The organism is Ignavibacteria bacterium (assembly GCA_016873775.1).
Taxonomy (GTDB): domain Bacteria; phylum Bacteroidota; class Ignavibacteria; order UBA10030; family F1-140-MAGs086; genus JAGXRH01.
Map to the genome: position 1 here is coordinate 1 of VGWC01000009.1, position 52,305 is coordinate 52,305.

Genomic DNA, 52,305 nt, shown 5'->3' on the forward strand with positions numbered 1-52,305 from the left:
CCGTCGGTTGAAAAGGATTTGGATAAACTTCCTAATTCAATACTGAAAAGAGTTTGGAAGCATTTCGAGAAATTGAAAACAAATCCATTTCCCGTTGGTTCGCTTAAACTCTCTGCGGCAGAAAAACTTTATCGCATTCGCATTGGAGATTACCGCATCGTGTATGATGTAAATACCATTTCAAATATTGTAATGATTCACTATGTAAGACATAGAAACGAAGTGTATCGTACTTTGCGGTGATAACATAAATCTCACTACCTCAACATCTCATAATCTCAACTACTCATATACTCCATTGAAAGTCTTACTTCTCGATTCCATCGAAGCAACGTGCGCGCAAAAACTCAGAGCAGAAAATTTTTCTGTTGATGAGAAACCGAAACTTTCCAAAGACGAATTACTGAAAATAATTCCCGAGTACGATGCAGTTGTAGTTCGCAGCGCAACGCAAATGACGAACGAAATAATTTCTGCGGCGAAAAATCTGAAAGTCATCGGTCGCGCTGGTGTCGGCGTTGATAATATTGATGCTGATGCCGCAACACGCAAAGGAATTTTGGTGATGAATACTCCCGGCGGCAACACGATTTCCACGGCGGAACACACAATGTCGCTGTTGCTTTCGCTTGCAAGAAAAATTCCGCAAGCGAATGCAAGTCTTCAACGCAACGAATGGGAACGCAAAAAATTTCTCGGAACGGAATTGCAGGGAAAAACAATCGGCGTTGTCGGTTTGGGAAAAGTCGGACGCGAAGTTGCAAAACGCGCGCAAGCATTTGAAATGAACGTCATCGGATTCGACCCCGTGCTTGCTCCCGATGTTGCAACGAAAATGAAAATCGAATTTGTTTCGCTTGAAGAAATTTATCGCCGCGCGGATTTTATTACGCTGCACACACCGCTCAACGACGAAACAAAAAATCTTTTGAACAAAGAAACGCTGAAGAAATGCAAACAAGGAGTTCGCATCATCAATTGCGCGCGTGGTGGATTGGTGAATGAAAATGATTTGCTGCAAAGTTTGGAAACCGGTTCTGTTGCCGGCGCCGCGCTCGATGTGTTTGAAAACGAACCGCCAAAAGATTCTCCGCTTCTCAAACATCCAAACATCATTGCAACACCGCATCTCGGCGCATCAACGGAAGAAGCGCAGGAAAAAGTCGCGTTACAAATCGCTGAGCAAATTGCGGATTATTTACTCGAGCGTGGAATTTCCGGCGCAATCAATGGCGATGCAATTCAACTTGCGCTTAAAGAAGAAACGAAACCGTTTATTCAACTTGCGGAAAAATTCGGCAAACTTACTGCGCAATTACTCAAAGGAAATTTGCGTTCGATTTCTGTTTCAACGTTTGGCGCGCAACTCAACGATTCGCTTCCGATTCTCATTTCCGCAGTATTGAAAGGAACATTTAACGTGTTACTTTCCGAACCGGTAAATTTCATCAATGCAATTTCGATTGCAAAAGAGCGCGGCATTGAAGTCATTGAGAAAAAAGGAATGGAACACAATGCGTATTCACAATTACTCAAAGTGGAATTCAAAACTGAAAAAGAGAAACGCAGTTTTGCCGGAACAGTTTTCGGAACATCGAATTTGCGCATCGTGGAGATTGATGAATTTTATTTTGAAGTGATTCCCGAAGGACATTTGCTTTTTTATTCCAACATTGACCAACCGGGAATGTTAGCCGCCGCATCGAAAATTCTCGCTGATGGAAAAATAAATATCGGCAACGTTTCGCTTGGTCGTTACGGCGTTGGAACAAAAGCACTCACCGTGATGACAGTTGATTCACCAATTTCCGAAAACGTGTTGCGAAACTTATCCAACATCGCTGGTGTAGAAGATGTGCAATTAGTATCTTTATAGAAATTTTATGACAACAATAGATTCCCTCGTTCACAGCGCATTACAACGCTCGACTTCCGATTCACATCTCTGCTGCAAAGACGGCGTGTGCAATAATTATTTGTGCGTCGTGCATAACAAAGAAGGCGTACGCAACATTGTGCAAAGCGGCGCATCGAGAATTTCTGCAAGCATCGGCGTGGAAGAAGGCGGCGGCGTTGAGAATGACATCGCGCGAATGATTGACCACACGCTGCTCAAACCCGAAGCGACAATTTCCGAAGTTGAAAAACTGTGCACCGAAGCAAAAAAATATTCGTTCGCAAGTGTGTGCATCAATCCGAGTTACGTTTCGTTGTGCGCAAAATTATTACACAACACTCCGGTGAAAGTTTGCACGGTGATTGGTTTCCCGCTTGGCGCAACTTCAACACAATCGAAAGTTACCGAAGCGATGCAAGCCGTTGATGATGGCGCACAAGAATTGGATATGGTGTTGAACGTCGGCAGATTGAAATCAAAAGATTATGCGTACGTGGAGAATGATGTTTTCTCTGTTGCAAAAATCGCGCATCGCAATCGCGGAATGTTGAAAGTAATTTTGGAAACGTGTTTGCTCACTGACGAAGAAAAAGTAATTGCGTGCGTTCTCTGCAAAAAAGCAAATGCGGATTTTGTAAAAACGTCAACGGGATTTTCCAAAGGCGGCGCAACTGCTGGCGATATTGCATTGATGCGGTACGTTGTCGGAAGCGCGTTGGGAGTGAAAGCAAGCGGTGGCGTTCGCACACAACAAGATGCGCTCACGATGATTGAAAGCGGCGCGGACAGAATTGGTGCGAGCGCGAGTGTGAAAATTGTTTTGGGTGAAGAAGCACCTAAGGGAACGTATTAAGTTTTTTCACTTGGTATTATTGGGATTATTGTTATTCGTTATATGTCATTAGTTATTCGTAATTAGTCATTTGTAAATTTACTAATGAAAAATGACTAATTACAAATGACGTTAAATTTTAGATTTTATATTTTACATTTTAGGTTGAGAAACTTGCAACTCGTAACACGCAACGTGAAACTCTCTTTTTTCGCGTTCAACATTCTTTTACTTCTTTTGACTTCAAGTTGCACAAGCACGGAAGAATTACGCAAACGTGAAATCGCAGAAGAACGAAAAACATTTCTTGCATTCCACGAATCACAATTCAATCCTTCCGATTACCTCGAAGAAGATTTTCCCGATACAATTCCAACAACGACGATTGATACGGTGAAGGAAGAAGAAATTCCCGTTGAAGAAATGATGTCGGGATTTCGCGTGCAAGTGTACCTATCGCAAGATATTGACTCGGCAAAATTATTTTTTCAAAACGTCAATCCGAAACTCGAAAACGATTGGGTGTATATTGTATTCGATGCGCCGTTGTATAGAATTCGGGTGGGAGATTTTCAAGACAGAGTTGCCGCGGAAGAAATGAAAACAAATCTCATTCAACTCGGTTTTGCAAATGCGTGGATTGTTCCGGATAGGGTGAGAAAATTTCCTCCAGAAAAACCGCTGATAGAAATTCCTCTCGATTCGCTTTCGATTCCCGATTCACTAAAACATTAGTTCGTCATGCTGAACTTGTTTCAGCATCTTGATTAGGAAAAAGATCCCGAAACAAGTTCGGGATGACAAAATTTTTCATTCCTAATTCCTAATTTTTAATTGAATTCCTTCAACGCTCCATCTTGCACGAACTTTGAGCGTATCTGAACTTTCCGTGAAAATTTCTGCAGTAGAAAATGGAAATGTTTTTCCGTAAGAATATTTTTTGTTTTCGTCATCGTCTCGAAATGCAGAGAGAACGTATTTTCCTTGAACAAGATTGTTGAATTCAAATTCTTTTTTTTCGTTTGCTTCTACTTGTTGAACAAAATTCTTGCGTTCAATATTTTTTGCCGAAACGAAATAACGAGAATTATTTTTCTCATTTCTTTCCATAGCAATTTTCCCTTTTAAAATTCCAATTTCGTTTTCGTTTGTCGTTCTGAAATGGCGAACAAGCATTGAATCTTTTAAATGCAAACCGTATTTATCTTCAACCGAATCAAGCATTATTGAAAATACAAACCAACTATCGCTTTGCAATTTTTGTCTTGGTGAAATAGAAATTGTTCGCTGAGTAATAATATTCAATTCAAAAGAAATATTATTCTTTGAAGAATCTTGAAATAGAAAAGCATTTTCAATTTTCTCTTCGTTGATTGATTCGCTGAAAATGCAAAGGATATTCGGTTGCAATTCAATTCCACGAATGCTATCAACAAAAATCGGCGTGAGTGAAATTATGCTTGGAGGAATAGTATCGCTAATGCTTGTAGAAATAAATGAAATCGTGTTTTGTGCTTCATTGATTCCATTTCCCGAAGTATCAAAAACATTCGTAACTGTAACAAAATAGTGTTCGTTGGAATCTTGCTCTTGTGTTTCAAGAAAAAGTTTTTTTTGTGAAGGAATTTCCGGGAAGATATTTTTGATTACCAATTCACGTTTGTTAGTGTTAATGATTTGAATTTTTGCTTCTGATAATTTTGACATATCAATTACTTCACTGAAACTCAATTCAATTTCATTCAAAGAAATATTTTTAGCGGAAAGTAAAAACGGTTTTGTTTCATCAATTTTACTCAAACGAAAATTGACATCGTGAATTTCGTTGATAGAATCGTTTAATGCAACATCATTTCTTGCAATGCCAATTTCATTCGATTCAACATCAAACAATAAATTTCGCTCTTCATCACGCACTGCAAAAATACGATATGTTCCTTCTGCTAAATGGTCGAGTGTGAACGTTCCATCATTTCCGGTTTGTGAAATATAATCGGGAGAAATTGTCGAAGGAGAAAGCGTATCGAACGAATGATGACGATTGGAATACGCAAAAATCATTACGCCGCTTGCTTTTTCATCAAAGACTTTTCCGGAAATTTTTCCCGAATCAATTGCGATTCCCGTTGAAAATGCAAGCGAAAAACTTTCTTTCAGTTTTATCCCGTGATTATCCGATGCATCAGTTCCGACTGTAATTACATACGTCGTGTTCTCATTCAACGCATTAGAAAATTCCACATCAACATCTTCGCCACTCCAATTAAATTCCAACTTTCCCAAACTCGGCGAAATGAACAACGCATTTTCTACACTTTGTTTATTCATCCATTCATTGAACGAAAGTGAAAAATGTTTTTCAGAAAATTGTAATGTGTTTTGTTGTGGAAATGTTTCGAGAATTGTCGGTGGAGTTGTATCACGGGGGCCACCAGAAGGAGAATTCATTCCTGCACAATGAAATGATATAATAATTAGAATGATATAATAAAAAGGAAAATGTAGTTTTTGCGGTTTCATATTGTATTCAATATATGATTTATTGCTAATAAATTACAAGTTACAAATAGAAACCATTTAAAAAATATTTACTGTGTGCACAATGTAAATTTCAGTTCTTCAATCTATTATCATTTTATAGAGTGATTATCATCACATCATTATCTGCAAATTTGTTTCTTGTATTGATTTCTATTAAATTGATGTCGAAAATTTTTAACTAATTCTTACATAATTGTAAAAGGATAAATTGTTATGCTATTAATTACTTACTTCATAAATAACATTCGTAATATTTTCATTATTGCTTTACTTTCAATTAGTTCATTCACGCTCTCTCTCTACGCGCAAACCTTTACGGGAATAAGCAGTTCAATTACTGCTGTAAGTTCAGGAAATTCAGCGTGGGGAGATTTTGACAACGACGGTGATTTGGATATTGCCGTCATTGGTGCAACCGCATCTAATCGTATTGCAAAAATATATAAAAACGATGGAGGAACGTTTTCCAACTTTGCTCCGCTCGCATCTGTCTCTTCTGGAAGCGTTGCGTGGGGAGATTATGATAATGACGGCGACTTAGACATCCTCCTTACTGGATACGGTGGAAGTACTTCTCAATATGTTGCTAAGTTATATAAAAATGATATAACTGCTTTCACTGAAGTAATAACATCCATCACTCCTGTAAATTCAAGTTCCGTCGCGTGGGGAGATTATGATAATGATGGCGACTTGGATATTTTGCTTGCCGGCATTACCACCGATTCAATTACGGTTACAAAAATTTTCCAAAATAATGGCGGAACATTCGCAGATGCTAATGCTACTTTAACCGGAATCGCGAAAGGCACTGTTGCATGGGGTGATTATGATAATGACGGCGACTTAGATATTTTACAAACAGGATTTACAGGGACAATCCCTGCAACAAAAATCTATCAGAACACCAATGGTGTTTTTTCAGACATAAGTGCAGCCATAGATACGTTAGGAAGTGGTTCTGCTGTTTGGGGAGATTACGATAACGACGGCGATTTGGATGTACTTCTTTGTGGAAAAAATGCAAATGGAAAAGCAACAAAAATTTATCAAAATAACAGTGGAATTTTCACTGATATTTCCGCTGGCTTACCAGGTATTTCCTCTGGTAATGCTATATGGAGCGATATCAATCTCGATGGTATTATGGATGTTGCGTTAACAGGGGCAGATACTGATACAACAAGAATTTCACGGATTTACAAAGATAGTTCCGGAACGTATGTTGATATAAGCGCATCGTTAGTTGGATTAACAAATAGTTTCATTTCGCTTGGCGATTATGATAAAGATAATGATTTGGATATTTTCATTTGCGGCGATTCTGCAACAACTCGAATTTCTCGCTTCTATCAAAACATTAATGATTCCGTTAACACTGCGCCTTCCTCTCCTGCAGGTTTAAGTGCAACAATAGTTAACTCAAAAGTAACACTTCGATGGAACAAATCTACAGATTCAAAAACTCCGAAAAAAGGACTCTCTTATGCAATCAGAATTGGTACCACTTCTGAAGGCGTTGAAATAGTTTCTCCGTTTGCTCAAAATGATTCAACCGGATTCAGAACAACTACAGTATTAGGAAATGTAAACCACGACACTTCGTGGGCAATCAATAATTTACCAATCGGCACATTTTACTGGAGTGTTCAGGCAATTGATAATAGTAATGTTGGTTCACCGTTCGCTGTAGAAAAAACTTTTGTCATTCCCGATTCTAATGGATACAGAACATTTAATTCAAGTTCCGGTTTGGGCGGGAGATCTGTAAAAATGGTAATCAATACAAAAACCGGAGTTATGAAAACAAGTCCTAACCATTTAACAGCCGCCGAAAACTTATTTACGAAATTGCCGAAAAAAGACAATAAATTTTTAGGTGTTGAGCAAAGCACCGATAGCGCAAAATTTTATGCGTGGGTTGCATACAAGAAGGCAAATGAACTTGCAAAACTCTTTATCGGAATTCACAATTTGCAATCATATCCGCTCGATTACAAACCCGGTTCAACAACACGATTGAAAAAAGCAATTAAAGCATCTCGAAATCAGTTTAATAACCCTGCAATTGAGCAAGGAGTATTATTTAACTTAAACTTACTTTCAAGTGCAAATAATATCACTCCTCCAGAATTCGGCAATTTAATTCTTACGAAAGACGGTTACCTCGCAGGAAAAAATATGAAGGGAGAAAATCTTACTGATATCGGACTTTTCCTCGATAGTATTATGACATATTGGGAAAAATATAATATTACCAACGTAACTGCTTACAACAGTATTGCGCTCTTTGTTGAAACTATACTCAAGCCAATCAATAATTTCTTTGCGGCAGAATTTGCAGATACAAATATTCTTATTGATTCAAACGCAGTCAAAGGAATCAATACTTCCGATGGCAAGAAGAAACCTTACGCGATTACTCTCAAAGGAGTAAAAACTCCAACGGATAGCGGAAGTATTGTCAATCCTCCGTCAACAAAAACAACATCGAATACACTCTTGCAACTAGTTCGCATTGAAATTCCCAATTCATTTTCACTGTACCAAAACTATCCCAATCCGTTTAATCCACTTACAACTATTCACTATGCACTATCAACTGGTGGAAATATTACATTGAAAGTTTATAACATACTTGGCGAAGAAGTTGCAACGCTATTGAACAACGAAGCAATGGAAGAAGGGTTGCACGAAGTTCAGTTCGATGCATCGCGGTTATCAAGTGGAGTATATTTCTATCGTCTTACATCTGCAAGCGAAAGCAAAACGTTTGTGGATGTGAAGAAGATGGTACTGATGAAGTAATACACATTTCTTTCTACAAAAAAAAACGTGAAGTTCACTCGAACCTCACGTTTTTTTTTTCAACTCTTATCTATTGTGTTTCTGATGAATCGAGTTTGGACGAAGAGTTAGTTTGCGCAGAGATAAGATATTTTAGTATCAATTCTGTTTCGTCTTCAGTTATTTTAACTCGCGATTTCATTTCATTCAATATTTCATTCCATTGAAATTCTGAACGTTTCTGAGGTTCGTATAGCGTATGACAACCGGAACATTTGACAATGTATAACTCACGTCCTTGATGTAAATCCATAAGCGTTGTTCCCAACCATTTTGATTGCGCATATTGAATATGCCTTTCATTCGGATATGGAATTGTTCCTGCGCACGAACCAAAGAACGGTATTTGCACAGCAAGCGCAAGATAAAATAATACCTTTTTCATTTTATAAGTGGAACGAAAACAATAAACGCGCCTGAATTCTTTCATATTTTTTCAAATCAAGTTTGTTCGCGCCTTCTTTCAATGAAGCAATTTGCGGAAGTACTGTGAATGTCGCCCACCATTGTTCCGTAGCATATGAAACAACAGGACCGAGAAATATTGCAGAATGTTCAACTTCTCCGTCGCTGATAACATTGAGCTGTCGCGCTTCTATTCCGCAAGAGACATTTGCCGAAAGCATTCTTGAAACGCCGGCGTCTAATTCCAATTTCGTTTCGCTTTTCGTTTCACGTTCATCGTTTTCAATTTCCGTTTCCCATTCTTGTTCGGCAACAATGTTCAGTGCAAGCAACATTGATTCAATTTTTTTATCGAAAAGAAATTTCCCTTCAAGTTCAAATTCATTCAATCCCAATGTCCATTCGCCATAGATTGCAAAACCTATGGGATCTGCTACAGGGTCAGAAAATTTATATTTCCACTCATTCGAAAAACTTACTTGGAAATCGTTTTGCAAAACGCCGCGCATTTCATTCGCAGCAGAATCTTTGATAAACCATTGCCGTTCTTGATATAATTTTTGGGAATAGTTTAAATAAAACGCAAGTTGAAGATTTGTTGCCACGCCAATTTCGTATTCAATTCGATGGTCGAATCGGCGATAATAATTTTTGCGCCCGGAACGGAACGTATTCCATACTTCCAATTCCCTCGCACCAACAGGAAGAATTCCGGTTTCATACGTGTAACTAAAATGCCGTTCGTTTGCAAACAGCATTGTTGAAAAAAACAAAAGAGTGAGTGAAAAATAATAGAGATATTTCATAATGAAGGTAATGTAATAGTGAATAATTATTCAACCATTTGCTACGCATTTTCCTCTTCGTATATTTTGCACGAAAAGAAGCAGCAAACGTTTGAATATATGAGTTAAAAAACTTTTTTGCTTCTTGGAACGCGAGTGCGCAATTACTTTCTTGACGGAAAATGAACGCACTCGTTGTTTATTTTTAATGATTTTCTGTTTTGAAAATCTGATTTGGACTATGACTGCAACTGCATGAATGTTCGCAAAAATACTTTCCTTGACGTTGATGACGTACCAATGTTATGAGAAAAATAATCGCAACAATCGCGACCAGTACGAGAGAAAGAGTTTCTTGCCAATGCATAAAAAAATTAAACATCACCAACTGTTCCTTTTAAAAACCGAAAACCGTTCCGATGAAATGTATAGTAAATGTTACGCTATACGCAAGTACTGTCATATAACTAAATTGCACAGCGGGCCATTTCCATCCGTTCGTTTCCCTCTTTGTTACTGCTATTGTTGACATACACTGCATTGAAAGAACATAGTATATCATTAAACAAATAGCGACAAGTGGAGTAAATATTTTTTTCCCTGTTGCTTCATCAACATCATTTTGCATTTTTTCGATAAGGGACGCATTGGAGTTTTCATCCTCGATATTATACATCGTCCCCATCGTGCTGACAAAAACTTCGCGCTGCAATAACGAGCCAATTAACCCAACGCCGATTTTCCAATTAAATCCAAGCGGTTCTATGACAGGTTCAATCGTTTGCCCAATTCTTCCGGCAAAACTATGTTCCAATCGTTGTGATGATGTTGCGTTTTCCATTTTCGGATATGTTGCGAGAAACCAAAGTATAATCGAAACACCGAGAATAATTGTTCCTGCGCTTTTCAAAAATTGATACGCTTGTTCCCACATATATAATCCGACTGTTTTTAGTGATGGTTTTCTGTATTGTGGAAGTTCCATCAAAAAAATTGCGGGAGCACTTTTCAGTAATGTTTTTTTGAATATTGTTGCTACAACGAGCGCGGCAACAATTCCGACAATATACATTGCACACATTATGAGTGCAGGCAAAGAAAAAATTCCGATGATGATGTTTGGGATAAAAGTTGCAATCATCAGTGTGTACACAGGAAGTCGTGCGCTGCAACTCATTAAGGGCGCGACAAGGATTGTCGCAATTCTATCTTTGCGATTTTCAATTGTGCGCGTTGCCATTATTCCGGGAATTGCGCACGCAAATGAACTCAACAATGGAATAAAAGATTTTCCGTGCAAACCGAATTTCGACATCAGTTTGTCCATTATAAACGCGGCGCGAGACATATACCCTGTGTCTTCAAGCAATCCGAGAAAGAAAAACAAAAGTAAAATTTGCGGAAGAAACATTACGACCGCTCCAACTCCCGCAAATACACCATTCACAATTAGATCTTGAAAATCACCGGTGGGAATAATTTCGGAAAATTTTTCTCCGAGAATACTTACTGCACTTCCTATTAATTCCATCGGATAATTTGCCCACGTGAAAATTGCGTGGAACATAAATCCCATCAGCGTGAGAAATACTGCAAATCCCCAAACTTTATGTGTGAAAATTTTATCGAGTTTATCGCTGATGGATTGTGAAACCGTTTCAATGTGAAGAACTTGTTGACACACCGACTGAATCCACGAGTAACGTGATTCAATTGCTATTGCTCGTCTATCAATTCCGCTTTCATCAAGATTTTTTAAGTGCGTTTCAATTTTCTTTTTTGTTTCATTGTTCAACGTTTCAAATCCATTGGAATGAAAATCATCTACGGAAAGCAAGCGAAGAGATTCAAAAAACGCAAGCGATGAGGTATATTTTTTTTCTTGTGAAAGTAGTTGCTGTATTTCAGAACAACTTCGTTCAACTTCTTCCGGCATTTTCCATTGACGGGAAACTATTTGCGATGTACTTAAATCAGTAATTGCAAAAAGAAGTTTATCTATTCCTTTTTTTTGAGGCGCATTTACTTTTATAACGGGAACACCAAGCGATTGAGAAAGTTTTTTTGCGTCAACTGTAATTCCTGATTGCTCTGCATTATCATTCATCGTTAACGCAATGATAACGGGAATTTGTAAATCAATTATTTGTGAAGTGAGAAAAAGATTGCGTTCGAGATTGCTTGCATCTACAACGCAAATTACCGTTTGCGGCGCTTCAGTAATTTCGTTTTGTCCGAGGAGAATATCGGCTGAAATTTTTTCGTCGGGAGAACGGGAGATAAGACTGTAGGTTCCGGGCAAATCGAGGAGAGTAATCTCCGTTCCGCCGAGAGAAATTTTCCCTTCTTTTTTTTCGACAGTTACGCCGGGATAATTTCCTACTTTTTGTTTGAGACCGGTGAGAGCGTTGAAAAGTGTAGTTTTGCCGCAGTTCGGATTTCCAACAATTGCGATGTTTGTTGGAATTGTTTTTGCAGAATTTGTTTGAATGTTACTCACATTGCACAAAAATATGTTCGGCTTCTTTTTTCCGAAGCGAGAGACGATACCCGCGAACGTTTATTTCAATCGGGTCGCCAAGCGGAGCAAGTCGTTCAACGGAAACTGTAGTTCCGCGAATAATTCCCATTTCCATCAAACGTTGACGAAGTGATGCGTCTGTTCCGTTGAGTTGGCTGACTTTTCCTTGTGTGCCGATAACTAATTCGCTGAGGGGAAGTTCACGCATAAATATTTTCCGAAACGATGATTTGTTTCGCAAGCATTTCGTTAATACTAATTCTGCTGTTGCATATTTGACAAATCAATCCATTTCCACCATTCGATACGCATTTGATTTTTGCTTTTTCACAAAATCCCATTTCGCGCAATCGTTCACATAATTGCGGTTCGGAAGTAAGTCGTTGTACAAAAACTTCAGTTCCGGATGGAATATCAAAAAGTGTTTTCTCAAGAATTGGCATCTCAAAATGTGTCATTGAAATCGTCTTATTTAGATTTAGTCTAAATAAATATAAGAAGAGTGCGCAAATCGTGCAAATTCTATTTACAAATCACAAATCAATAAAAAAACGCCAACAAAATATTTTCTATTGGCGTTTAATTTCTTTTTAAAAAAATTATTTAAGTAGTAATAATTTTTTCGTTTCCATATACAATCCATCATCAACGACGAGTCTGTAAAAGTATACTCCGCTTGATAATGTATTTGCGTCAAATTCTATCTCATGTTCTCCTTCTTCAAGTTCTTCGTTGTTCAATTCCCAAAACTTTTTTCTGGAGCGGATTCTTCTGCGGCAATACCGTGTTTGCGTCGGTGGAGTATCCTTGAGAAAGTAAGAAGGATGAAGGAAGAAAAAAATGTAGAACAACAATCTTTGTTGTTTGCATTTGGACGAGAAAGATTCTTGTTTTACAATATTGCCACGAACTTTTCGCCTCAGCGAATCTTCGATATTCGGGGAACAATACCAACAACAACTCTTGTGGCAATAATTATTTGAGAAACAATGTAACACAAAATGGCATTTTGTGTTACTGATATTCTTGAAACAACATTATGCAAGTGGAGAAAAACAATATGAGAACATATTACACTTCCCCTGATTAAATATGAATAAATGTTTTTGTAATAAAAAAACTTGATATAGTTATTTTTCGTGACAAGTATAGTCAATTCCAAATCAAATGTAAACACCCGTTTGCGTAACTTCGGTGTTCGAGGGGTTTTCCATGAATACTCGGGAGAAAATGAAAATGCTTACAATGGTGAGTTTCTAAACATTGTTGTATTCTGTATACCTTGAAGGATTAGCGATACCGAAGTTGAACGTTCAGAAAGTAACAGTATTTGCAGAAATTGCCTTTTTGAGTAGTCGAAGATATTCTTTGCGGGGAATTTCTGTTGCGCCGAATCGCTGAAGGTGGGGAGTGATGTATTGCGTATCGAGGAGCTGAAAACCGCGCTGTTTTATGTGCTGCACCAAAAAACATAATGCAACTTTGGATGCGTCGCGCATAGTTGAAAACATAGATTCGCCAAAAAACGCCGCGCAGATTGCAACACCGTATAATCCGCCAACTAATGATTCATTCTTCCACGATTCTACACTATGCGCATACCCTAACCGATGTAATTCACAATACGCAGAAATAATCTCTTCGGAAATCCACGTTTCTCTTCTTGTGGCGCAAGAACGAATCACATGTTCAAACGAAGTATCTATGCGAATGTCAAAGATATATTTCTTTATTGTTTGCCGAAGACTTCTGGAAACATTGAACGCATCGAGGGGTAAAATCGCACGCGGTTCGGGAGCATACCATACGATCTCTTCGCTGTTTCCGTCTGCCATCGGAAATACACCGATAGAATACGCATTGAGCAGGAGTTCGGGAGAAAGTTTGTTTGGTGTTTTTCTTGGAGACAATTTTGAATGAATATTAAAGAACTTTCCCGGCGAGCGGGTGAAAGTAATGAGTAACTGATGTTATACAAGAATTGGTTTCAAGAAAAAATTCCAACGCTCAAATGACAAAAGCAAGAAGTTTTGCAAAGTCTTCTACTAATAAAATCAAAAAACAAAACTCAAATAGGTAATGTTTCAGAAGAGTTGATATCGGGTTTGAATCAAAGAATCATTGATGATTCTTTTTTCGCCAGCAAGACCGTTTACGGTCGTGCTGAAATGCAACAACTCTGATAATCACGCCATCAAAATAACCAAACTGACGTGTTTGCATATTGGATTTTTGATGTTGAAATTTATTCGTCATTTGAATTTTGTACTGAAATTGCCAAATCTTCGTAACATCCATGAATAATTATTCGTCGCCAAAGGTCATTCCGACCGATTTTGCAGCATAAACCATTTGGTCATCATACGAAACCAATCGTTGTTTCCCAATAACTTCGTTGAGCGGAACTGTAACAATATCTCTTCCGCGGAGACTCACCATACGGTTGAACGTACCATCCGCAACTGTTTTCGCCGCCATAGTTCCGTATTTTGTTGCAAGAAGTCTATCAAAATGCGTTGGCGTTCCGCCTCGTTGTACGTGTCCAAGAATAGTAGCACGTGTTTCCAAACCGCTTTCCTCTTGAATACGTTTTGAAATATAATTGCCAATACCTCCAAGTCGAATCGGGTCGGTACGTTTTACGTCTTTTTCCGCAACAACAAGTTCGCCGCCTTGTTCTTTTGCGCCTTCAGCAACAACAATAATCGTGAACCTTGCGCGTGTGCTTCTCTTTAAGCAATATCTGTTCACATTCTCGATAGTGAACGGTATTTCCGGAATTAACACGACATCCGCCGCTCCCGCGATAGCAGAAGCAAGCGCAATCCATCCGGCATATCGTCCCATCACTTCGAGAACCATAACGCGTTTATGAGCCGAAGCAGTAGTTTGCAAGCGGTCAACGGCATCAGTAGCAATAGCAATTGCAGAATCGTGTCCGAATGTTATGTCCGTTCCCATCAAATCGTTATCTATGGTTTTCGGAATGCCAACAATGTTTAAGCCCGCGCGTGAAAGTTTCTCTGCGATGTGCATTGTTCCATCGCCGCCAATCGCAACAAGCGCATCTAATTTCCAGTCGAAATAATGTTGAATCGCTTGCGGTGAACAATCTTCGACAACGATTTTTCCATCGTTCTCCACGGGAAAATGATACGGGTCTCCCTTGTTGGAAGTTCCAATAATTGTTCCACCAAGTCCGATAATGCCCGATACATCTCGATATGTGAGTTCGCGCTTTCTTCCTTGCACCATTCCTTCAAAGCCATCTTCGATACCAACTATAGTAACACCAAGGTACGACATCAGTGGTTTTGCTACGCTTCGTATTACGGCATTTAAACCGGGACAATCGCCGCCACCGGTAAGAATACCTACACGTTTTACACCGGATTTATTTTCGACCATACATTACTCCTTGATGATGTTTTCAATAGTGATTGAATATTATTGAGAGATAGAGAAATGAAAAAAATTATTGAGTTTGTTTTTTCTGAAAATAGTATTACGCACCTTCACGTTCATTGGTTGTTTCTATGTGTTTCGGCGGAAGATTCAATATCTCTTCCGAAAAAAAACTAACGAGGTACCGCATAATATCACTTACGGAAATAACGGCAAGTGGAATATCATTTTCATCAACAAGCGGAACATGACGATATCCGCCCAACACCATTTCGTTCAAGACAAATGCAAGTGAATCGTTTGCATGTTTGGTTTCCGGATTGTTCGTCATAATGTCCTCAACGTTTAATGTTTCAGCATGTTTCTTTGCACCAACGATGAGGCGTGCAATGTCTCCTTCGGTAATAATGCCGGAGATTTTTTTGTTTTTGGTTATCAGCATACATCCGATGTTATGCCGAATCATCAACTCCATTGCGTATTGAACGGTATTTCCTTCTTCCAAACAAACCGGTTCAATGCGTTTGAGCGAAAGAATCGGCAGTTGAAACGATTCGGCATTGAGAACTATTGTTCGTTCCGTCGTTCCATACAACTGTTGTATTTCTTCTTCGATAATTTCTTCTTCTTCAGACATAAAGGTATTTTCTAAAAACAAGATTCAATTCGTTACTTATCCAAACTCATAGTTGCCGTTGTTTCTCCCGCCAGCAACGAAACGGAAGTAATACCGGAAAATCGTTCTTCGACATACTTCAGTTTTTTATCGCTCTCGTCGTATTTTTTTCTCGCATTCTCGAGATGTGAACCGAGAATATCGAACGTTTCGCGTACTTTTTCAAAGTCGTTTCCGAGCCGATGAATACTATCGAGAATTTGCTTCGCGGTTTTTTCAACTTTCATACCTTTCAATCCGAGCGCAATTACTTGCAGGTACGCGTAAAAACTATTCGGCGAAACAGGAATAACGTGTTTCTTGGAAGCATAATGAAGCAATCCTTCTGAATCGTTGAACTCGTCTTTGATAATTGTTTCGTAGTACACATTTTCCGCAGGAATGTACATCAATGCAAAATTTAACGTCCCTTCATCCGTAAGAATATATTTTGCCGCAATCGCATCAATATGTTTTTTCACATCTGCCAAAAATTGTTTTCGGAACAGTTTTCTTTCCTGTTCCATATCTGTTTCAGTAAATTTTCGAAAGTTCTCTAATGGAAATTTTGAATCAATCGGAACTTTTCCTCCAGAAGTATGGATCACAGCGTCCACTTGTTGTCCGTTGCGAAAACGATATTGCACATCGTAACCATCATTCGGCAAAACTTGTTTCAGCATATCTTCCAACAACGCTTCACCAAATCCTCCGCGGAATTTTGGCGCACGTAACAAATCACTCAACTGCGCGACGTTTATTCCTACGTCTTTCATCTCCAATGCAACTTTACCGAGCTCGCCCAAATTTTTCTGAACATCGCCGATGACTTTTGCCGCCGTATCCAAACGCGTTCCGATAGTTCCCGTTTGTGTTTGCATTTGTTGCGCTATTGCAGAAAGTTGTTGATTCATATTTTGCGTTGTAGTTCCGAGTTGATTCGTTACTTGCGCTAATTGTTGTTGCACAAGTTGCGTCGTGTTATTCAATGATTGAGCAAGGGATTCGCTCGTAGCAGAAAATGAACGTTGAAACTCAGTTCGCAAACTTTCTACCTGTTGTTGCATCATCACCAACGACGAAGCATTCTCGGTTGAAGGAGAGGAAGTTTTTTTCCACAAAAGAAAAAAAACAGCGAACAAGAGTACGACGATGAAAACGATAAGAATTGTTTCCATAAAAAATAATCACTTCAGAATCAAAATGCGGGAAGAAGATAGGAAAATAAAATGGAAATTTTTTTTGATACGATTCGGTATTTCTTTTTATGAACAATTACAATCGCTCGTCCCTTTCACTTTTTCAAACGCTTCTCGTCCTTCTTTCATCGAGAAATACATTATTCCGATTGTTCCGATAATATCCACATACATAAATTTCGTCAGTTCAAAAACCGCGCTCGAGAGAAGGAGAACGACCGACATATAAATGCACACCATTGTACAGTTCGCGTCCGCAATAATCGGCGAAGAGTTGAGTGCCTTTCCGGTGCGTTTCTTTTGCCGGTACAACCAGAACATAACAACAATGGAAACGAAAGAAATAATCGTTCCCGCAAGCGTTGTTTGCGGTGAATGATTATACAATACGTTTGCAATAATACCTGAAAATAATCCCGCGGATAATAAGTAAAAACATACGCCGGTAATTCTCAACGCAGTTAACTCGAAAGCAGATACAGAAGCAGAAGGATTTTTCCTGATGCGAAACACCATTTGTAAAATTCCCACGCCCGATATTGCTTCAATGAAACTATCCACACCGAATCCTAACAATGTTAATGCTTCATCATTGATACCGAATGCAACGGAAACGAGTCCTTCAATGATATTATACAGTAATGTAAAGTACGAAAGTGCAATTGCTCTGTTGTAGTACCTGTGCTGTTCTTCGTTCACTTGTTGTCAGCGTTTCGTGATAAGAATTTCAGAAATAGTGTAGCAATGTTCAAATCTTCTTCTGTCGTTATCTTGATATTGAACGGAGAACCTTCGATACACTTGACGGAAAACCCAGCATTGTGTACAAGACTTGATTCATCTGTTCCCAGAAAATGTTCTGCTTCTGCCGTTGCAATTGCTTTCCATAAAATTTCGGAACGAAACACTTGCGGAGTTTGAACAAAGCGCAACGTTTCCCGCGATAGAAAACGTTCCATCGTATTCTCAGAAGAAACCAATCCCAGTGTATCTTTGGGAACAACAACAGGAACGACTGCGCCAAATTTTCTTGCATTCGCTATCAATGTTTCAAGTAACTGTACGGGAAACAACGGACGCACTGCATCGTGAACGACAATTATTTCCGGAAAAAAATCTCGAAGCGCATTGCATCCCAACGCAACGGAATGCTGACGTTCTTTCCCTCCAAGAATGATATTCTTCACTTTTTGAGCCGCGTAAGTTTTTACCAAGCGTTCCGATTCGCGCAGCGTTTCTTTCGATACGACCAGAATAATATCGTTGATATGTTCACACCGTTCAAACTTTTCCAATGTATGAACAAGAATCGGTTTTTGTTCCAACAATAGCAATTGTTTCGGAACAGCACTCCTCATTCTCTTTCCGTTTCCGGCGGCGGGAATAACTACTCCGACATTACCTTTTGCGTTCTGCATAAAAACAAATTTCCCGTTGACGTTTCCATCAACGGGAATTACTTGGAGAATAGGTTTTTACAAAATTAACATCGCATCGCCGTAACTGAAAAAGCGATACCCTTGCTTAATCGCAACTTTATATGCATGCATCAGAAAATCGTGCCCTGCAAATGCGCTAACCAGCATCAGAAGCGTCGTTTCCGGCATATGAAAATTCGTAACTAATGCATCCGTGATTTTGAAATTATATGGAGGGAAAATAAATTTATCCGTCCACATTTTAATCGCTTTCAAGTGACCGTCGGCAGTCGTGCTTGATTCGATTGCGCGTGTTGTGCTTGTTCCACAACTGATAACTTTTCCTTTCGCATCAATAGAAGTGTTCACAATTTTTACGGCGGGTTCGTGTACCTCAAAATACTCGGAATCCATTTTATGTTTGTGTAAATCTTCCACTTCTACCGGACGAAACGAAGCAAGACCAAGATGCACGGTAATGCCGGCATGTTTTACTCCCGTTTTTTCTAACTTAGAAATAAGTCTCGGCGTAAAATGCAATCCTGCTGTTGGCGCGGCTACTGAACCGATATGTTTTGCGAACATCGTTTGATAATCTTCGATATCGCGCGTTTGTACATCGCGTTTGATATATGGAGGAATGGGCGTAACACCGATTCTATCGGCAACTTTATACAAATCACCGCGATAATTGAACCGCACTGTTCTTCCGCGCGACGTTGTATTATCAATAACTTCGCACCAGAGATTTCCTTCGTCAAAAAAAATCTTATTCCCGATCCGAACTTTTCGCGCGGGGTCAACAATGGCATCCCAAATTCTTTCCTCGGTGTTTAATTCGCGTAAAAGAAAAACTTCGATTCTCGCTTTCGTTTTTTCTTTATGCCCGAAGAGCCGCGCTTGAAAAACTTTTGTATCATTGACAATGATACAATCATTTTTATTCACGTAATCAACGATATCGGAAAATTTTCGATGCTCTATTTTTTCTTCTTTCCGGTGCAAGACCATCATTCGACACGAATCCCGCGGTTCGGCAGGATGTTTTGCAATTAAATTTTTAGGAAGTGGATACCTGAAATCAGATAGTTTCATTTATGGATACTCCAAAGAATTAAATGTTTAAAAACCAAGTTTTGAACGACGTAGCGAACTGTTCTTTAATAAAATTGCACGTTTTGCATTTGATAAACTCGAAGCAAAACTCGGATTCACAACTTTTTGTACGTTTGTTTGCACTAAGGGAGTTGTAGGCATTATATTGCTTTTCTCTTGTATAACAGCGCGAGCCGCGGCTAATCGTGCAATAGGAATCCGAAACGGTGAACACGAAACATAATTCAAACCGAGTGCGTGACAAAATTCTACACTCGACGGGTCCCCTCCGTGCTCGCCGCAAATTCCGACTTTCAAACTATTGTTAGAATTGCGTCCTTCTTTCACAGCAATTCCCATCAACTTACCAACGCCATTTTTATCAATAGATTGAAACGGGTCGCGTTCATAAACACTGTGGTCAATGTAATACGGTAAAAATTCTCCCGCATCATCGCGAGAAAGTCCGGCGGTTAATTGTGTTAAATCGTTTGTTCCAAACGAAAAGAATTCCGCTACTTTTCCGATATCGTACGCAGTAAGCGCCGCGCGAGGAATTTCAATCATCGTTCCTACAAGGTATGCGATGCGCACGTTCTTCACTCGCATTACATGTTCTGCAATCCGATTGATAATTTCTTTTTGCAACGCAAGTTCGCGCACGTGTCCTACGAACGGAATCATAATTTCAGGAAATGCCTTTATTCCTTTTTTCCGTGCCATCGCTGCCGCTTCAAATACTGCGCGTACTTGCATCTCGGTAATTTCGGGATATAGTATTCCCAAACGACAACCGCGAAAACCTAACATCGGATTCATTTCGTGCAGTTGACTGATACGGCGTTGAATTCGTTCTTTCGAAATTTTCATTACGCTTGCAAGTTCATCAATATCTTTCTGTGTCTTCGGTAAAAATTCGTGAAGCGGAGGGTCAAGTGTTCTGATTGTTACCGGTCTATCTTTCATAACCTCAAAAATACCAAAGAAATCCTTTCGTTGGTACGGAAGTAATTTTGCCAATGCATGTTCCCGTTCTTCTTTCGTTTCCGCTAAAATCATCTCGCGAACTGCAGTTATCCTGTCTTCTCCGAAAAACATATGTTCCGTTCTGCACAAACCTATCCCTTCTGCACCAAATGCAACAGCATGCTCGCATTGATTCGGTTGGTCTGCGTTTGTTCGGATACGAAGTGAGCGAAATTGATCTGCCCATTTCATTATTTGCGCATAGCGTTGATAAATTGCTGCTTTCTCCGGTTTCAGAGATTTTTCAATTAACACAGAAACAACTTCACTCGGTCGTGTTTTTACTCTTCCGATAATGATTTCTCCCGTTGTACCGTCAATGGAAATTTCCTCCCCTTCTTTCACGACAATTTTTTTTCTGTCAACGCTCAACCTACGCGATTTGTAATCAATATTCAGTTCCGAACATCCAACGATACAAACTTTTCCCATTTGTCGAGCAACAAGCGCGGCATGCGACGTCATTCCACCGCGAGCAGTAACAATTCCTTTCGCTACACTCATTCCGCGAATATCATCTGGAGATGTTTCAATACGAACGAGAATAACATCTTCTCCTTTTTTTGCCTCCGCTTCCGCATCTTCTGCGTTAAAATATATCTTTCCCGTTGCTGCTCCCGGACCAGCATTGAGTCCTTTCGTTAATAACATTCCTTTGTTCACGGCGCGTTGTTTTTCTTCGTCGTCAAAAACCGGACGTAACAACTGGTCAAGTTGCAACGGTTCAATGCGCATCAATGCTTCTTCGGGAGCAATCACTTTTTCTTTCACCATATCAACGGCGATACGAATTGCTGCTGTCGTGGTTCGTTTTCCTGCGCGGCATTGCAACATATACAATTTCCCTTGTTGTATCGTGAATTCAATATCGAGCATATCCTTAAAATGTTGCTCAAGAATATTGCACATACGTTTCATTTCTCTATACGATACTTTGTCATATTTCTGAAGTTCAACCACCGGAAGCGGTGTTCGTATTCCTGCAACAATATCTTCTCCTTGCGCGTTCATCAAAAATTCTCCATACAATATATGTTCTCCCGTCGCCGGATTTCTTGTGAACGCAACACCCGTTCCGGATTTTTCCCCCAAATTTCCGAATACCATTGCTTGCACATTAACTGCAGTTCCCCACGATTCGGGAATATCGTACAACTTTCTGTATTCAATTGCCCGCGTGTTCATCCACGAGCCAAACACTGAACCGATGGCTCCCCAAAGTTGGTCAAAAGGATTCTCGGGAAATTTTTTCCCGGTTTTCTTTTTTATTGCCGCCTTAAATTCAGAAACCAATTGTTTTAAATCATCAGCATTCAGTTCCGTATCAAGTTGAACGCCGCGTTTCTTTTTTTTCTCTTGAAGTATTTCTTCAAACGGGTCAATATCATCTTTCGATTGCGGTTTTAAGCCAAGCACCACATCGCCATACATTTGAACGAAACGACGATACGCGTCATACACAAATCGCGCGTCATTTGTCTTGTAAATCATTCCTTCTGCCGTTTCATCATTCAATCCGAGATTGAGTATCGTATCCATCATTCCCGGCATAGATGCCCGCGCTCCGCTTCGTACAGAAAGCAACAACGGATTATGCGAATCGCCGAATTTTCCATGCATTACGCGTTCGACTTGAATCAACGCATCTTCAACTTGTTGCTCCATATTCGAAGGATATTTCTTTTTATTATTGTAATAATACGAACAGACTTCGGTGGTAATCGTAAATCCTGCTGGAACCGGCAATCCTAAATTCGTCATTTCAGCAAGATTCGCTCCCTTACCTCCGAGCAAATTTTTCAATTCTGCTTTTCCTTCGGCAACACCGTCGCCGAAAAAATACACATGTTTATTATCGAAAGTCATTTTATTTATTTCTGAATTGTTAGTAATATGAAAATTTATTGCTTGTGCAATTGTATTGCTTTGAGAAACTCTTGTAAAATATTTTTGGAAAATGGATTTTCGAAATCGTTCATTCGCTCGGGATGCCATTGTACACAAAGAAAAAACGGTTGCCGCTCGCGGTCTTTTAATTCCAGCGCTTCAATTATTCCGTCATCAGAAATTGCCGCAATTTTCAATCTCTTTCCAAGTTTATCCACCGCCTGATGATGTCGCGAATTTATTTCTCCTCCAGAAACATTGACGATTGTTTTCAACAAAGAATCAAACGTAACCGCTACACGATGCACCGCATTGGTGCTGCTATCAAGTCGGTGCGAAGGATAACCTGCGTGAACGATATCCGGAATCAGTGTTCCTCCCATCGCAACGTTCACTGCTTGAAGTCCGCGGCAAATTGCTAGCAACGGCAATTGTAATTGTTGCACTCGCAAAATTATTTGCAACTCAAATTCGTCGCGCTGCGTGTCTAAATCGTTTGCATCTACTTCCTTGAGAAATTCAGGTTTGCCATAAAATTTCGGATGAACGTCTTGTCCTCCCGTCAATACAATTCCATCGCAGATATCAACTGCTTCCGCATTATTCAACAGATATGACAATTTTATTGTTTCCAACGGCTGCAATTTCTGAAGCCACTCGACATATTTTTCGAATGATGGTTTTCCTGTATCTGTAACACCGATTTTCATGTTAAGAAACAATCTTTTGTAATTCTTGTAAAAATAATTCTTCTCCTTCAACAAACACAGTTTCAATGGGTAATATCCATAACGGCATCTGTTCGATATACTGACGCAATGTACTATCTACCAACCGCACCGCGTCTTTTTCCGTTGTTAGTACGTATGTAACTTTCTTTTCCTTCATTATGTGAAGCACACATTTGATATCGTTTTCTGAGAAATAATGATGGTCGGAAAAGGGTATGAATTCTTTCACCATTGCACCATTGTTTGCAAGAATAGTAAAAAAAGAATCCGGATTTCCTATGCCACAAAATGCAACGACAACTGCATTTTGTAACAATTCTATCGGCTTCATTTCATTCGTATAAAAATTTCTTATGCTCGTTGTTTCAAATTTCGTTTTCACTATCATCGCCGAAGTATGTTTTTTCGCGCACAGTATGATTGCATCATTATTTGTTGTTCCATTCCATCTGCTAAAAATTACAATGTTGCTTCGATGCAACGAACTCCACGGCTCCCTCCTATTTCCCGAAGGAATGAGTCCATCGTCTTTGTACGTAGTATCAAGTACTACAATATCCAAATCACGATGCAACGTGCGATGCTGAAATCCATCATCCATAATAATTGCATCAACGCAATATTGTTCAACGGCAATGCGTGCCGCTCTTACTCTGTGTTCATCAACGATGACGATTGCTTCAGGAAATTTCTGTGCAAGAAAATATGGTTCGTCACCACATTCTGTTGCAGTTCCATATATATTTTTTCCGTCGGAAACAACAAATGTTCCTTTCGTGCTTCGCTTATACCCGCGACTGATAATTGCAACGTTCTTTCCTGCTGAACATAGAACATCCACGATGTAAGCAACGTGCGGCGTTTTTCCCGTTCCACCAGCAACAATATTTCCAACCGAAATGACAGGAACGGCTACGCTTGTCGTTTTGAAAATTTTTACATCGTAAAAATAATTTCGCAGCATTACGCCGAATCCATAAAGCCACGAAAACGGTAACAATAGTTTTCTCAGTTTACTTACAATCCGCGACACTTACATTTGAAGCATTATTTCCGCAACTCTTCTCGATGCACCTGCTGTTCCCAACACATTACGCACGTTCGAAAGATGTTGTTTCATCGCTCCTCGATACTGTTCATCAAACAATAATCGTCTTGTTTCATCCAATAAATTTTTTACTGTTGCGTTTTCCTGTATGTATTCCTGAACAATGTTTCTCCCGGAAACAATGTTCACTAATCCGATAGAAGAAATTTGAACAAACATTTTTCCCAGCCAATACGTCGCGAACGAAGTTTTATACACAACCATCATCGGTGTTTCAAGTAATGCCGTTTCCAATGTTGCCGTGCCGGAAGTTACGATTGCAGCATCTGCGTGTTTCATCAATTCGTGCGTTTGGTTGTTCAACAAAAGAATATCATTCTTCTGCACAAGAAACGACTTGAGAAAATCTCTATCGAGTGTTGGCGCAACGCCAACGGCAATTTGAACATCAAGTTTAGTCGTTATTTCTTCTGCTGTCTTTAACAATAAAGGAAAAATTTTTTCTATTTCCTGTTTTCTGCTCCCCGGGAAAAATGCTACAAGTTTTTTCTTCGCATCCAAATGATGGCGCAAAAAAAAATCTTCTTTGTTAGAAAGCACACTTATTTCTTCCAGCAACGGATGACCAACAAAATCTACGTTCATTCCTTCTTCGCGGTACAAATCTTTTTCAAACGGAAAGACAACGCACATTGTATCTATTGCGGCTTTCATTTTCTTTACACGACCTTTTTTCCACGCCCAAACTTGAGGACTGATGTAATAGATAACTCTTGTTCCGCTTGCTTTGGCTTTCCGTGCAAACCGCAAATTAAAACCCGGATAATCAATGAGCAGTACAACATTCGGTTTACGTTCATATAAAATTTTTTCTAATGTCTGTTCCACAACAAAAATTTTCGGGAGATGTTTGAAAACTTCCGCAAATCCCATGAACGAAAGTTCTTTGACGTGAAACAATAACTCCATTCCTTCTCGTTGCATCGCATCACCGCCAACTCCAAAAATTTCAATAGATGGCAAACGTTTTTTCAGTTCGCGCACAACTCCGCTCCCGTGTAAATCACCCGATGCTTCACCGGCAACGATTAGCACGCGCACGTTAACCCCGCAGTTTCCAAAGAAAAAATAATGCGAACGTTATGAGAACAAACGCTTGCAATGTGCGCGATTCCGATTTCCATCCTTTGTGCGCATCAAAACTTGGTTGTACTGCGACAGAAGTTTTTTTTGATACAAACAAAGGAATAAATCGTGGAACGCGTCTCGTGTATTGTTCGTATTCCATTCCGAATTTGTTCAGAAGAAATTCTTCTTCCAACGTTACGAGTATGTAATACTGAAACGCAAAGAATACACAAACCGCAACCTGAAAATATGGAACCAACACATTCGACATTATCGCAAATCCTACGTACATTACAATATTTCCAATATACAACGGATTCCTTACATACGCGTATGGTCCGGAAGTAACAAGTATTGTCCCTTCGAGTTTTTGCGTTGTTCGTGTTTCACTTCCAACTATGGAAACTCCCCAAAAACGAATAAACTCTCCGCACGCTGCGATAACGAAACCAACGATAAACGAAAAAATTGTTGACTGTGAATAATACAACATCACGATGATAAACGGAATTGGTGTATAACTCCGAAAACGAAAAACGTATTGAGAGAAATTCATCGCTTTCAACAGCAACACGATACTATAGATTCTGCAACAATCATTCTTCCGTTGCAAGCGTTGCAGACTCGACCGTGTTTTCGCTTTGGAATTTTACGGCAACGATTTTCGAAATTCCATCTTCTTCCATCGTAACACCATACAACGTATTTGCGGCTTCCATTGTGCGCTTATTATGGGTAACAACGATAAATTGCGTATTGTCCGAAAATTTTTTAAGTAATCGTGTAAATCGGTCAATGTTCAAATCATCCAACGGCGCATCTACTTCGTCGAGAATACAAAACGGACTTGGCTTTACAAGATAGATCGCAAAGAGCAACGCAATCGCAGTCAATGTTTTTTCGCCGCCAGAGAGTAAATCAACAGATGTTGGACGTTTCCCGCGCGGTTTTGCGACAATTGCAATTCCACATTCCAGCACATCGGTGTTTTCTTCCAAATGTAAATCGCTTTCATCTCCTTCATCAAACAGTGTTTTAAAAATTGAAATAAAATTTTCACGAATCTTTGTGAACGTTGAAAGAAATTTTTCCTGCGCCGTTGCGTTAATTTCCTGTATTGTTTCCTTCAATGTTTTTTCCGAAGCAAGCAAATCGTCCCGTTGCTTCATGAGAAAATCGTGCCGCTCTTTTTCGACACCGTACTGTTCAAATGCTTCAAAGTTCACGCTTCCGAGTGAAGTCAGTTTTTCATTTGCCTTCTGAATTTCCTCTCGCAATATCTCCACCGACGGCTCTTCCTCCGAAAAAGTTTTTATTGCAAGTTCAACAGATAGTTCGTTGCGGGCGCGTTCCTTCAAATGTTCGATATGTAATTTTTTTTCTGCAATCGCTAATTCCAGTTCGTGAACAGAACTCAACGAATATTCGTGTAATCGCCGTTGTTCTTTCACTGACGATTCGCGCTCTTCAAGTATTTTTCGCGTTCGATGATATTCAACTTCAAGTACAGATTTCTCTTGCTCTGCCGCAACAAAACGAAGATGCGTTCGTTCCCATTCATCCGCAACATTCTGCATTTCCTTCGCTTGCGTTTGCACCTCTTTTTTCGCCGCATGCATTTCCTGCGCAGCGCGTTGAAGTAGAACAACTGCTTCAGCAATCGTTTGCTTGCAATGCTTCATTTCCAGCAACATATTTTTCCGTTCTCCTTCCAGTTCGACAAGCGAAATATTTGCGTGCTGCGTTTTTTCCGCATGCCGTTGTCGCTCGTGTTCACGTTGCGATAGAAAATGACGCGCTTCTATAACCGACGCTTCTTTTTCCGTTTTATGCTCTTCAAGAATTTCAAGTTCTCGTTGCAATTTCCAAATCGTTTCTTCAAGCCGTTGTATATCAACGCGCAATCGTTCCCGTTCACTGATGGTGTTTTCGCGTGCATCTTCGGCGTGTTTTTTTTCAAACGCAACTTGCGCAATTCGTGTTTCCGTTTGCGCCAACTCGCGCTCGATTTCTTTCACTTCATCGTGCATTGCTTTCATATCAAACGATGCAACGTTCTGCTCTTTCATTCCCAATAAACGCTGCAATTCATTCTTTTCCTGCAGAAATTTTACAACTTCATTTTGCAACGCATCTATCTGACTTTGTTTTCCAATCAGTACACCCTCTTCTTGACGAAGACTACCGCCACGACGAAAACCATTTTGTGTTATGAGTTGACCATCTTTGGAAACACAGCGAATAGTTGGAAATTCTTCAAAAAGTTCTTTTGCTTCTAAAATATCATTGACAACAAACACATCGCCAAGCAACAACGCAACGACTGAGCGAATTGTTTCATCGCATTCTATGTTGTTCAGTATGTTTCGAGATTCCCCAGCAAACGTCGGATGAAACGGTTGTATTTTATCAAGACATACAAAGGTTACTTTTCCTTTGTGTTCGTTCCAAAGAATTTCAATAGCGCGTTCAACATCGCTTTCAGTTTTCGCAACGAGAAATTCACGTGCATCCCCCATCACGGTATCTACGGCTACGCGATATTCGTCCGACGTTCGAATGAGTTCTGCAAGCGGCATCAGTTGAGTTTTCCACTGTTCGTGCGAAAGTAAAAATTTTGCTCCTTCCGAAAGTCCTTCATTCCGTTCAACAAGTCCTTTTAAAAAATCAATGCGACTTTGTCGTTGATGAATCGCATGTTCGGTATCTATGACGTTCCGTTGAAGTTGTTCAAGTTCTTTTTGAACACCGGCTCGAATATTTTCTTTTTCAAAAAACGAATGCTCTGCTTCAGAAAATTTGAAACGGAGTTCGTGCGCGCGTGTCGTAAGTTCTTTATACAAATCATTCAGTGATGCAACTTTTTGCGAGTATTGTTCAATGTGTTTTTCGAGTCGTTCCTGATGTTGTTCTGCGGCTCGCATCTGCGTGTTAAATTTCTCCAACTCTGTTTGTTTCGTTGTCGTCGTGCGCAATGCATCAAAGAGAGAGTCGTTCGCCGATTGGAGAATTTGTTTTGCCGCAATTTCTTCTCGTTCAATGTGCTTGAGTTCCATCGAAACCGATTCGGAAAATTCTTTTGCTTTTAACAGTTTCATTTCGAGGATAGATTGCTGTTCATCAAGCGATGTACTTTTTTCTTCACTTTGTCTCTTTTGAACTTCTAACGATTGTTGTTCGTTCTGAAAACGTAGAATGTTCTGCTCAAGCGAAGAACTTCGTTCCGTTGCAAGCACTTTGCGTTCTTCGAGCGAATGAAGTTCATCTCGTATACGTTGAACATTATTCGATACGCTTGCAAGGTTGTGTTCCAGCGAGCGTGAAGATTGAAGGATTGCATCGATGTTCTGTTCTTCCGTTTGCAACGAAGCATCAATTGTAATTTTTTCAGAACGCACTCGTTCTAATTGTAATTCGAGAGGTGAAAGTTCATAGAGTGCAGTATTGAATTCGAGTTCTAAAAAATTGCGTTCGAATTGTTGCAACAATGTTTTCAATTCGTGAAAACGCTCCGCTTTTTTCGCTTGACGATGCAACGAATTCACTGTTGATTGAACTTCTTTGATGATATCGTTGACGCGCAACAAATCGTTTTGCACATCTTCTAATTTTCTTGATGCAATTTTTCTGCTGTGTTTGTATTTTGTTACACCGGCGGCTTCTTCGAATAAGCGACGACGTTCATCTGTTCGGTCGCTCAAAATTGTTTCCACCATTTTCAGTTCAATCACCGAATACGCATTCGCGCCCATCCCTGTATCCATAAAAAGATTGAGAATATCTTTCAAACGACACAACGATTTGTTCAACAAATATTCGCTTTCTCCCGAACGATACATTCGACGCGTAATCGTTACCTCAGAATAATCGGAAGGCAAAATTCCTTTGGTATTTTCAATCGTAAGTGATGCTTCGGTAAATCCTAATGGTTTACGGGATTTTGTTCCGTTGAAAATAACATCTTCCATTTTTGAACTCCGCAATGTGCTGGTTCGTTGTTCCCCCAACGTCCATCGAATTGCATCAACTATATTCGTTTTACCGCAACCGTTGGGTCCAACAATTGCTGTAATGCCGTCATCAAACCGCAAGCGAACTTTTTGTGCAAACGATTTAAAACCGAATATTTCCAATTGAGATAAGTACATAGAGAGAAATACAATTAGTTTCCGCTCTGTGTGAGGGAAAGCATATAGCGAAGATACGCAGAAGTGGATTGCGTGTAGTCATAATAACTGTACGTTGCCATAACAACGAGTGCAATCAAAATTATTCCAACGACGTACACACGCGAAGGAATCATATCGTACACAACGGCAACACCTTTCAAAATGCGTTGCACAATCCAAATCTTCGTCAGTAGCAACAGAAGGAATACCGGAAAAACATAAAGAGAATTTTCCAGAATACGGTACATCACCATTCCAACTGGGATAAAAACGATAAATGGCAATAATGACCAAACGGTAATTTCATACGCGTGCAAAAAATATACTTTACTGCGGCGGAAAAGCGAGAAAAATTTGACGACAGTTGTCATCAAGAAAAACACAGCGATAAAAAGAAGTGTGAACCACAGTATTGCCATTGGAGGATTCCAAACAATGCGAACAACATGTACTTTCAACGCATCGGAAATCAACAGATGGGAAAGCAACACATCAACAAAAAGCGAATCGCGGTAATGAAATAAAATACTGGAAAGGAGTACTGCCATCGTCATTGCAAGCACTATTGTTATGATAATTGTTTGCCCGAAAGAAATTATTCTCCGGTCGCGAACGTCAGCAAAAAAATTATACGTTCGAAAGAGTGAACGATTGACGTTGTCGCGAAAATGTCTGTTTCTATTGTAAAAAAATGCAAACAATATTAACAAACCGAGACCCGCAACAACATACGTCATTGGAGAGGTAAAAGAATAATTGCCTACAGGCAGCGCAGAAACTTTTTCTCCAAGATACATTACGCGCAAATGTTCATACGCTGTTCGCTTTTCGCGAGATTCGGTAACGATACCGTGCGTGAACAAATACGGGTTTTCAGAATGCACAGAAATAGAAGGACGGTCCCCGCGCCAATCATTGAATGACCATAACATAACTCCTGCGAGATGCAAACTTTTCGTTCCTTCAAGGAAGAATTGAAATACACGTGCTTGCGCTTCATACGAATGTGGGTCGCTGGAACCTCGTCTGTTCCCCGGTTCAACATTGCGTCCGTAATAAGCGAGGATCGTCGGTTTTCTGATTTGTTCAATTCTATTTTTCAGTACATTTTTTTTCTCCAAATTATTCCATTGCGAAATATTCAGTACCGAAAAATCCATTTCATCTTCACAATAATTGTTCTGGATGTTGCTTGTTGCAAAGTACAATGGACGTTCATCAATTCCATGAATTGCATTTTTAAATGTATTAACAATCTCACACGCTGTAGCAGAACTGAATTCAATATCATCTCCAATTCCATACGCAAGTAACGAAGGATGGTTAACGTCGCGTTCCGCCATTTCCTTCGCAATTGCTTCTCCTGTTACCAAAAAATCATCATTCTCAAAGATTTCAAACGGCACTTTTGCAATGGGCAATTCCTCCAACACAAATAAACCGTATTTATCGCACAACGAAAGAAAATACGGATGCGGAGTTCTGTTTGCAACACGAACAAGATTGATGCCGGCATTCTTCATCAATGCAACATCTTTTTCCATCGCTGCGTACGTTAAAGCAGAACCGAATTGGGGATGGTCTTCGAACCAAACAATTCCTTTCAAGCGATACAAGGAATCATTGAGAAAGATATTTGTTTCCTTCATTGAAACGGCGAGTATTCCGTAATTGAATTTATATTCATCAATGAGCACTGGCATTTCTAACGGAGGAAATAAAATACTGCAATGCACTTCGTATAAAAAAGGAGTTTCAGGAGACCATAGTTGTGGAAAATCAATTCCTAAAGACAATGAATATTCCGCAGAATGATTGTCTTCCGGTATCAAAATAAACGACGTGCTTTTAGCAATCAAAAAATTTGTTGCCTTTTCATAAACCTCGACAAAAAGCATCGGTGCATACTTTTTATTCCCTTCTTGCGTTTGCGTACGTACAAATCCCTGATTGCGTACTAGTGAACGTACTGTTATCGTCGCCGATTCTTTTGACAATGAAATTTTACTGCGCGCAGTTATTTTTTCAATTGAAAACTTTGGAGTAAACAACAGAAAGATATCACGAAAGATACCACCATAGTTTTTCCAACCACCAACTTGCTGACGCAAGGGAACCGTATTGCGTGCGTTCAATTCATTATCAACATACACGACTATCGTGTTGTTACCTCCAAGTTGCAAAACATTTTTTTCGAGCACAAACGAAAACGATGTTGTTCCCCCAATATGTCTTCCGACAAAATGTTCGTTGACAAAAATTTCACAAAAATAATTTATTCCTGCGCAAAAAAGTTCGGCAGAAAAATTATCCAACATTTCCGAAGAAACATGAAAAGAACGACGTAACCATACTTTTCCTGTTCCATCATACGCGCTCGGAATTTTTACATTGTTCCACGAAGTTTTTTCATCAACCGAATATTCCCATGTTCCGGAAAGGTCAATGACGTGCCGCGTAGATGAACCGGAAAACATCCCATCTTCTGTTGCAAGACGCGAACGTTCACCATTTTCCAAAAATGTAACTTGCGCATCACTCAAAGTCATTGACATAAAGAATAGCGCAACGATAAAACAGATATATGTATTCAACGAGGAATGCTTTTTATATAGAGAAGGGAATAAACGGAAAATAGAAAAAACTCTTCATCAAAATCGGCGGAAAATATAGCAATTTTCGTAGGGGGAAACAACGCAAGGAGAAAAGAAAATAATAAGAATTTACTCATTCTTTGTGTTATGCGCCCTCTCCTAATTTGGCTGCAGTATCAGCAAGTTTCAGCTGGTCGAAGATTTCTTTGAGGTCGCCGTCAATGATTCTATCAAGATTGTACAGTGTTAATCCGATGCGATGGTCGGTGAGACGATTTTGTGGAAAATTATATGTGCGGATTTTATCGCTGCGGTCGCCGCTTTTTACCATCAGTTTCCGCTGCGAAGAAATGGAACTTGCTTGTTTTTCGACTTCTATATCGTACAATTTGGATTTCAACATCTTCATTGCTCGGTTACGATTTCCTAATTGTGTTCGTTCCGTCTGGCACGTTACAACTAACCCCGAAGGAATATGCGTGAGGATAACTTTGGTTTCGACTTTATTTACATTTTGACCGCCTGCTCCCCCGCTACGTGCTGTTTCTATTTTTATGTCGCTTTCTTTTATTGTGATTTCTATGTCTTCAACTTCGGGCAGCACAGCAACAGTGACAGCGGAAGTGTGAACTCTCCCCTGTGCTTCCGTTTCGGGAACACGCTGCACACGATGAACTCCGCTTTCAAATTTCAAACTTCCATACGCATTATCTCCGGTCAATTGAAAAATCACTTCCTTAAATCCACCAAGTCCCGTATCATTCCAATCAAGAAGTTCAACTTTCCATCGTTGCTTTTCGGAAAAGCGAGAATACATTCTGAATAAATCCGCAACGAATAATGCGCTTTCTTCTCCTCCCGTTCCCGCGCGAATTTCAACGATACAATTTTTATCATCGTTCGGGTCTTTGGGAATGAGAAGTGTTTTCAGTTCTTCTTCGACTTTGGGAATGCGTATTTGCAAATCGTCAAATTCGAGTTGCGTCATTTCTTTCATCTCTGCATCGGAAAAGTTTTCGAGCATTTCTTTCACGCTTTCCATTTCCGCAATAACTTTTTTATACTCTTCAAACTTGCGAACAATTTCTTCGATGCCGCGCTGCTCTTTACTTAATTCCCGAAATTGATTTTGATTCGTAATGACTTCCGGTGATGAAAGTAAATCGTTCAATTCGTGATAGCGTTCTTCTATGTTCTGTAGTTTGTCAAACATTTGTTCGTTGTTCGTTGAGCGTGGTTCGTGATTCGTTATTTGGGTATCGAAGTAAATTCAATTAGTACTATGAATTGAAACCTCTGAAAAAGTATGGAGCAACGTCATGCTGAGCGCAACGAAGTCTTGACTTTACGATACGTTTTCTTATTTCTTCTTTTCTTTATTGATTGTAATTTGTATCTTTTCCGCGCAAAATTTTTTCAATAATGCTTTGCATCGGACGATTAGCTCAGTTGGTTAGAGCGTACGGTTCACATCCGTAAGGTCGAAGGTTCGAGCCCCTCATCGTCCACACTGTTGTTCGTTAATGGTTAATAGTTATATGTTAATTGATAATCTAATAACCAATAACTATTAACAAAGAACGCTCAACCAATCACACCCATCTTCTTCCCTACTTTTTCAAACACATTCAGCGCGTCGTTTATATCTTTTCTTGATAGTGCAGCAGAAATTTGTGTTCTGAGTCGCGCTTCACCTTTCGGCACAACGGGAAACCACAATCCTTTTATAAACACACCGTGCTTCAACATCATCGCGCTCATATCTTGTGCAAGTGCCGCTTCTCCAAGCATTATCGGGACAATCGGATGTTCGCCTTCCAAAATTTTGAAACCGAGTTTTACGATTTCTTTGCGGAAGTACGCTGTGTTTTCGTGCAGTTTTGTTACGAGCGACATATCGCTTGTAAGTAAATCGAATGCGGCTTTTGCCCCAAATACTATTGATGGAGGAAGTGAATTGGAAAATGTGTACGGACGTGATTTCTGCCGCAAGTACGAAATGATTTCTTTTGTTGAAGATATGTAACCGCCTGCCGCCCCGCCGATTGCTTTTCCTAACGTTCCGGTAATCACATCTATTTTTTTCAAAACATTTTTTGCTTCCGGCGTTCCTCTTCCGGTCTTTCCGCAAACACCGATTGCGTGAGAATCATCAACAAAAACAAGCGCGTTGTATCGTTTTGCAAGTTCGACAATTTTCGGTAGCGGCGCTAAATCTCCTTCCATACTGAACACGCCATCGGTTACAATTATTTTGAAACGATAGTTTGCATTCTTATCTGCTTCGAGAAGTTGCTCCAAATGATTCATATCGGCGTGGTTGTAAATTTTTTTGTCCACAACTTCCGATTTACACAAACGCTGTCCATCAATTATACTTGCGTGATTGAGTTTATCGCTATAGAGAACATCTTTATAATTTTCACAACCAAGTTTCTCGTTGGTGACTGAAGCAAAAAATCCTTCATTCGCAGCGAAGCATGAGGAAAATAAAATCGTGTCTTCCGTTCCGACAAATTTAGAAATCGTTTTCTCCAACTCGTAATGAATGTCTTGTGTTCCGCAAAGAAATCGCACAGACGCTACGCCGTAACCATATTTCTTTATTCCTTCAATCGCCGCTTTCTTCACAACTGGATGATTGGAAAGTCCGAGATAATTGTTTGATGCGAGCATCATTACGTCTTTGCCTTTTATTTTTACGCGCGCACCTTGAGGACTTTCAAATGCAGTTTCGTATTTGAACGTTTTTAGTTGCTGGAGATTTTTGAGTTCAGAAGAAATTATTTCGGAAATGTTCATAATATTGATTCATTTAAACATTGAATCATTGACTCAATGATGAAATTTAGTTTACGGCTTCAACAAAATTTTCAATCCATCACCTTCGCGGATGGCTGAAAATGCATCTTCAAATTTTTCCAATGGAAATTGATGCGTAATAAATCCGCTCTTCACAAACTTTTTCGCCAATCCTTTCTTGAGCAATTGACGCATCAAATCCCACGACGAAAAAACTCTGCGACCAATAATGCCGTGAATTGTTACGCCTTTGAAAATAATATCTTTCGCGAAATCAATTTCCATTTTCCCGAACGGCAAACCGAGCAACGAAATCGCGCCGCCGCTTCGCACAATATGAAACGCATCTTCGTACGCTTTGTAACTTCCAGACATTTCGAGAACTGCATCTGCACCGGCATTTTTAGTTTCTCTTTTGAGTGTTTCGTAAAATAACTTTTTCTCGCTCTCCACAGCAACATCAAAACATGCAGTTGCGCCAAATTCTTTTGCAAGTTTAAAACGTTTTTCCACAAGTTTTTCGTGGGAAAATTTCCCGTGAGAAATATCGGTAACAAATATTTTCTTCGCTTTACACATCGCAGCAACCGCCGTTGCCATCAATCCCTGCACACCACAACCCAACACGACAATTGTTTTTCCCTTCACAGGAACCGATTGGATGGTATGCGTAGCATTTCCGAGCGCATCCATAAACGCAATAACTTCCGGAGGAATTTCTCCTTTGCGAAATAAAACAATGTTCTGCATCGGAACAACAACACTTTTCGTAAATGCTCCATCAGCGTGAACGCCTTTAATGACCGTGTTCTGACAAACGTGTTGTTCTCCTAATTTACATTGATGACACGTTCCATCGGTAATGTGCATTTCTGCTGAAGAGTAAAAATTATTTTCAAGAAATTTCAAGAAATGAGCATCACGGTCTTTGAACGGAATTTTTGAATTGTTAAGAGAAAAATCTTTAACAAACTTTTCTTTCCCATATTCGAGTTGAATTTTTTCAAGAAGAAATGCTTTCGCTTTTTTCCCTGCGTCAATGATTTGTCCGCAAAACTCGTGACCGATAACAACATTGGAATTTTTCACAACCGACATTTCGCGGCGCAACGAATCTTTCGAATTGTAAATGCCGACATCCGTTCCGCAAATCGCACCGTACAGAACACGCAACTTTACATCATGCGGAGAAGTAATTTGCGGTTCCTCGCGTTCAATCAATTGTACGCCTGTTTTCCAATCTTCGTTTGTTTTAGGAATGGATTTTACTATCGCCTTCATAAAAATTATTTGCCTCGATTCTTTTTGTTTCTTGTTGTTTCTAAAAAAATTTGTCTCATTCTTTTCTCGTATTCTTCAGTCATTTCAACGTTCCGCCGTTTCATCACTACACGCGCAGTTTCAATTGCTTTTTGTATATCGTACGTACGGAATTCGTTTCCACTTCCCCACGAAAAATTTCCAATAAACTTCGGCGGAAAATCTGCACCAAAAACATTGGACGAAATTCCTATCACCGTTCCTGTATTCAACATAACATTTATTCCTGTTTTTGCATGATCGCCAATAAGAGAACCGACAAACTGCGAACCACTGTCAATTTCTTTTTTCCCAACGTGAACACGAACATTGCCATAATTATTTTTCAAATCGCTCGTGTTTGTGTCTGCGCCAAGATTTACCCAACTTCCAAGAAATGAATGTCCCAAAAATCCATCGTGTTGTTTATTAGAATAGGATTGAATGATGCTCGCTTCAACTTCGCCGCCTACTTTACACCATTCACCGATTGAAGTTCCGCCGTAAATTTTCGCTCCGACTTTAATAAGCGAATTATTTCCAATAAATACAGGCCCAACAATTACTGCATTCGCCATTACCGCGACATTGTCACCAAGAACAATCGCGCCGTGTTCTGCATCGAGAACAACACCGGGTTTTATTGTGCAATTTTTCCCAACCGAAACATTTACGGAATTGACAACGTGAACTCCTTGGAATTTCCTTGGTTTTCTCTTTCGTAATATTCGGAAATCATCTTCAATCGCTTGATGATTGTATTGAATAATTTCCCACGGATAAAAGAAAAACTTCGCATCAACATTTATTTTTTTGGCATCAGAGAATTGTGTTCTGCGACGAATTGCTCTTTTCTTTTTTGGTGAAAATTCCTTTTGCTCAAAATTGAATTTTGCCGCCGCAACATTTCCATCACTTATGAACAGAAGTTTTTCTCCTTTTTCGTTTTGAATATTGGAAGCAAGTTCCTTCGTCATTTTTACGCGTGAATTTACGAAAATCAATTCCCTGCTATATTTGTTTTCAGAAAAAATTTCTCGTTCCTCTTGCAAGAAAGGACGAACTGCACTTCGGCAAATTACACTCCAGTTTGATTGCGGAAAATGTGAACGTATTCGTTCTCCGAGCGTTGAACAACCACTTCGAAGTTCGTGAATCGCACGAAAATACACCAGCGGGAAAAAATTTTCTACTGAGTAATCTTCAAATAAAAAATAATGCATAACGATTTAAACAAAAAAACGGAATGGATATTTTTCCATTCCGCCTGAGAAATTCCATAGTGTTATGTTCGGAAAATTAAACAGTAACTTCCGGTTTCTTTCCGTATTTTTTGTAATAGCGTTCCACACGACCTTCACTATCAACAATTTTTTGTTCGCCGGTAAAAAACGGATGACAATTGGAACAAATTTCTACTTTGATATCGCCTGCTGTCGAACGTGTTACAAAGATGTTTCCACACGAGCAAACAACACGTGCCATTTTGTATTTGGGATGAATTCCATGTTTCATAAATGAGAGTTCTTTCTATTTTAAACTTCGAGTATTTCTTTTTCTTTTTTGACAAGCAACTGGTCTATTTCCGCAATGTGCTTATCCGTCATTTCCTGCAATTGATGTTCTCCGCGTTTTCGTTCATCTTCGGAAAAATGTTCTGCTTTTTCAGATTTTTTCAGATGTTCAATCGCATCACGACGAACATTACGAATAGAAATTTTTCCTTCTTCTCCGAATTTCTTCGATAATTTCACAAGTTCTTTCCGACGTTCTTCATTCAGCATAGGAATCGGAACGCGTACAATTGTTCCATCGTTTGCGGGATTAAACCCGAGATTTGCCGCAATAATTGCTTTTTCTATCGTTGCAATCATATTTTTTTCCCACGGTTGTATGGCAATTGTATGAACATCGGGAATAGAAATATTTGCAACTTGATGTAATGGAACATGCGAACCATAGTAATCAACTTTCACAGCATCAAGAAGTGCAGTTGTTGCTTTTCCCGTACGTATTTTTATCAATTCAATTCTCGTAACGTCAACGGCTTTGAGCATTTTTTGTTCTGCTTCTATCAAGATTTCTTTTCCCATATTGAACTACTCCTAATGTGCTTGGTCATCATAATAGACAGGAACATCGAGTGCAACACGTGTGCCAATATTTTCACCAATAATCGTGCGGCGCAAGTTTCCTTTTTGTGTAATATTGAAAACAATAATCGGCAGTTTGTTTTCTCTACATAATGTTATTGCCGTCATATCCATCACTTCTAAATCGCGTTTTATTACATCAAGAAACGAGATTTCATCAAATCGAAACGCTGTTGGGTCTTTTTCCGGGTCAACGTTATAAACGCCATCGACACGCGTGCCTTTTAAAATCACGTCTGCATGAACTTCTGCTGCGCGCAATGCTGCTGCCGTATCCGTTGTAAAGTACGGACTTCCTGTCCCTGCGCCAAAAATTACCACGCGTTTTTTTTCCATATGACGAATTGCGCGGCGGCGAATATAGGGTTCTGCAACTTTGTCCATATTTACAGCACTCATTAAGCGCGTAAAGATTCCTAATTTTTCCAACGCACTTTGTAATGCAAGAGAATTTATCATCGTCGCCAGCATTCCCATCGTATCTCCTGTTACTTCATCTATGCCATCCAGAGAATTTTTCGAGCCGCGATAAATATTTCCACCACCAATAACAATACAGATTTCAATTCCTAAATCGTGCGCTTCTTTTATTTCATTTGCATAGAATCGCAACATTTGCGAATCAATACCATATTTTTTTTCACCCATCAATGATTCGCCACTGAGTTTGAGTAAAATACGTTTAAAGCGGGGAGTTCTTGACGACATCAACGATTGCTATGCTTGTCCGTCTTCTCCAAGATGAAATCGGATAAAACGTTTCACTGAAATATTTTCTCCTGTTTTTGCAATGGTTTCCGTAATTAAATCTTTAACACTCTTCCCCGGATCTTTAACATACGATTGCTCAAAAAGGCAAACATCTTGATAAAATTTGTCCAATTTCCCTTGCGCTATTCTTTCGACAACTTGTTCGGGTTTCCCATCGCTTCTCGCGAGGGAACGATAAATTTCCAATTCTTTTTCGACGAGTTCTTTATCAACTTGTTCGCGGGTGATAAATCTTGGACTCATTGCCGCTATTTGCATCGCAAGTTCACGAGCGAGTGATTTGAAATCGTCGGTTTTTGCAACAAAATCCGTTTCGCAATTGAGTTCAACCATCGAACCAAGCCGAGCTCCAGTATGAATATACGATTCTACAATACCCTGGTTGGTCGCGCGTCCAATTCGTTTTTCTGCCGATGCCGCTCCTTGTTTTCGTAGCAATTCTATTGCTTTTTCAATATTTCCATCAGTTTCTTCAAGCGCTTTTCGGCAATCCATCATTCCGGTGCCGGTTTTCTCCCGAAGTTTTTTTACATCTTCTGCTTTTATTGCCATAAAAAATTATGCTCTGTTTTCAGTTCTTTTTCTTTGAATACGTTGCTTGCGTTTAGGACGTTCCGGCTCGTGTTTTTCTTCTCCCGGCGGCGTTGGTTCTTCTTCTTTCATTGCTTGTTCAGCATCTTTCATCACTTGCATTGCATATACTTCTTTTCCTTCAATAACTGCATCGGCAACCGTTTCCGAAATAAGTTGTATGGATTTAACAGCATCGTCATTGGCTGGAATTGGATAATCAACAATGGATGGATCTGTATTCGTATCAACGATTGCGAACACAGGAATTGCCAATCGCTTTGCTTCTAACACCGATATCAATTCTTTCTTAATATCAACTACAAACAATGCCCCAGGTAATCGAACCATATCTGCAATTCCTGAAAGCGTTGTTTCCAGTTTTTGTCGTTCACGTGAAATAATGAGGATTTCCTTTTTGGTAATCTTGTCATACGTTCCGTCCGTTTCCATTTTGACTAGATTATTTAACCGTTTTACGCTTCTGCGAATTGTTACAAAGTTTGTTAGAAGTCCACCAAGCCAACGATCAACAATATAAAATTCGTTGCAACGTTTTGCTTCTGTTTCAATAATTGATTTTGCTTGTTTTTTCGTACCAATAAAAAGAATGCGTTTCCCTTCGCTGGAAAGTTTTGTCAGTTCATCGCAAGCAATCTCAATTAAGTCTTGAGTTTTCTTTAAGTCGAGAAGGTGAATTCCGTTTTTTTCCATAAAAATATATGGCTTCATTTTCGGATTCCAACGGCGAGTAATATGCCCAAAATGCGCCCCCGCATCAAGCAATTCCGTGAGTTCTACTCGTGGCATTATATGTGTTCCTAAAAGTTTTAGTGTGTGTAGTTATTTTTGCAATCCTAAAATTAGGAATGCAAACCGCTACGTTCGTCTTGTCTTTTTGAGGTCGCGATTATTCTGTGAAAACAATCGGGACACTTTCAAAAAAATCAGAACGTATGTGAATTAAAAAATTGTGAATAAAAAAAATTCTAAAATTATCGCTTCGAAAACTGGTATCTTTTTCGAGCGCCGGGACGTCCATATTTCTTCCGTTCTACCATTCTCGGATCTCGCGTAAGCAGTCCAAATGAACGCAACGTTGTTCTCAACGATTCGTCTTGAGCAACAAGCGCACGAGAAACCGCTAAGCGTGCGGCTTCCACTTGACCGGTAACTCCACCGCCTTGGACGTTGATTACAACATCAAATTTCCCTTCACTTTCCGTTACCATTAAAGGAAATTTCACCTGATGTTGTAACGTATCAAGCGGAAAATATTTATTCAATGGATTTCGATTGATGGTAACTGTTCCGTTGCCAGAAATTAGATAGACGCGAGCGACGGATGTTTTTCTTCTCCCGATAAAAATTGTGTGTTGCATTTTCTTTTCTTAAAATGTTAGTGGTTCTGGTTTTTGTGCCTGATGAGGATGTTCCGAACCTCGATATACTTTCAACTTCATTGCTATTCTTTTTCCTAACCGATTATGAGGTATCATTCCACGTACTGCTGTTTCGATAACAGATTCAGGTTTATTTTTTAATAATGTTGATGCTTTTTCCCATTTTGCTCCCCCTGGATAACCCGTATAGTGAAAATATTTTTTCAATTCCTTTCGTTTGCCGGTGAGTTGAACATTTGCAGCATTTACAACTATAACAAAATCTCCACAATCTGCATTAGGAGTAAAAGTTGGTTTGTGCTTTCCACGCAAGATATGTGCAACTCGACTCGCAATTCGACCAAGCGTTTTACCTCCTGCATCTACGAGATACCATTTTTTAGTTATTTCTGTTTCTTTGAAAAAGTGTGTTTGCTTTTGTATGATAGACACTGAATTACATTCCAATTAGTAAAAAAATCGGCGTAAAATTTAGAGATAAAATTCGAATTGGCAAAATACGCACCGTTATTCTACTGTGGTAAAATCATTTTTGGCTGAATGCTTCTGAAATGATTGAAAGATTGATTTCGTTTTTTGAAGTTCTGATTGTTCAAAAAATTTCAATCCGTACAACACTATGAAAAAAAATAATAGCAAAGTTAATTTTAGAACGATTTGAAAACTTGCGTTAGCGAATAATAAATAAAGTATAAAACTTATAAAGCCCGCAATCGTAATTTTTAATATGCGAGCATTTTCATATTGAATCGGATAAAATTTCTGAACGATGAAAGACAACACTGATACCATTACAAAATAACTGAAAAATGTGGCCCATGCTGCACCAGTAATTCCGTACAAAGGAATCAAGAGAACATTTGCACCAACATTCACTCCTGCGCCAAGAAACGTAATAGGAGGAAGCCATTGCGTTTTTTTTTCGATATATATTCCTGCAACTATATTACCAGAAATTCCTAAACACAAATACGCAATCAATACAATGGGAACGATGGATAATCCGTTCCAATAATTCGGATGAATGAGATAATGCCCGAAGAACTGAATTTGAACGATATCGCCGATAAAAAAAGAGACAACAAGAAAAATCAATGTCATAAACAAAAAGAAATATGTAAGAATTCGTGCAAATAATTCTTTCGCAAGTTCATCTTTCGCGTGTGAAAGAAAAAAAGGGCGCCATGCATAATCGAATACCGAAACAACGAGCATCATTACGATTCCCAAACGATAATTCGCTTGATAAATTCCTACGGTTGCATCATCGGTTAAAGCGCGGAGGATCGGTCTATCAACAACTTGCACCATCATAGTCGCAATTCCTGCCGGAACATACGGCAAACCGAATTTCAACAATGCTTGGTATAATGAAAATGAAATTGTTTTTGTGAAGTTTTTTATAATTGTCGGAAGTAAAAAGAGAAAAGTAAGTATTGATGCTACCAAATTGCTGATAAAAATTCCTTCTATTCCGTAATGATACTTCACAAGTAATAGTACATTCAATGAAACAGTAATAGCAACATTCAAAAATTTTATCGTTGCAAATGATTTTGCTTTGCGCTCCATTCGTAACGATGCGAAAGGAATTATTGCAAGTGTATCAAAAAAAATAATCCACGAAGCGTAATGAATTATCGAAATGTGTTGAGAAGGAATGGAAATTGTTTGCGCAATCGGAGTAGAAAAAATTACCAGTAATACTGAAAAGAAAATTGAAGAACAGAATAATGAAAGAAATGGCGTAGTAAAATTTTGTTCCTTCCCCCCTATTTCCAATGAAGATGAATAACGAAAATATGCTGACTCCATTCCAAAACCGTACACGACATTTAAGAAAGCAATCAGTGAAAATACATACGAAACAACTCCATATTCACCAGGAGAAAGAACATTCGTGTAAAAAGGAACAAGAAGAAATGTAAGGAATCTTCCGAGAATTGTGCTTACACCATAAATTGCAGTATCCGAGGCGAGAAGTTTTATTTTGTCAAACATCAGTTCACAATTTCCAACGAGATATCAAGTGCTTTAACCGAATGCGTTAACGCACCAATAGAAATACAATCAACGCCCGTTTCTGCAATTGACCGTACATTTTCCATTGAAACATTTCCCGATGCTTCAACTTCAACGGAATGATGTATTCGCTCAACAGCAATGTTCATTTCAGGAAGAGAAAAGTTATCCAGCATAATACGATGAATATTTTCCTTGTATTGCAATGCTTCCATTACTTCATCAATATTTTTAGTTTCAACTTCAATCGTTAATCGCATCTTTTGCAATGAAAGAAATTCCAAACATTTCTCAATCGCAAAACCAATTCCACCGGCAGCGGCAATGTGATTATCCTTTATCAACACCATGTCATCCAAACCGAAGCGATGATTTATTCCTCCGCCGATTTTCACTGCAAGTTTATCAAGTATGCGAATATTAGGAACAGTTTTTCTTGTGTCCGTAATTTTTGCGTTTGTACCATCAACCGCTTTCACAAATTTTCTTGTGAGTGTTGCAATACCGCTCATTCGTTGAAGAAAATTCAGCGCTGTTCTTTCCGCTCGAATTATATTTGCTAACGAACCGTATATCGTTGCTACAGTGATTCCGTTGGCAACGATATCTCCATCGAAATAATTTTTGTGAAAAACTATTTCGTTATCCATCGTTTGAAAAACGAATTCTGCAATTTCAATTCCTGCAAGAATACCATTTTCTTTAATAAGTATTTCGGCTTTGCCTATCGTGTTTTCAGGAATTATCGCTGATGTCGTAACATCACCAAGTCCAACATCTTCATACAACGCTTGTTCAATGATACGCGTAATACGATTATCGTAAAGAAAAGAATTCATCCTTTATAATTTCTGTTCAACAGCGTCGAGAAAATATTTTGGCGCTCGAGTTGGTTTACCGTTTTGCGCGCTCAGAAAACAATGAACTGTATATCCCTTACTAAGTAACTCTTTTGTTTCAGCATTTCGCAATTCATATTCAATACGAATTGTTGAAGATGGAATTGTTTTCAATACCGTTACAACTTCGAGCAAATCATCAAAATGCGCGGAAGAAAAATACTCAGCATGCGCTTCAATTACTGGGAGAAACATTCCTCGCTTTTCAATTTCAGGATACGGCACACCGATTGCTCTCAACAAATCAGAACGACCTTGTTCAAAGTATTCAAAATATTTCGCATAGTACACAAACTTCATTTGGTCTGTATCTGCGTATCGCACGCGAATGTGTGATGTAACGTTCATAGAAGTTTTATTCTTCCCAAACTCCCATCTTTGAAAATTTCTCAACGCGACGTTCCGGAAGTTTTGAAAAACTCATTTTCGAAAGCAATGTTAATTCTTCAACAAGAACTTTACTCAACAACGCTGCTGCTTGTTGATGAGAGCGATGCGCACCTCCAAGCGGTTCCGGTACAATTCTATCTATTATTTTCAACTTCTGCAAATCCGGCGCAGTAAGTTTGAGTTCCTCTGCTGCACGCTCTTTAAATTCCCAACTTCTCCATAAAATACTCGAACAACTTTCTGGAGAAATAACAGAATACCACGTGTTTTCCAACATCAATACTCTATCCCCAACACCAATTCCTAATGCTCCACCGCTCGCACCTTCCCCAATGATACAAACGACAATCGGAACTTGTATGCGCGACATTTCAAAAATATTTCTCGCAATCGCTTCCGCTTGTCCGCGTTCTTCCGCTTCAATGCCCGGATACGCGCCGGGAGTATCTATAAACGTTACAATAGGCTTTTGAAATTTCTCTGCAAGTTTCATCAGTCTCAACGCTTTGCGATACCCTTCGGGATTCATCATTCCGAAATTTCTATACACATTTGATTTTGTGTCTCTACCTTTTTGTTGTCCGATAACCATTACGGTATCGTCTTCGACTTTTCCGTAGCCAAGAAGTTTTGCAAATCCGCCAACAACTGCTTTGTCATCACGAAAATATCTATCGCCAGCAAGTTCGATAAAATCTTTCGTTATCAACTGAATGTAATCAAGCGTGTACGGTCGTTCCGGATGGCGAGCAAGTTGTACACGTTGCCATGGAGTAAGATGCGAATATAATTCTTCTTTCGAAGCATCCAATTTTTTTTCTAATTTTTTAATATCGTCCTGCAAATCGAAATGCTCCGCGTCTTTTTTCATCGCTTCAATTTTCTGTTCCAGTTCTGCAACAGATTTTTCAAATTCTAAAACTACTCGTACCATAAATTATTATTGTTTTTGTCCGGTGAAAAAAAATGATTTAATAAGTATTTCTATATCAAGTAATAACGACTGATTTTTTGCATAGTACAAATTGTATGTTTCAATTTCTTCCGCGCTCATATCGTTTCGGTAATTTATTTGCGCAAGTCCCGTCAATCCCGCTTTCCCTAAATACATTCCTGTTCTCCCATTCATTCCGGAAACCCTTGTTGAATGTGTGAATACAGGTCGTCCTACAAAACTCATTTCTCCATTCAGAATTTTTGGTATTAGCAAAATTTTCTTTTTCGCTATGGAATGTTTCGGAAGAAATAATTGTACTAACGGATAGAAAAGGAATAAAAACAGTGAAAGAAAAATATCAAATGTGCGCTTAACAAAACGATTGAACGGTTGATGAATATTATACGCAATATCAACGAACGGAAGCGATTCAAGTTCGTCAATACGTGTTTTTCCAATCACGACTTCCAAACTGCTTGGCACAAGACGATAACTCACATTCCGGTCTCTGCTCCGTGCGATAACAGAAAGGATATCCGTGTACGAAAGCGCATCAGTAGAAAAAATAACATCGGAAATTTTTTTCTCGCGAATGACTCTTCCGATGGTATCTACGCTTCCCAAGATTTCAACTCCATTTACTTTTTCTCCAATGCGTTGACGATGCGTGTCAATAAACCCAATAATATCGTAACTGTGGTCAACGCGTGAGCGCAATTTTCGAACTAATTCTTCTCCCGATTTTGTAACACCAACAATCACAGAACGTTTCCCTGTTTGTTGCATACTGAAAAAAATATGAGCAACCAATCTCCATCCGGGAAGTACGACCAATGTCATCATTCCGGAAAGTAACGTTACCATTCTGCTAAATCCGTAATCTTTAAAAAAGAACGTCAATGCAGAAAGAAACGTAAACGATGCAATGACGGCAATTGAAGATGCAGAAGAAATTGTTTTCCGTCTTGTTAACGCACCGCTCAAAAATTCCGAAAACAAAATTATGCAGATTGAGAAAATGTAAATCGCAGGATAGGCATACGATGGGAAAGAATATAATCTTCCGCGCCAAAGATATTCTGAAAGGACGAGTGAAAGAAATATAAATACAGAATCAATCACCATTACCAAAAATGTTGTTTTATTTTTTCCAAGAAATGCAATCCAAGAACGAAAGAAAATTCCCATTTGTAACAACGGTAAGAATAACACGTACGAGCGAAAATGTTTCTTCACAAATAATTGCATTGAGTGGTAAAATATTTTTACTTCGTCAATGGAACTACGGCGTGTGCTTTCTCCTTTGTAGTGAATGATTTGTGTTGTCGGAACATAACATACTTTCCATCCGCTTTGCTGCACGCGATAACACCAATCCAAATCTTCACCGTACATAAAAAAATCTTCGTCGAGTCCGCCAATGTTTTCAAATACTTCTCTTCGCAAAAACATAAACGAACCGCTCACTGCGTCAACTTCGTTTGTTTCATTCTCATTCAAATATGTCAGATTATATTTCGCAAATAATTTTGATTTTGGAAACATATCAGACAATCCGATAAGTTTTGAAAATGCAATAAACGGTGTCGGAAAACTTCTACGGCACGCAAGTTGTAGCGTTCCATCGGGAGAAAGAACTTTACAACCCGCTAATCCTACATCATTATTCGATTCAAAAAATTGCAACATTGTTTCGAACGTATCTTCTTGAACAATGGTATCGGGATTAATGAGAAGAAAATATTTTCCTTTCGCTTTGTTTAGTGCAATATTATTTGCTTTTGCAAAACCGAGATTTTCTTTACTTGCAATGAAGTGAACATTCGGAAATTTTGTTTGCACCATTTCCACGCTTCCATCATCAGAGGCATTATCAACGACAAAGATTTCTCCTTCCAGATTGCTCAATGCTTTCTGTATGGACACGAGCGCATTTTCCAAAAACGCTCGCACATTGTAATTGACTATGATTATAGATAAATCCATTTTTCATTTTGTCATTGCGAGCGAAGCGGAGCAACCTTCTAAATTCTTTGATGCATTAGGAAGATTGCATCGTCGTTTCACTCATCGCAATGCAACTTATTTTATATTTTTCCAATCAATGCTTGAAACTTCAATCGCCACACCATCCAAATCGCCTCGTAAATAATGTTTTTTGACATCTTCGATTGCCCTAACGTTCTGTCCATAAAAATAATAGGATGTTCAAACAAACGAAAACCTTTTCTCCATGCTTTGTAATTCATTTCGATTTGAAACGCATAACCGTTGGAATGAACATCATCAAGGTTGATTGATTCGAGAACTTTTCGTTTGAAACATTTAAATCCGCCGGTTGCATCCTTGATATTCATTCCCGTGATAATTCTTGTATAGACATTCGCGCCGTAACTTAAAATCAATCTGCGAATTGGCCAATTCATGATACGAACTCCGTAAATGTATCGCGACCCGATTACCAAATCATGTTCGTTCATCAATTTCAATAAATTCGGTAACTCAATCGGGTTATGCGAAAAGTCTGCATCCATTTCAATCATAAAATCGAAACCATTAGCAATTGCGTATTTAAATCCTGCAACGTACGCTGTTCCCAGTCCCATTTTTTTCGGGCGCTCCATTAAATGTACTCGAGAATTATTTTTCTGAATTTCTTTGACAATGTTCGCAGTTCCATCGGGAGAATTATCATCCACGATGAGAATTTCTAACGATGCATCTTGTTTCAACACTTCGTCAATAAGCTGTCGAACGTTTTCCGATTCGTTGTATGTTGGTGTAATAACTAATGCTTTCGACATTTTCGTTATGCGTAAAATTCTAAAATTGTTTTCGCAATATATTCTTGCATTTCCATCATGAGTTCCGTATGCATTGGAAGTGAAATTACTTCGTTCACAATTTTTTCTGTGATTGGTAAATGAAAATCTTTTTCAACGAAATGCGAAAACGCTTGTTGTTGATGAAGCGGGATGGGGTAATAAACACCAAAAGGAATTTTCTTTGCTTTCAAATATTCCGCAAGTTCATCACGTTTCGGTACTCGTATCGTGTATTGATGGTAAATGTGTTTTGCGAAACTTTTTTCTGTCGGAGTTTTTATGGTTGAATTTGCAAAAAGTTTATTGTAATTCGCGGAGGCAATTCTTCTCTTATTATTCCACTCGTCCAGATATTTCAATTTCACATCCAATATCGCCGCTTGCATTGTATCCAAACGACTATTCACGCCAAGTAATTCGTGATAGTAACGAACTTTCGAACCGTGATTACCAATCATTCGCATTTTTTCTGCAAGCAAATCATTGTTTGTGAAAAGCATTCCACCATCGCCGAATGCACCAAGGTTTTTACTTGGGAAAAAACTTGTGCAAGATATATCTCCGAATGTTCCAACTTTTTCCCCGGTGTATTCTGCGCCAATTGCTTGACACATATCTTCAATAACAAACAAACTATACTTCTTCGCTATTTCGAGCAACGGTTGCATATCAACGGATTGACCAAAAAGATGAACGGGAATAATTGCTTTTGTTTTTTTCGTAATCGCTTTTTCAATCTGCGAAACATTGATATTGAACGAATCTTCTTCCACATCAACATACACGGGGTTTGCGCCAATGAGTGCAATCGTTTCAACTGTTGCGACAAATGTAAATGATGTTGTAATAACTTCATCGTCTTTACCAATTCCTAATGCCATCATAGCAATTTGCAACGCATCTGTTCCTGAAGCGCAACCGATTGCATGTTTTACATTCAAATATCTCGCACAATTATTTTCAAATTCAGAAACATCTTTTCCGAGAATGTATTGTCCCGATTCAACGACGCGCAATACTGCTTCGTCAATTTCGTGTTTTATTTTTTTGTATTGACCGACAACGTCAACGAGATGGAGATTCAATTTGAGATTTTAGATTTTAGATTGAAGATTTCTAGTATTCGAGGCGAACTTGAAATGAAAAATAATTGCTACTTATTTTTTTGGAATGCCATGTTTCATTTTCATTCTTAAATTCATACAAACCGATTACAAAAAAATTATTGATTGGTTCGTACGATGCTCTGAGTTGGAACGAAAATGTTTTCAACAAATTTCCATCAAGAAAATATGCCGTTGAATCATCAAACGAACGATGTCCTTCCAAAACATTTCCTCCCACATTGATGTATGTACTTCCTTGAAAATAATTTTCTCCGTGTCGCTCGAAAGCAACCGATGAATACAATCTAAGTTGTTCGCTTGCTCTATAATTCAGTTGAAAAAATATTTCATCGGAGTTTGGCTGCAAGTGATGACCAAGACCAACATTGCGATGGGAATAATCGTTTCCTTGAACACGATTTGAATATACATACGGTTCAATGCGAGTATATTCAGCAACAGCATCGAGATTATCGCAAGAAAAAAAATTCGTGTGAAAAATTCCGGCTTGCCAACCTAATTCATTTCCCCACCAATGATTACCAACTTTGGGAAAATCTATATCGTCAAGCAACATTGTTCCATACAATTTGTAATCGGAGAAAGGAAAATATTCAACATCAAAACTCATAAACGCATTATCTCTATCGCCGAGCGCGTGTTCCAACGATTTGTAAAACGTAAATGGATTGAGATACGCCCATTCGGGAGAAAAGCGTTGGTAAATAATCATTTCACTCAAACCGATTTTAAATTTTTCAAGCAACGGAAATTCTAAACGATGAAGCGCAAGATATTTTGTTTCGCGAATATCTTCAACAATAGTTAAACCGGAAAACATAGGTTTATCTTGTTCCAATCGTCCTTGCAAAGAAACGAATCGCAGCGATTTATATTCCATATCAAAGCGAATCAAATCAAACACCGGAGCGTTTTGGGAGAGAAGAAGTTTGTCGGAAAAACCAGTTCCGATTGTTGTGTATTCGCGCCCAATTTCTACTTGAAAAAAATCTGCATCACCGCGAAGATACGCTTCTGTTTCATCAAAGTACGGCGTGTTTAAATCATTGAACTTATAGTTTTGTCTCAATCGCGGTTCTGTCAATGCAAAATTTCTATCGCCGAATACTGTTCCATTTGTTACCGAAATAAAATATCCGAGACGATTTTTAAATGTTCCACGAATTCTCACGCCGTGTTGCTCTGTTTCAAAATTTGTTGTGTTGTTATTTCCACTTACCGTTTTGTAAAAGAGTGAACCAAGAAACTCCAAATACATTGTTGCGGAAGAATCTTGAAACGCATACAAGTATTTTTCTTTGTCAGAAAATATTTCTTTCATGTCTGATTTGAACAAAAGAGAATTTTGTTCTACAACTCCTAATTCAAATGCAAATTCACGTTGAAACTTTTCCAAATATTTTTTGTCAACCGAAGAAAGTTGTTCTTTTTTTGTTTCAATTACTTTCAACATATCTCCTATTTCTTTTCGTGAAATCGGAAGAATCGTGCTGGAGTACTGCGGTAAAATTCCTTTCACATTCATACGATTCAAATACTCATACACTTGATTTCCGACAGGAACGTTTTCAACTTGTGAGTACAAATTTGTATTCGTAAAACATACAATTGCAACACTAATGACGAATGACCAATGACCAATGACAGTCATTAGTAACTTGTCATTACTCATTCGCAGTTTCAACAATCTAAAATGTAAAATGTAAAATGTAAAATTCTTCAATGTCCTTTTCCCAACAACACAACGGAAATCGTGTTCAACAAAATTTTTATATCCAAACGAAGCGACATATTTTCGATATAGTATAAATCGTACTCGACTTTTTTCTTTACGTCTTCGATGGATTCATCGTATTTGTGTTTCACTTGCGCCCATCCAGTAATTCCCGGACGAACTTTTAAACGGCGAGAATATAAAGGAATTTCATGAGATAATTGTTCCACGAAAAATGGTCGTTCGGGACGCGGACCAACAAGACTCATATCGCCATCGAGTACGTTAATGAGTTGCGGAATTTCATCAATGCGCGCTTTGCGTAAAACATTTCCGAGCGGTGTAATGCGTGGGTCATCTTTTCCGGCCCACACAGGACCAGATTTTTTTTCAGCATCTTCATACATCGTTCGGAATTTAAAAATGTGAAAATGCTTTCCATCTTTTCCAACACGTTCTTGTGAATATAAAATTGTTCCTTTCGATGTAAGTTTAATGAGAATTCCAACGAAAAGTAAAAAAGGAAATGCAACAAGGAGAATTACAAAAGAAAAAACTATATCGAATGAACGCTTGATTACTTTTTCCCACGGTTGCATTAACTCCGGCATTATCTCAATCAACGGAAAACCGTGAATGGGAATCGTTCGCGCTTGCCCGCTAATGATGTCGTATAAATCGGGAATAATTTTCAGTTGAACATTATACGGAGAACTTGCGGTGAGAACTTCTAACAATTTATCGTGCTGTGTTGAATCGAGTGCAATGAGAATTTCTTTTACTGAATATTGTTCGATGATTGTTGAAATTTCTTTCACTGTTCCGAGAATTTTTATTTCTTCGTCAGAAATATTTTTTTCAGAATTTTCAACCGCAACAAAGCCGACAACTTCTAATCCAATGCCGCGATTATTGTTGAGTTGTTGAAATAATTCTTTCGCTTGTTCCGAATTACCAACAATGATGGCGTTTCGTCTTCCAATTCCGGATACAAGTAATCGCTGTTGAATAAATCTCGAAAATAATCTTCCACTTGTTGTAAAAAGAAAAATGAAAACCCAATAGACAAAAATATATAAACGCGATGTTGTTGTCGAACCAACTCCTTTGTCATCAATAAAAACCAAAAAGAAAAGTAACAACACGCCGAACGTTGCGGCTTTGAAAATAAGCGCGAGTTCATCGAAACGCGATTGACGATACCACGAGC

45 protein-coding genes and 1 tRNA gene are annotated in these 52,305 nt (G+C 38.9%); 6 read left to right on the forward strand and 40 right to left on the reverse strand.

Going from position 1 to position 52,305, the window contains the following annotated elements; translation table 11 throughout:
• The 4 genes from FJ218_02390 to FJ218_02405 all read left to right on the forward strand — a co-directional run.
• Positions 1 to 243, forward strand: a 243-nt coding sequence (locus FJ218_02390) for a type II toxin-antitoxin system RelE/ParE family toxin (protein ID MBM4165759.1), incomplete at its 5' end; no start/stop codon positions are given.
• The gene (locus tag FJ218_02395; protein MBM4165760.1) at positions 212 to 1,876 is read left to right on the forward strand and encodes a phosphoglycerate dehydrogenase; all 1,665 of its coding nucleotides are present in this window, start codon (positions 212 to 214) and stop codon (positions 1,874 to 1,876) included. The genes FJ218_02390 and FJ218_02395, both read left to right, overlap by 32 nt.
• Positions 1,877 to 1,883: 7 nt before the next feature.
• The gene (deoC, locus tag FJ218_02400; protein ID MBM4165761.1) at positions 1,884 to 2,750 is read left to right on the forward strand and encodes a deoxyribose-phosphate aldolase; all 867 of its coding nucleotides are present in this window, start codon (positions 1,884 to 1,886) and stop codon (positions 2,748 to 2,750) included.
• A 105-nt stretch (positions 2,751 to 2,855) separates the two neighbouring features.
• Entirely contained in the window at positions 2,856 to 3,464 is a 609-nt protein-coding gene (locus FJ218_02405; GenBank protein MBM4165762.1) for an SPOR domain-containing protein, read from the forward strand.
• Positions 3,465 to 3,545: 81 nt separating this feature from the next.
• On the opposite strand, the gene FJ218_02410 is transcribed toward FJ218_02405, so the two are convergent.
• Entirely contained in the window at positions 3,546 to 5,249 is a 1,704-nt protein-coding gene (locus FJ218_02410) for a hypothetical protein (protein MBM4165763.1), read from the reverse strand.
• Positions 5,250 to 5,483: 234 nt separating this feature from the next.
• Here FJ218_02410 and FJ218_02415 point away from each other — a divergent pair, with 234 nt between their 5' ends.
• Positions 5,484 to 8,078 (forward strand): T9SS type A sorting domain-containing protein, encoded by a 2,595-nt coding sequence (locus FJ218_02415; protein ID MBM4165764.1) that lies wholly within the window; start codon positions 5,484 to 5,486, stop codon positions 8,076 to 8,078.
• A gap of 70 nt (positions 8,079 to 8,148) precedes the next feature.
• Here the strand turns inward: FJ218_02415 and FJ218_02420 are convergent, their stop codons facing one another.
• From FJ218_02420 to prfA, 20 genes are all read right to left on the reverse strand, one after another.
• Positions 8,149 to 8,547 (reverse strand): hypothetical protein, encoded by a 399-nt coding sequence (locus tag FJ218_02420; protein ID MBM4165765.1) that lies wholly within the window; start codon positions 8,545 to 8,547, stop codon positions 8,149 to 8,151.
• Positions 8,504 to 9,280 carry a hypothetical protein gene (locus FJ218_02425; protein MBM4165766.1) on the reverse strand — a complete coding sequence of 259 codons (777 nt, stop codon included), beginning with the start codon at positions 9,278 to 9,280 and terminating at the stop codon, positions 8,504 to 8,506. Before FJ218_02425 ends, FJ218_02420 begins: the two co-directional genes overlap by 44 nt.
• Before the next feature lie 424 nt (positions 9,281 to 9,704).
• Positions 9,705 to 11,807, reverse strand: a complete 2,103-nt coding sequence (gene feoB / locus FJ218_02430; protein ID MBM4165767.1) for a ferrous iron transport protein B — start codon at positions 11,805 to 11,807, stop codon at positions 9,705 to 9,707.
• On the reverse strand, positions 11,800 to 12,036 hold the full coding sequence (locus FJ218_02435; protein MBM4165768.1) for a ferrous iron transport protein A: 237 nt from the start codon (positions 12,034 to 12,036) through the stop codon (positions 11,800 to 11,802). The genes feoB and FJ218_02435 overlap by 8 nt, the downstream gene beginning before the upstream one ends.
• Positions 12,029 to 12,286, reverse strand: a complete 258-nt coding sequence (locus FJ218_02440) for a ferrous iron transport protein A (GenBank protein ID MBM4165769.1) — start codon at positions 12,284 to 12,286, stop codon at positions 12,029 to 12,031. The genes FJ218_02435 and FJ218_02440 overlap by 8 nt, the downstream gene beginning before the upstream one ends.
• A gap of 855 nt (positions 12,287 to 13,141) precedes the next feature.
• Positions 13,142 to 13,738, reverse strand: a complete 597-nt coding sequence (locus FJ218_02445) for a leucyl/phenylalanyl-tRNA--protein transferase (protein MBM4165770.1) — start codon at positions 13,736 to 13,738, stop codon at positions 13,142 to 13,144.
• A 394-nt stretch (positions 13,739 to 14,132) separates the two neighbouring features.
• The gene (locus tag FJ218_02450) at positions 14,133 to 15,236 is read right to left on the reverse strand and encodes an ATP-dependent 6-phosphofructokinase (protein ID MBM4165771.1); all 1,104 of its coding nucleotides are present in this window, start codon (positions 15,234 to 15,236) and stop codon (positions 14,133 to 14,135) included.
• Between the two features lie 97 nt (positions 15,237 to 15,333).
• The gene (locus tag FJ218_02455) at positions 15,334 to 15,870 is read right to left on the reverse strand and encodes a CBS domain-containing protein (protein MBM4165772.1); all 537 of its coding nucleotides are present in this window, start codon (positions 15,868 to 15,870) and stop codon (positions 15,334 to 15,336) included.
• A gap of 32 nt (positions 15,871 to 15,902) precedes the next feature.
• Complete coding sequence (locus FJ218_02460) at positions 15,903 to 17,066, reverse strand: DNA recombination protein RmuC (protein ID MBM4165773.1); 1,164 nt, start codon at positions 17,064 to 17,066, stop codon at positions 15,903 to 15,905.
• An 87-nt stretch (positions 17,067 to 17,153) separates the two neighbouring features.
• A complete protein-coding gene (locus FJ218_02465) occupies positions 17,154 to 17,786 on the reverse strand; it encodes a hypothetical protein (protein MBM4165774.1) in 633 nt (210 codons plus the stop codon).
• Entirely contained in the window at positions 17,783 to 18,505 is a 723-nt protein-coding gene (gene ispD / locus FJ218_02470) for a 2-C-methyl-D-erythritol 4-phosphate cytidylyltransferase (GenBank protein MBM4165775.1), read from the reverse strand. The genes FJ218_02465 and ispD overlap by 4 nt, the downstream gene beginning before the upstream one ends.
• A gap of 57 nt (positions 18,506 to 18,562) precedes the next feature.
• The gene (queA, locus tag FJ218_02475) at positions 18,563 to 19,600 is read right to left on the reverse strand and encodes a tRNA preQ1(34) S-adenosylmethionine ribosyltransferase-isomerase QueA (protein MBM4165776.1); all 1,038 of its coding nucleotides are present in this window, start codon (positions 19,598 to 19,600) and stop codon (positions 18,563 to 18,565) included.
• Positions 19,601 to 19,627: 27 nt separating this feature from the next.
• Positions 19,628 to 22,492: a pyruvate, phosphate dikinase gene (locus tag FJ218_02480; protein ID MBM4165777.1), complete on the reverse strand. Its 2,865-nt coding sequence runs from the start codon at positions 22,490 to 22,492 to the stop codon at positions 19,628 to 19,630.
• A gap of 35 nt (positions 22,493 to 22,527) precedes the next feature.
• The gene (locus FJ218_02485; protein ID MBM4165778.1) at positions 22,528 to 23,223 is read right to left on the reverse strand and encodes a gamma-glutamyl-gamma-aminobutyrate hydrolase family protein; all 696 of its coding nucleotides are present in this window, start codon (positions 23,221 to 23,223) and stop codon (positions 22,528 to 22,530) included.
• 1 nt (position 23,224) lies between these two features.
• Entirely contained in the window at positions 23,225 to 24,277 is a 1,053-nt protein-coding gene (lpxK, locus tag FJ218_02490) for a tetraacyldisaccharide 4'-kinase (GenBank protein MBM4165779.1), read from the reverse strand.
• Positions 24,278 to 25,393 (reverse strand): lipid-A-disaccharide synthase, encoded by a 1,116-nt coding sequence (locus FJ218_02495; GenBank protein ID MBM4165780.1) that lies wholly within the window; start codon positions 25,391 to 25,393, stop codon positions 24,278 to 24,280.
• 1 nt (position 25,394) lies between these two features.
• On the reverse strand, positions 25,395 to 25,976 hold the full coding sequence (locus FJ218_02500) for an isoprenylcysteine carboxylmethyltransferase family protein (GenBank protein MBM4165781.1): 582 nt from the start codon (positions 25,974 to 25,976) through the stop codon (positions 25,395 to 25,397).
• 40 nt (positions 25,977 to 26,016) lie between these two features.
• Complete coding sequence (gene smc, locus FJ218_02505; GenBank protein MBM4165782.1) at positions 26,017 to 29,568, reverse strand: chromosome segregation protein SMC; 3,552 nt, start codon at positions 29,566 to 29,568, stop codon at positions 26,017 to 26,019.
• Between the two features lie 14 nt (positions 29,569 to 29,582).
• Positions 29,583 to 32,144: a hypothetical protein gene (locus FJ218_02510; protein MBM4165783.1), complete on the reverse strand. Its 2,562-nt coding sequence runs from the start codon at positions 32,142 to 32,144 to the stop codon at positions 29,583 to 29,585.
• Positions 32,145 to 32,328: 184 nt separating this feature from the next.
• Entirely contained in the window at positions 32,329 to 33,396 is a 1,068-nt protein-coding gene (gene prfA, locus FJ218_02515; protein MBM4165784.1) for a peptide chain release factor 1, read from the reverse strand.
• Positions 33,397 to 33,617: 221 nt separating this feature from the next.
• Here prfA and FJ218_02520 point away from each other — a divergent pair.
• Positions 33,618 to 33,691 (forward strand) — tRNA-Val (locus FJ218_02520).
• Between the two features lie 76 nt (positions 33,692 to 33,767).
• Here the strand turns inward: FJ218_02520 and FJ218_02525 are convergent.
• The 19 genes from FJ218_02525 to FJ218_02615 form a co-directional block, all read right to left on the reverse strand.
• Positions 33,768 to 34,985: a glycine C-acetyltransferase gene (locus tag FJ218_02525; GenBank protein MBM4165785.1), complete on the reverse strand. Its 1,218-nt coding sequence runs from the start codon at positions 34,983 to 34,985 to the stop codon at positions 33,768 to 33,770.
• 51 nt (positions 34,986 to 35,036) lie between these two features.
• Positions 35,037 to 36,266, reverse strand: a complete 1,230-nt coding sequence (locus tag FJ218_02530) for a zinc-binding dehydrogenase (protein ID MBM4165786.1) — start codon at positions 36,264 to 36,266, stop codon at positions 35,037 to 35,039.
• Positions 36,267 to 36,271: 5 nt separating this feature from the next.
• A complete protein-coding gene (locus tag FJ218_02535; protein MBM4165787.1) occupies positions 36,272 to 37,507 on the reverse strand; it encodes a hypothetical protein in 1,236 nt (411 codons plus the stop codon).
• A 76-nt stretch (positions 37,508 to 37,583) separates the two neighbouring features.
• The gene (gene rpmE / locus FJ218_02540) at positions 37,584 to 37,799 is read right to left on the reverse strand and encodes a 50S ribosomal protein L31 (GenBank protein MBM4165788.1); all 216 of its coding nucleotides are present in this window, start codon (positions 37,797 to 37,799) and stop codon (positions 37,584 to 37,586) included.
• 20 nt (positions 37,800 to 37,819) lie between these two features.
• A complete protein-coding gene (locus FJ218_02545; protein MBM4165789.1) occupies positions 37,820 to 38,377 on the reverse strand; it encodes a ribosome recycling factor in 558 nt (185 codons plus the stop codon).
• 12 nt (positions 38,378 to 38,389) lie between these two features.
• Positions 38,390 to 39,145 (reverse strand): UMP kinase, encoded by a 756-nt coding sequence (locus tag FJ218_02550; GenBank protein MBM4165790.1) that lies wholly within the window; start codon positions 39,143 to 39,145, stop codon positions 38,390 to 38,392.
• A gap of 9 nt (positions 39,146 to 39,154) precedes the next feature.
• Positions 39,155 to 39,760 carry a translation elongation factor Ts gene (gene tsf / locus FJ218_02555; protein ID MBM4165791.1) on the reverse strand — a complete coding sequence of 202 codons (606 nt, stop codon included), beginning with the start codon at positions 39,758 to 39,760 and terminating at the stop codon, positions 39,155 to 39,157.
• Positions 39,761 to 39,766: 6 nt separating this feature from the next.
• A complete protein-coding gene (gene rpsB / locus FJ218_02560; GenBank protein ID MBM4165792.1) occupies positions 39,767 to 40,588 on the reverse strand; it encodes a 30S ribosomal protein S2 in 822 nt (273 codons plus the stop codon).
• Positions 40,589 to 40,773: 185 nt separating this feature from the next.
• Positions 40,774 to 41,160, reverse strand: a complete 387-nt coding sequence (gene rpsI / locus FJ218_02565; GenBank protein MBM4165793.1) for a 30S ribosomal protein S9 — start codon at positions 41,158 to 41,160, stop codon at positions 40,774 to 40,776.
• A 9-nt stretch (positions 41,161 to 41,169) separates the two neighbouring features.
• A complete protein-coding gene (rplM, locus tag FJ218_02570) occupies positions 41,170 to 41,604 on the reverse strand; it encodes a 50S ribosomal protein L13 (GenBank protein ID MBM4165794.1) in 435 nt (144 codons plus the stop codon).
• Between the two features lie 84 nt (positions 41,605 to 41,688).
• Positions 41,689 to 43,182 carry a hypothetical protein gene (locus tag FJ218_02575; GenBank protein ID MBM4165795.1) on the reverse strand — a complete coding sequence of 498 codons (1,494 nt, stop codon included), beginning with the start codon at positions 43,180 to 43,182 and terminating at the stop codon, positions 41,689 to 41,691.
• On the reverse strand, positions 43,182 to 44,042 hold the full coding sequence (gene nadC / locus FJ218_02580) for a carboxylating nicotinate-nucleotide diphosphorylase (GenBank protein MBM4165796.1): 861 nt from the start codon (positions 44,040 to 44,042) through the stop codon (positions 43,182 to 43,184). The genes FJ218_02575 and nadC overlap by 1 nt, the downstream gene beginning before the upstream one ends.
• A 3-nt stretch (positions 44,043 to 44,045) precedes the next feature.
• Positions 44,046 to 44,450 (reverse strand): acyl-CoA thioesterase, encoded by a 405-nt coding sequence (locus FJ218_02585; GenBank protein MBM4165797.1) that lies wholly within the window; start codon positions 44,448 to 44,450, stop codon positions 44,046 to 44,048.
• Between the two features lie 7 nt (positions 44,451 to 44,457).
• Entirely contained in the window at positions 44,458 to 45,426 is a 969-nt protein-coding gene (locus FJ218_02590; protein ID MBM4165798.1) for an acetyl-CoA carboxylase carboxyltransferase subunit alpha, read from the reverse strand.
• 6 nt (positions 45,427 to 45,432) lie between these two features.
• Positions 45,433 to 47,415: a glycosyltransferase gene (locus tag FJ218_02595; GenBank protein ID MBM4165799.1), complete on the reverse strand. Its 1,983-nt coding sequence runs from the start codon at positions 47,413 to 47,415 to the stop codon at positions 45,433 to 45,435.
• A 101-nt stretch (positions 47,416 to 47,516) separates the two neighbouring features.
• Positions 47,517 to 48,233, reverse strand: coding sequence for a polyprenol monophosphomannose synthase (locus FJ218_02600; protein ID MBM4165800.1), 717 nt, complete (start codon positions 48,231 to 48,233; stop codon positions 47,517 to 47,519).
• A gap of 5 nt (positions 48,234 to 48,238) precedes the next feature.
• On the reverse strand, positions 48,239 to 49,339 hold the full coding sequence (locus FJ218_02605) for a DegT/DnrJ/EryC1/StrS family aminotransferase (protein MBM4165801.1): 1,101 nt from the start codon (positions 49,337 to 49,339) through the stop codon (positions 48,239 to 48,241).
• Positions 49,340 to 49,370: 31 nt separating this feature from the next.
• Positions 49,371 to 51,053, reverse strand: coding sequence for a capsule assembly Wzi family protein (locus FJ218_02610; GenBank protein ID MBM4165802.1), 1,683 nt, complete (start codon positions 51,051 to 51,053; stop codon positions 49,371 to 49,373).
• 47 nt (positions 51,054 to 51,100) lie between these two features.
• On the reverse strand, positions 51,101 to 52,305 hold a 1,205-nt coding region (locus tag FJ218_02615; protein MBM4165803.1), incomplete at its 5' end, for a sugar transferase.

Coding starts and splice junctions, on each gene's coding strand:
- FJ218_02425 (MBM4165766.1), bottom strand. CDS start 9,280: ATGCTGTTTGCAAACGAACGGCATTTTAGTTACACGTATGAAACCGGA.
- rpsB (MBM4165792.1), bottom strand. CDS start 40,588: ATGCCACGAGTAGAACTCACGGAATTGCTTGATGCGGGGGCGCATTTT.
- nadC (MBM4165796.1), bottom strand. CDS start 44,042: ATGAATTCTTTTCTTTACGATAATCGTATTACGCGTATCATTGAACAA.
- FJ218_02460 (MBM4165773.1), bottom strand. CDS start 17,066: ATGGAAACAATTCTTATCGTTTTCATCGTCGTACTCTTGTTCGCTGTT.
- FJ218_02420 (MBM4165765.1), bottom strand. CDS start 8,547: ATGAAAGAATTCAGGCGCGTTTATTGTTTTCGTTCCACTTATAAAATG.
- deoC (MBM4165761.1), top strand. CDS start 1,884: ATGACAACAATAGATTCCCTCGTTCACAGCGCATTACAACGCTCGACT.
- FJ218_02585 (MBM4165797.1), bottom strand. CDS start 44,450: ATGAACGTTACATCACACATTCGCGTGCGATACGCAGATACAGACCAA.
- rpmE (MBM4165788.1), bottom strand. CDS start 37,799: ATGAAACATGGAATTCATCCCAAATACAAAATGGCACGTGTTGTTTGC.
- FJ218_02405 (MBM4165762.1), top strand. CDS start 2,856: ATGACGTTAAATTTTAGATTTTATATTTTACATTTTAGGTTGAGAAAC.
- FJ218_02435 (MBM4165768.1), bottom strand. CDS start 12,036: ATGCGTGAACTTCCCCTCAGCGAATTAGTTATCGGCACACAAGGAAAA.
- FJ218_02415 (MBM4165764.1), top strand. CDS start 5,484: ATGCTATTAATTACTTACTTCATAAATAACATTCGTAATATTTTCATT.
- FJ218_02590 (MBM4165798.1), bottom strand. CDS start 45,426: ATGGTACGAGTAGTTTTAGAATTTGAAAAATCTGTTGCAGAACTGGAA.
- FJ218_02500 (MBM4165781.1), bottom strand. CDS start 25,976: ATGAATTTCTCTCAATACGTTTTTCGTTTTCGGAGTTATACACCAATT.
- FJ218_02455 (MBM4165772.1), bottom strand. CDS start 15,870: ATGTCTGAAGAAGAAGAAATTATCGAAGAAGAAATACAACAGTTGTAT.
- FJ218_02450 (MBM4165771.1), bottom strand. CDS start 15,236: ATGGTCGAAAATAAATCCGGTGTAAAACGTGTAGGTATTCTTACCGGT.
- FJ218_02535 (MBM4165787.1), bottom strand. CDS start 37,507: ATGCATTATTTTTTATTTGAAGATTACTCAGTAGAAAATTTTTTCCCG.
- tsf (MBM4165791.1), bottom strand. CDS start 39,760: ATGGCAATAAAAGCAGAAGATGTAAAAAAACTTCGGGAGAAAACCGGC.
- queA (MBM4165776.1), bottom strand. CDS start 19,600: ATGAAACTATCTGATTTCAGGTATCCACTTCCTAAAAATTTAATTGCA.
- FJ218_02530 (MBM4165786.1), bottom strand. CDS start 36,266: ATGAAGGCGATAGTAAAATCCATTCCTAAAACAAACGAAGATTGGAAA.
- FJ218_02575 (MBM4165795.1), bottom strand. CDS start 43,182: ATGTTTGACAAAATAAAACTTCTCGCCTCGGATACTGCAATTTATGGT.
- prfA (MBM4165784.1), bottom strand. CDS start 33,396: ATGTTTGACAAACTACAGAACATAGAAGAACGCTATCACGAATTGAAC.
- FJ218_02440 (MBM4165769.1), bottom strand. CDS start 12,286: ATGACACATTTTGAGATGCCAATTCTTGAGAAAACACTTTTTGATATT.
- FJ218_02525 (MBM4165785.1), bottom strand. CDS start 34,985: ATGAACATTTCCGAAATAATTTCTTCTGAACTCAAAAATCTCCAGCAA.
- FJ218_02410 (MBM4165763.1), bottom strand. CDS start 5,249: ATGAAACCGCAAAAACTACATTTTCCTTTTTATTATATCATTCTAATT.
- smc (MBM4165782.1), bottom strand. CDS start 29,568: ATGTACTTATCTCAATTGGAAATATTCGGTTTTAAATCGTTTGCACAA.
- FJ218_02550 (MBM4165790.1), bottom strand. CDS start 39,145: ATGTCGTCAAGAACTCCCCGCTTTAAACGTATTTTACTCAAACTCAGT.
- FJ218_02510 (MBM4165783.1), bottom strand. CDS start 32,144: ATGTCAATGACTTTGAGTGATGCGCAAGTTACATTTTTGGAAAATGGT.
- FJ218_02595 (MBM4165799.1), bottom strand. CDS start 47,415: ATGGATTTATCTATAATCATAGTCAATTACAATGTGCGAGCGTTTTTG.
- FJ218_02600 (MBM4165800.1), bottom strand. CDS start 48,233: ATGTCGAAAGCATTAGTTATTACACCAACATACAACGAATCGGAAAAC.
- FJ218_02610 (MBM4165802.1), bottom strand. CDS start 51,053: ATGAGTAATGACAAGTTACTAATGACTGTCATTGGTCATTGGTCATTC.
- FJ218_02545 (MBM4165789.1), bottom strand. CDS start 38,377: ATGGGAAAAGAAATCTTGATAGAAGCAGAACAAAAAATGCTCAAAGCC.
- FJ218_02480 (MBM4165777.1), bottom strand. CDS start 22,492: ATGACTTTCGATAATAAACATGTGTATTTTTTCGGCGACGGTGTTGCC.
- ispD (MBM4165775.1), bottom strand. CDS start 18,505: ATGCAGAACGCAAAAGGTAATGTCGGAGTAGTTATTCCCGCCGCCGGA.
- FJ218_02485 (MBM4165778.1), bottom strand. CDS start 23,223: ATGAAAATCGGTGTTACAGATACAGGAAAACCATCATTCGAAAAATAT.
- rpsI (MBM4165793.1), bottom strand. CDS start 41,160: ATGCAACACACAATTTTTATCGGGAGAAGAAAAACATCCGTCGCTCGC.